The organism is Polyangium sp. 15x6, from assembly GCF_029960785.1.
Taxonomy (GTDB): domain Bacteria; phylum Myxococcota_A; class Polyangia; order Polyangiales; family Polyangiaceae; genus Polyangium.
In genome coordinates, this window is the sequence record NZ_JASBQE010000016.1 from 114,401 (window position 1) to 169,276 (window position 54,876).

Annotated in this window: 42 protein-coding genes (1 of these 42 running past the window's edge); 20 read left to right on the top strand and 22 right to left on the bottom strand. The window is 68.4% G+C overall.

Going from position 1 to position 54,876, the window contains the following annotated elements; all coding sequences use genetic code 11:
• Nucleotides 1–538: the 5' portion of a glucuronate isomerase gene (gene uxaC / locus QHF83_RS14530; RefSeq protein ID WP_282418416.1), read on the bottom strand. It extends 899 nt beyond the left edge of the window; 538 of the gene's 1,437 nt are visible here — the first part of the coding sequence; the start codon lies at nt 536–538; its stop codon lies beyond the left edge, outside the window.
• Nucleotides 539–558: 20 nt separating this feature from the next.
• Nucleotides 559–1,398: a hypothetical protein gene (locus QHF83_RS14535; RefSeq protein WP_282418417.1), complete on the bottom strand. Its 840-nt coding sequence runs from the start codon at nt 1,396–1,398 to the stop codon at nt 559–561.
• 240 nt (nt 1,399–1,638) lie between these two features.
• Between QHF83_RS14535 and QHF83_RS14540 the strand changes: the two genes are divergently transcribed.
• Nucleotides 1,639–3,000, top strand: coding sequence for a HAMP domain-containing sensor histidine kinase (locus tag QHF83_RS14540; protein WP_282418418.1), 1,362 nt, complete (start codon nt 1,639–1,641; stop codon nt 2,998–3,000).
• Here QHF83_RS14540 and QHF83_RS14545 read toward each other — a convergent pair.
• From QHF83_RS14545 to QHF83_RS14555, 3 genes are all read right to left on the bottom strand, one after another.
• Nucleotides 2,995–4,563, bottom strand: a complete 1,569-nt coding sequence (locus QHF83_RS14545; protein WP_282418419.1) for an FAD-dependent oxidoreductase — start codon at nt 4,561–4,563, stop codon at nt 2,995–2,997. The two genes, QHF83_RS14540 and QHF83_RS14545, sit on opposite strands and share 6 nt — an antisense overlap.
• A 1-nt stretch (nt 4,564) precedes the next feature.
• On the bottom strand, nt 4,565–5,698 hold the full coding sequence (locus QHF83_RS14550) for a polysaccharide pyruvyl transferase family protein (RefSeq protein ID WP_282418420.1): 1,134 nt from the start codon (nt 5,696–5,698) through the stop codon (nt 4,565–4,567).
• Between the two features lie 72 nt (nt 5,699–5,770).
• The gene (locus QHF83_RS14555) at nt 5,771–11,689 is read right to left on the bottom strand and encodes an AAA family ATPase (protein ID WP_282418421.1); all 5,919 of its coding nucleotides are present in this window, start codon (nt 11,687–11,689) and stop codon (nt 5,771–5,773) included.
• A gap of 479 nt (nt 11,690–12,168) precedes the next feature.
• Between QHF83_RS14555 and QHF83_RS14560 the strand changes: the two genes are divergently transcribed.
• Nucleotides 12,169–13,671: a cytochrome B6 gene (locus QHF83_RS14560; RefSeq protein WP_282418422.1), complete on the top strand. Its 1,503-nt coding sequence runs from the start codon at nt 12,169–12,171 to the stop codon at nt 13,669–13,671.
• Here the strand turns inward: QHF83_RS14560 and ribA are convergent.
• Nucleotides 13,655–14,446: a GTP cyclohydrolase II gene (gene ribA / locus QHF83_RS14565; RefSeq protein WP_282418423.1), complete on the bottom strand. Its 792-nt coding sequence runs from the start codon at nt 14,444–14,446 to the stop codon at nt 13,655–13,657. The genes QHF83_RS14560 and ribA overlap by 17 nt on opposite strands.
• Nucleotides 14,447–14,549: 103 nt before the next feature.
• Here ribA and QHF83_RS14570 point away from each other — a divergent pair, with 103 nt between their 5' ends.
• The 7 genes from QHF83_RS14570 (at nt 14,550) to QHF83_RS14600 (ending at nt 23,064) form a co-directional block, all read left to right on the top strand.
• On the top strand, nt 14,550–15,668 hold the full coding sequence (locus QHF83_RS14570; RefSeq protein WP_282418424.1) for a penicillin-binding transpeptidase domain-containing protein: 1,119 nt from the start codon (nt 14,550–14,552) through the stop codon (nt 15,666–15,668).
• A gap of 259 nt (nt 15,669–15,927) precedes the next feature.
• Entirely contained in the window at nt 15,928–17,499 is a 1,572-nt protein-coding gene (locus tag QHF83_RS14575; RefSeq protein WP_282418425.1) for a hypothetical protein, read from the top strand.
• 15 nt (nt 17,500–17,514) lie between these two features.
• On the top strand, nt 17,515–18,510 hold the full coding sequence (locus QHF83_RS14580) for a rhomboid family intramembrane serine protease (RefSeq protein ID WP_282418426.1): 996 nt from the start codon (nt 17,515–17,517) through the stop codon (nt 18,508–18,510).
• A gap of 57 nt (nt 18,511–18,567) precedes the next feature.
• Entirely contained in the window at nt 18,568–19,152 is a 585-nt protein-coding gene (locus QHF83_RS14585; RefSeq protein WP_282418427.1) for a 2-hydroxychromene-2-carboxylate isomerase, read from the top strand.
• Complete coding sequence (locus tag QHF83_RS14590) at nt 19,152–20,111, top strand: alpha/beta hydrolase (protein WP_282418428.1); 960 nt, start codon at nt 19,152–19,154, stop codon at nt 20,109–20,111. The genes QHF83_RS14585 and QHF83_RS14590 overlap by 1 nt, the downstream gene beginning before the upstream one ends.
• A gap of 123 nt (nt 20,112–20,234) precedes the next feature.
• A complete protein-coding gene (locus tag QHF83_RS14595; protein WP_282418429.1) occupies nt 20,235–20,846 on the top strand; it encodes a hypothetical protein in 612 nt (203 codons plus the stop codon).
• Nucleotides 20,847–20,910: 64 nt separating this feature from the next.
• Entirely contained in the window at nt 20,911–23,064 is a 2,154-nt protein-coding gene (locus QHF83_RS14600) for a hypothetical protein (protein ID WP_282418430.1), read from the top strand.
• Between the two features lie 9 nt (nt 23,065–23,073).
• On the opposite strand, the gene QHF83_RS14605 is transcribed toward QHF83_RS14600, so the two are convergent.
• The gene (locus QHF83_RS14605) at nt 23,074–23,883 is read right to left on the bottom strand and encodes a hypothetical protein (RefSeq protein ID WP_282418431.1); all 810 of its coding nucleotides are present in this window, start codon (nt 23,881–23,883) and stop codon (nt 23,074–23,076) included.
• Nucleotides 23,884–24,027: 144 nt separating this feature from the next.
• Here QHF83_RS14605 and QHF83_RS14610 point away from each other — a divergent pair, with 144 nt between their 5' ends.
• From QHF83_RS14610 to QHF83_RS14620, 3 genes are all read left to right on the top strand, one after another.
• Nucleotides 24,028–24,333: an EthD family reductase gene (locus tag QHF83_RS14610; RefSeq protein ID WP_282418432.1), complete on the top strand. Its 306-nt coding sequence runs from the start codon at nt 24,028–24,030 to the stop codon at nt 24,331–24,333.
• Between the two features lie 31 nt (nt 24,334–24,364).
• Nucleotides 24,365–24,928 carry a DJ-1 family glyoxalase III gene (locus QHF83_RS14615; protein WP_282418433.1) on the top strand — a complete coding sequence of 188 codons (564 nt, stop codon included), beginning with the start codon at nt 24,365–24,367 and terminating at the stop codon, nt 24,926–24,928.
• Between the two features lie 167 nt (nt 24,929–25,095).
• The gene (locus tag QHF83_RS14620) at nt 25,096–25,362 is read left to right on the top strand and encodes a hypothetical protein (protein ID WP_282418434.1); all 267 of its coding nucleotides are present in this window, start codon (nt 25,096–25,098) and stop codon (nt 25,360–25,362) included.
• Nucleotides 25,363–25,690: 328 nt separating this feature from the next.
• Here QHF83_RS14620 and QHF83_RS14625 read toward each other — a convergent pair whose 3' ends face one another.
• The gene (locus QHF83_RS14625; RefSeq protein WP_282418435.1) at nt 25,691–26,776 is read right to left on the bottom strand and encodes a M20/M25/M40 family metallo-hydrolase; all 1,086 of its coding nucleotides are present in this window, start codon (nt 26,774–26,776) and stop codon (nt 25,691–25,693) included.
• 58 nt (nt 26,777–26,834) lie between these two features.
• Here QHF83_RS14625 and QHF83_RS14630 point away from each other — a divergent pair, with 58 nt between their 5' ends.
• The 4 genes from QHF83_RS14630 to QHF83_RS14645 are packed head-to-tail and all read left to right on the top strand — an operon-like array spanning nt 26,835 to nt 31,474.
• Nucleotides 26,835–27,776 (top strand): class I SAM-dependent methyltransferase, encoded by a 942-nt coding sequence (locus tag QHF83_RS14630; protein WP_282418436.1) that lies wholly within the window; start codon nt 26,835–26,837, stop codon nt 27,774–27,776.
• Between the two features lies 1 nt (nt 27,777).
• Nucleotides 27,778–28,473 (top strand): polysaccharide deacetylase family protein, encoded by a 696-nt coding sequence (locus tag QHF83_RS14635; RefSeq protein WP_282418437.1) that lies wholly within the window; start codon nt 27,778–27,780, stop codon nt 28,471–28,473.
• Between the two features lie 5 nt (nt 28,474–28,478).
• Entirely contained in the window at nt 28,479–29,636 is a 1,158-nt protein-coding gene (locus tag QHF83_RS14640; RefSeq protein ID WP_282418438.1) for a glycosyltransferase family 1 protein, read from the top strand.
• Between the two features lie 56 nt (nt 29,637–29,692).
• The gene (locus QHF83_RS14645; RefSeq protein ID WP_282418439.1) at nt 29,693–31,474 is read left to right on the top strand and encodes a DUF3943 domain-containing protein; all 1,782 of its coding nucleotides are present in this window, start codon (nt 29,693–29,695) and stop codon (nt 31,472–31,474) included.
• A 321-nt stretch (nt 31,475–31,795) separates the two neighbouring features.
• Here QHF83_RS14645 and QHF83_RS14650 read toward each other — a convergent pair whose 3' ends face one another.
• A complete protein-coding gene (locus QHF83_RS14650) occupies nt 31,796–33,280 on the bottom strand; it encodes a methyl-accepting chemotaxis protein (protein ID WP_282418440.1) in 1,485 nt (494 codons plus the stop codon).
• A 144-nt stretch (nt 33,281–33,424) separates the two neighbouring features.
• On the opposite strand from QHF83_RS14650, the gene QHF83_RS14655 reads away from it, so the two are divergent.
• Entirely contained in the window at nt 33,425–33,922 is a 498-nt protein-coding gene (locus tag QHF83_RS14655; RefSeq protein WP_282418441.1) for a DUF4262 domain-containing protein, read from the top strand.
• On the opposite strand, the gene QHF83_RS14660 is transcribed toward QHF83_RS14655, so the two are convergent.
• Together QHF83_RS14660 and QHF83_RS14665 are read right to left on the bottom strand one after the other, a co-directional pair.
• On the bottom strand, nt 33,897–35,117 hold the full coding sequence (locus QHF83_RS14660; RefSeq protein WP_282418442.1) for an HNH endonuclease: 1,221 nt from the start codon (nt 35,115–35,117) through the stop codon (nt 33,897–33,899). The two genes, QHF83_RS14655 and QHF83_RS14660, sit on opposite strands and share 26 nt — an antisense overlap.
• A gap of 220 nt (nt 35,118–35,337) precedes the next feature.
• Nucleotides 35,338–35,529: a hypothetical protein gene (locus tag QHF83_RS14665; protein WP_282418443.1), complete on the bottom strand. Its 192-nt coding sequence runs from the start codon at nt 35,527–35,529 to the stop codon at nt 35,338–35,340.
• 172 nt (nt 35,530–35,701) lie between these two features.
• Here QHF83_RS14665 and QHF83_RS14670 point away from each other — a divergent pair, with 172 nt between their 5' ends.
• Both QHF83_RS14670 and QHF83_RS14675 read left to right on the top strand, forming a co-directional pair.
• Entirely contained in the window at nt 35,702–36,220 is a 519-nt protein-coding gene (locus tag QHF83_RS14670; protein ID WP_282418444.1) for a hypothetical protein, read from the top strand.
• 37 nt (nt 36,221–36,257) lie between these two features.
• Nucleotides 36,258–37,553, top strand: a complete 1,296-nt coding sequence (locus tag QHF83_RS14675; protein ID WP_282418445.1) for a hypothetical protein — start codon at nt 36,258–36,260, stop codon at nt 37,551–37,553.
• A 321-nt stretch (nt 37,554–37,874) separates the two neighbouring features.
• Here the strand turns inward: QHF83_RS14675 and QHF83_RS14680 are convergent, their stop codons facing one another.
• From QHF83_RS14680 to QHF83_RS14730, 11 genes are all read right to left on the bottom strand, one after another.
• Nucleotides 37,875–38,630 carry a class I SAM-dependent methyltransferase gene (locus QHF83_RS14680; protein ID WP_282418446.1) on the bottom strand — a complete coding sequence of 252 codons (756 nt, stop codon included), beginning with the start codon at nt 38,628–38,630 and terminating at the stop codon, nt 37,875–37,877.
• A gap of 14 nt (nt 38,631–38,644) precedes the next feature.
• Entirely contained in the window at nt 38,645–39,238 is a 594-nt protein-coding gene (locus QHF83_RS14685; RefSeq protein WP_282418447.1) for a hypothetical protein, read from the bottom strand.
• Between the two features lie 268 nt (nt 39,239–39,506).
• Nucleotides 39,507–40,685: a lipid-transfer protein gene (locus tag QHF83_RS14690; protein WP_282418448.1), complete on the bottom strand. Its 1,179-nt coding sequence runs from the start codon at nt 40,683–40,685 to the stop codon at nt 39,507–39,509.
• Between the two features lie 27 nt (nt 40,686–40,712).
• A complete protein-coding gene (locus QHF83_RS14695; RefSeq protein WP_282418449.1) occupies nt 40,713–43,748 on the bottom strand; it encodes a peroxisomal multifunctional enzyme type 2 in 3,036 nt (1,011 codons plus the stop codon).
• A gap of 119 nt (nt 43,749–43,867) precedes the next feature.
• Complete coding sequence (locus QHF83_RS14700) at nt 43,868–44,908, bottom strand: ferritin-like domain-containing protein (RefSeq protein WP_282418450.1); 1,041 nt, start codon at nt 44,906–44,908, stop codon at nt 43,868–43,870.
• Nucleotides 44,909–44,963: 55 nt separating this feature from the next.
• Entirely contained in the window at nt 44,964–45,377 is a 414-nt protein-coding gene (locus tag QHF83_RS14705; protein WP_282418451.1) for a DUF302 domain-containing protein, read from the bottom strand.
• 80 nt (nt 45,378–45,457) lie between these two features.
• The gene (locus QHF83_RS14710; protein ID WP_282418452.1) at nt 45,458–46,150 is read right to left on the bottom strand and encodes a hypothetical protein; all 693 of its coding nucleotides are present in this window, start codon (nt 46,148–46,150) and stop codon (nt 45,458–45,460) included.
• Nucleotides 46,147–46,893: a DUF5995 family protein gene (locus tag QHF83_RS14715; RefSeq protein WP_282418453.1), complete on the bottom strand. Its 747-nt coding sequence runs from the start codon at nt 46,891–46,893 to the stop codon at nt 46,147–46,149. Before QHF83_RS14715 ends, QHF83_RS14710 begins: the two co-directional genes overlap by 4 nt.
• Before the next feature lie 34 nt (nt 46,894–46,927).
• Nucleotides 46,928–48,976 carry a KUP/HAK/KT family potassium transporter gene (locus QHF83_RS14720; protein WP_282418454.1) on the bottom strand — a complete coding sequence of 683 codons (2,049 nt, stop codon included), beginning with the start codon at nt 48,974–48,976 and terminating at the stop codon, nt 46,928–46,930.
• 165 nt (nt 48,977–49,141) lie between these two features.
• Nucleotides 49,142–52,750 carry a M1 family aminopeptidase gene (locus tag QHF83_RS14725; protein ID WP_282418455.1) on the bottom strand — a complete coding sequence of 1,203 codons (3,609 nt, stop codon included), beginning with the start codon at nt 52,748–52,750 and terminating at the stop codon, nt 49,142–49,144.
• Nucleotides 52,751–52,762: 12 nt separating this feature from the next.
• The gene (locus QHF83_RS14730; RefSeq protein WP_282418456.1) at nt 52,763–53,650 is read right to left on the bottom strand and encodes an ABC transporter ATP-binding protein; all 888 of its coding nucleotides are present in this window, start codon (nt 53,648–53,650) and stop codon (nt 52,763–52,765) included.
• A gap of 526 nt (nt 53,651–54,176) precedes the next feature.
• Here QHF83_RS14730 and QHF83_RS14735 point away from each other — a divergent pair.
• Nucleotides 54,177–54,755 (top strand): hypothetical protein, encoded by a 579-nt coding sequence (locus QHF83_RS14735; RefSeq protein WP_282418457.1) that lies wholly within the window; start codon nt 54,177–54,179, stop codon nt 54,753–54,755.
• Nucleotides 54,756–54,876: the final 121 nt, after the last annotated feature.

Genomic DNA, 54,876 nt, shown 5'->3' on the forward strand with positions numbered 1-54,876 from the left:
GTTCGAGCGAATCCGCGGCGCCGTCCGTGGTGCACAGAATGCGGATCTCGAACCTCTCGTAAAGCGCGCGCGGGGAAAACTCCGGCCGTTCGAGGCGATCGGCGAGGTGATCGTACATGCGTTGGGCGTTTTTCCCGTCGAGCCGCTCGGTCACGCCGAATACGGAAATGAGGACGTCGGACAGCCAGAGGCCGCTCGGCGTGGTCCTGAAAATGTGAAAATGGTCGGCGAAGCGTTGCCAGACGCGGCGGTGATCACGCTCGTGAGGGCTCCCGTCGCGCGTGGGGATGCCGAGGTCTTCCATGGGCACGCCGCGGCTGTGGAGCAGGCGGCAGACGTAATGGTCGGGAAGGACGAACAGGTCGGCGGGCGAGCCGAAGCGGGCCGCGGGATCCGCGAGCAGCGCAGGATCCACGTGGCCGTGCGGGCTCACGATGGGCAGATCTCGCACCAGGGCGTAAAGCTCCCGGGCGGCCGCTCGCTGCGAGGGTTCCGCGGAAAAGAGGCGGTCGGGGTCGAGCGTCCATCGGGGCGGCATCCCTTGCAGTATAGGGAATGCTAGGGCGACGCCCAGCGACGGTCCCCCTCGATCACCCAGGCGAACGCGGCCTTTACCTCCCGCTCCATGACGCCGCCATAGCTGTGTCCGGCGCCCTCGGCGTGGATGACGCGCACGTCGATCCCGCCGCGGCGCATGCGCCCGGCCGATTCGCGCGCCTGCGCGGCGCAGCGGTCGCGACCGCAGGCGAGGAGCGCGCGCACGCCGCCGTGCGCCCGCCATCGCTCCGCGGTCGGGATGTCCCATTCGCGAAACAATCCATAACCGCCCTCGACCAGCGCCGCCCGCGCGAAGCGGGCCGGGTGGTTCGGCAGGAGCAACGCGCCCATGATGGCGCCTTGTGAAAATCCGGCATACGCGGGGGCCTCGAGATCGACGTGCTCGGGAAAACGCTCCCCGAGCGCCGCGAGCGCGAGTGTGATCTCCCGCCCGAGGGCGTGGTGCGTGGTGAAGAAATATCCCGTCTGCTCGGGCGGTACGTATGGATTCGTCGGAAAACCGCGGGGGCAGAGGATGAACGCCCGGTCGCCGACGATGCCGCGCCAGAGCTCGCATTGCCATTCGGGCCGATCGCCCGCGCCGTGGGCCACGACGAGGACGGGCCGCTTCGAGGTCGCGCCGCGCGGGACCGAGACGACCGCGGGGCGATGGCGGGAGACCGGCAGGGCCACGAAGGGCGCATCCGATTCGAGGAGCGGGAGCGCGCCGCCCATGGCAGCGTCCGCCTGCTCCGCGTGCCCCGGCTTCACGGACGCGGGCGCGACCAGGCAACCCACGGTCGCGAGCGCGGCCCAGAGGGGGAAGGTGCACCGCATGAATCTCGCGAGAGCAACCGACATGCCATCTTTCCCGTCGTCTTCGGGACCGGTAGCATCGCATATCGGAGCTTGTCGAGGTCCTGTTTTGCAACGGGCTGCGAAATGTCGCGAGCTGGTACGGCGACAAGCCGCCGATGACGTGTCCGCAGCGTCTGCCGCGCTGCCCGCGCCTTGCGACGGCGCCCGCGCACACCAAAGTTTCGAGCAAGTGGGCTCACGCGCCGATGCCCACCGGGCCTCCGGGCACACGGCTCTGAAATCATGAAAATGCGCACCGAGTTCCGGCTCCTCCTCGCCGCGGTCATCATCATGATGTTTGGCGTCATCGCGTCGCTCGCCGTCTTCAAGCGAGCGTCGAGATCGCTCGCCGAGGCTCACGAGGTCATCGCCGGCAATGCGGCTCCCACGGTCGTGGCGCTCGATGTTGCGCAGGCGCGGCTCCGAAAGCTCCACGAGCTCGTCCTCTCTCGCCTCCTGGATGCGCCGGGTGATACGGCGCTGCGGGACGCATCCATCGCGGCGGCCGAGCGTGAGCTCGACCGCGCCATCGACGACTACCAGGCATTGCCCCGCGACCCCGGCGAGGCGCCGCTCCAGCGAGCGGTCACCGAATCGCTGGAGCAGGTGAACCGAGTCGTCAGCCGTTCGCTCGCGCTCGAACCAGCGGCGTTCGAGGCGTCCGGCCTGCGACGTGAGCTCGACGCGGCCATGACGCAGTTGAGCCGCGATCTCGTGCGAGCGAGCGAATTCAGCGCGTCGATTGCGAGCGCCGCGGCGGACGAGGTGGCCCGCACCTCGACGCGGCTCTTGCCCATCGAATTCTTCATCGAGGGAATCACCTTCGTGGCAGCCGTACTGACGCTGACGCTCACCTATCGCGCGGTCCAGCGCGCGCGCGCCGTGGCGGCGGAGAGCGTCGCCGCGCTCGAACGCCGCGCGGATGAGCTCGAGAGTTTCTCCGGCAGGGTCGCGCATGATCTCTTGAGCCCACTCGCGACGGTCTCCCTGGCGCTGGACATGGCCAGCCGGCGCCTGACCGAGCCCGCCGACGCGTCGACACGCAAAGCCGTCACGCGTGCCTCGCAGACGCTGCAGCGTGTTCGCAGCTTCGTATCCGACCTCCTCGAGTTCGCGCGAGCGGGAGCGACGCCCCTCCCCGGCGTGCGCGCGCGCATCGATGACGTCGTCTCCGAGATCGCGGAAGAGTTCGGACCGGTGGCGCAAGATGCGGGCGTCGAGCTGCGTGTCGAAGCGATAACGACGGACCGCAGGGTCGCCTGCAGCCCAGGCGTGCTCATGAGCGTCCTGTCGAACCTCGTGCAGAATGCAATCAAATACATGGGGGATGGCGAGGAGAGGCGCATCACGATCCGATCCGTGGATCGTGACGACGAGGTGCGTGTCGAGGTCCAGGACACCGGCCCGGGCATTGCGCCGTCCGATCGTGATGGGCTTTTCGAGCTCTACGCGCGTGGGCACGACGCGAAGACGCCTGGGCTCGGCCTCGGGCTCGCCACGGTGAAGCGCCTCGTCGAGTCGCACGGGGGGCACGTCGGCGTGGAGACGGCGCCAGGGCGCGGCTCGGTGTTCTGGTTCTCGATGCCAGCCGCGGCTCCCTCATAACGGGCTCACCTTCGGCCAGGCGAGCTCGACGCCATTTCGGAGCAGCAACGCCTGAAGCTCCTCGCGCAGCGATTTCCGGGCGCGCACCTCTCGCGGGAGCACGCGGCGCTCGAGGCAAAACGTCGCGAGGAGCCCCGCGGCCTCGCCCACGCTCCACTCGACCGGGTGGACCCGGAAGGCGCCGTTGGTGATATGGGTCGTCCCGAGGTTCTTGCCTCCCGGCAAGACGTTTTCCATACGCACCGGAATGAGCGCGCCCAGCGGAATCTGAAACGGCCAGCAGCCAAGGTCGAGGTAACCCGCGCCTCCGACGCGCGGGTGCAAATCGATGCGGTAGCAACCAATCCCGACGCTGTCGTCGAAGATCGCGGGGCCGTCGGGGCGAAGCGGATACGCGATGTGCTGCTCGAGCACCGTGAACTCCGCGCGGATGCGGCGGGATTCGCGAATGTACGGCGCCGGCGCGAGGCCGTCCGCAGTGCCGCCGACCACGTCCGCGCGGAGGCGCAATCCGCGGTATCCGACGCCGCCGTCGGGTCGGGGGGCCTCGGTCTGTAACCAGTAGAGGAGGCTCAGGCTGAGCTGCCGCGCGGCGTCCTCGTTCCGCGCGGCTTCCGCCGCGTCGACGCCGCAGACGGGCCCGAGCCAGTAATCGTTCTGAGGCCAGTTCACGATGGTGACGTCGCTCCGCGCGAAGCCCGGCTCGAAGACGTCCTTGTCGAGGATACGCCGGAAGGTCCACCACGGGTGGCCGTCGTCCGCGGCGAACAGGCCCCGCCTCAGCGGCTCGAGGGTCTCGGGGCGAACGGTCGTCCAATCGAGCAGACGGCCCGGCCAGCCCTGGGGCTCGTACGCGCGCCAGAAATCGTATTGACGGGGTTTGTCGATGGTATGGTCTTCCCCGGGGAGGTGCTCCATCGCGAAGCACACCGTGATTGCTTGCTGGGCCCTCGGGTCCGCCGCCTCGGCGGCGTGCGGCTCCCCCGTCTCCGCGCGGGACTCTTGCCCGAGGACGTGCTCCACGCCCGCGAGGGCCAGGAGCTCGCCGTGGGGCGTGGCGTCGATGAAGTAATCGGCCTCGATGAGGACGTCGCGCCCCGATTCCCGTCCTCGGACCACGACGCCGGTCACCCGGTCGCCATGCGTCCACGCCGAGATCGGCCGGTGGAGGCGGAGCTCGAAGAGGCTGCCGTTGAGGCGGTACGGCGCGATCATCTCGTGCAGCACGGCGACCGCGATGCGCGGATCGTGGCAGAGGCGGCTGACCCATCCATTCCCCGGGTTCAGGGTGGGAAGGGCCTTGGCCGACGCGGAGAGTGGCACGTTTCTGCGATAATACTGCCGGATCCCATCGCGCAGCGCGCGGTAGCTCCGGTTTGCCCCGTATTCCTCGATCCACGGGTGTTCGTCGGGAGGAACGGCCTGGTTCGTCAATTGACCGCCGAGCCAGCGCGTCTCCTCGGTCAGCACGACACGGAGGCCCATCCGAGCCGCCGCGAGCGCCGCGGCGCAGGCGCCGAGTCCACCGCCGATGATGGCCACGTCGGTCCGGATCACGTCCATGTCACGCGGCCTCGCGTTCGCGTTGCGCCTTCAGGATGTCGACGACCATCCGGTTCGTCTCCCTCGCGCGATCCTTGAGGGCCGGGAGCAAGCGGCGGATCTTGGCGCGCGTCTCGTTACGCGTGTCCCACGAACGGTCGAGCCTTGCGATGAGCTGGCCGGCGCTGATGGTGCCGAGCGGCGGGGTCTCCATTTCGAGGTCCTCGATGAACCCCTTCACCTTGGAGGCATAAGGCAGCGCGACGAAAGGGATCTCGCGGAGCGCCGAGAAGATCAGGAAGTGGAGGCGCATCCCCACCGTGAACTCGAGGTGGCCGACGAAATTCAGGATCTGCTGCGGCGTGTACGGACGCCGCAGGACCTCGGCGCGCTCGGCGTTTTTCATGTGGGCGACGACGGCGTGGCTGTGCTGCACGTCCGTCCTTTCCATCGACACGAACACGACGTCCGCGTCGAGCCGCTCGATGACGAAGTCGGCCGCGTTCGCGAGCAGCGAATAATATTCGTCGGGATCGATGTCGGGCGCCGCGGGCCCCGGCTCCCGGACGGAGAAACCGACCAGGTGCCGTTCGAACTCGACGCCCTCCGCCTTGATGGCCTCGATGGGCAAGGGCTCCTCGCGCAGGAGCAGCGCCGGATCGGCGGTGAGGTGAATCTCGCGATCCACCCCGACGTCCTCGAGCAGGCGGCGCGCTTGCTTGTCACGGACGGTGACGACGGTCGCCGCGTTCAGGGCCGTCCGCACGGTTTGTCGCGCGCTCGGATTCTCGAGCGGTCCGGCGCTCACGGCATAGACGACGACGGGGACGCCGAGCTCCTTCGCGATGAGCACCTCTCGCAGGTACGTCGCGGCGTCACGATCGTAGAGGATGCCGCCGCCGCCGAGGATGAAGACGTCGAGCCGCCCGACCTCGGCGGCGGATTCCTTGCGCGTGAGGCTGCGGACGGGTATGGCGCGGTCGACGTCGTGCCTCCGTTCCGTGTCCTGGGGATTGAGGGAGAATACGGTGATCTCCGCGGGAACCGACGCTCGTAATTGCGTGATGATACCATCGAGGATGGCTTCGTCGCCGAGGTTCATGCCTCCGTAAGAGCCGGAGATCCCGATGCGGTAGGGGTGGTTCGTCCGCTCCATTCATTCCTCCATTCGCGTGAGTGCCCGAGATGGGCGTGGGGCTGCGATGGCGAATGTCCAGCAGACGATAGGTCAGGCGGCAGGCAAGAGCGGCAGCTCGATCCGGAACGTCGAGCCCTGGCCGACCTCGCTCGACACGGAAATCCGCCCGCCGTGCGCCTCGACGATGGTGCGGGTGATGTAGAGGCCGAGCCCCAGCCCCCCGTAGTGGCGCGAAGATACACCGCGGTGAAATCGCTCGAAGAGGTGCGCCTGCACCTCGGCCGGGATCCCGATCCCGTGGTCCGTCACCGAGACGCGCGCGCGCTGCCCATCGACGTCGATCGTGATTTCGATGGGTTTTTCTTTCCCGAACTTGATGGCATTCGTGAGGAGGTTCGTCACGACCTGCTCGAGCCGGTACGGGTCCCATTGGCCGACGACAGGCTGATCCGCGCGCACGGTGAGCGTGCTGCCGGATTGCGCGATCTGATCGCCGAGGTGGGCAGAGACCTCCTGGACGAGCGCGCGCAGCTCGACGTGCGTCGGGTTCAGCTCGAGCTTCCCCGCCTGGATCCGGGTGACGTCGAGCAGCGTGTCGACGAGGCTGGCGAGGCGCTTGATCTGGCGCCCGGAGAGGGCGACCGCGGACCTCACGCGCTCGACGTCCATGCCCCGCGAGAGCCGTTGCTCCAGCGATTGAATGGCGAGCTGGAGGCTGGTGAGCGGGGTGCGGAGCTCGTGGGAGGCGATGGAGAGGAATTCGTCCCGCACGCGGACCGCCTCCTCCGCCGCGGCGCGCGCGCCCCGCTCGTCGAGCAGGAGGCGATCACGCTGCATTTCGGCGCGCACGCGCGCGGTGACGTCGCGGAAGCTCCAGACACGCCCGACCACGCGCTCGCCGAGGCGCTGCGGCTGCGAATAACGCTCGAAGACCCGACCGTCCGCGAAGGGGAGCATGTCGACGCTGCTCTCCTCGGGCGAGGAATAGAGGGTGCGGACCTTTTGCTCGAACGACTCGGGCTCGAGGAGCTCATGGCGGACGGACGAACGGAACACGTCGTCCGAACCGCTTTCGAGGACGTCGTCGGAAACGCGCCACATCTCCACGAACCTGCGGTTGTGGCGCACGACGTGCCGCCCGCAGTCGACGACGAGGATGCCGTCCGCCGTCGATTCGAGCGTGGCCTCGAGGAGCGAGTAGGAATGGCGCAGCCCCTCCTCGGCGCGCTTGCGGGAGGTGACGTCGGTCGCGATGCCGCAAATGCCGTACGTTTTCCCGGCGAGATCGCGGAGCGGGAACTTGACGCACATATAGGTGCGTATCTCGCCTTGGGACAGCGACGACTCGTCGAACTCGATGGCCCGGTTCTCCCGCGCGACGAGGAGATCATGGGCGCGATACTGATCGGCGAACTCGCGCGGGAAGAGCTCGTGGTTGGTCTTGCCGATGATGTCCTCGGGGCGCAATTGGAGGAGCTCCTCGAGGCAGCGGTTGACGAAGATGAAGCGGCCCTCCAGGTCCTTGGCGAAGATGAGGGCGCTCGTATTGTCCACGATGGACTGGAGGAGCTCCTGGCTCTCTCGAACGGATTCCTCCGCGCGCCGTCGCACCGCGTTCTCCTGCTGCAGATCCGCATAGAGGCGCGCATTCTCGATGGAAATGGCCGCCTGGGCCGAGAGCAGCCGGATCACCTCGACGCGCGCGGGGGTGAACGCCGAGCGGGTGAGGTCGTTTTCGAGGTAGAGCACGCCAGCGAGGCGGCCCTTGTAGACGATGGGCGCGGCGAGCAAGGAGCGAGGTCGTCCGCTCGTGAGCCAGGGATCCCGCGCGAACGGCCCGTCGCTCGGGCGGTCGTCGAGGACGATGGTCTCGCCCGTGCGCGCCACGTACGTCACGACGCCGGCCGGCAGGTCCGCGCGGCCCTCGATGGGCGTCGCGCCGAGCGCGTGGACGGGCGCCTCCCCGATGCGGTGCTCGGCCTCGACGACGAGCCGTCCGTCGCGCAGGAGCAAAAGGACGCAGCGCCGCGCGCCGGTGTTCTCGATCAAGATGCGCATGAGCGCGTCGAGCAGGCGGTCGAGGACGATCTCGCCCGAGATGGCCTGGGAAGCCTTGAGCACCGAGGCGATGTCGAGCACGGCGCCGGCAGGCACGGCGGCCCCCGGGCCTCTCGCGCCGCGAAGAATCTCGCCTGGGACGAGGTCCGGATACGAACGCTCGAGGCGCCGCAGCACCTCGGTCGCGCCCCATTGGCCATAGACCTTGTGCGCCTCGGTGAGGTAGGCGCGGGCGATGGTGGTTTTGCCGAGCGCACGGAACGAGAGGCCCGCGAGTTCGTTGGCGAGCGCCTCGTCCTGGAGGTAACCGCCGCGCTGCGCGAGGGCGATCGCCTCGTCGTACCGATCGCCGGCGCCGCGCATGTCGCCGCGGGCGCGCGTGAGCTCGGCGACGAGGAGGGCGCACCGGTGCGCGAGGTTCTCGGGGCAGAGGGCGGCCCAGCGGGAGAGCTCGAGCGCGTAGGCCTCGGCGGTCGCGAGGAAGTGCGCGCGCTCGTCGGGGGAGACGACGTCCGATGCCCGCGCGAGCGCGAGGCCACCATAAAAATGCAAGGCCGGGTTGCCTTGCCAGCTCTCGACGCCCGAGAGCGCGGGGTTCGTCCGAAGCGCGACGCGCGCAGCCTCCTCGAACGCGCCCTGGAAGACGCAGAGGGCCACGGTGTAGAAATGGGCGATGTAGAGCGAGGCCTGGTTGCCGATGCGGCGCGCCTCCGCGATGACCTCGTCGATGTCCACGAAGGGGCCCACGAGCGTGGTGGGTCGTTCGGTCTCGACCGAGAGGTTGTGCGCGAGCTGCCCCACCGCTCCGCCGATCCACGTGACGGCGTTGAACTGGTCGAGCTTGCGCACCCGGTGGAAGCTCTCCACCTCGGCGAGGAGATCGGGGAGCGGGAGGCCTCGGAGGAAGCTATTCGTGAGAAGGTCGACCGTGTTGTAGAACGACCAGATGTAATGGCCGGTCTCGAGCCCCGCATGGATCCCCGCGAGGAGCGTCTCCCGGCAGGCCACGTAGCCCTCGCGCCAGTGCTGGACGCACGCGCCCCACATGTTGCAGAACATGGCCTCGCTCTGTTTGTCGCGGGAGCGCCGGACGAGGTCGCGGGCGACGCGGCCGAAGCGGTAGCCGAGCTCGATGTCGCCGCGGCCGCAGAGGAACGCCCCGAAGTTGATGCAGCCGTAGATCGCATGCGATGACAGGCCGTGGCGGAAGGTGGTCTCGAGGCTCTTGGCGACGGTGATGCCGAGCTGGTTGAGGCTCAAGAACCAGCAGGGCGCGAAGAGCTCCTGGAGCACGTCCTGCAGCGCGCGGATCTCGGGATCCACGAGCGGCGGGAGGTCGGGCAGCGCTTCGAGCGAGCGCTCCCGGACGAGGGCCATGGTCGTGCGGAGCTGCGCGTCGAGCGTCGCGTCGTCGGGGAACGGGGGCAGGTCGATCCCGAACCCGCGGAGCGCCGCGAGCCCCTCCGCGAGCACGGCCGGCAGGTCGTTTTTCAGCACCTGCACGTTCATCTTGAGCCTGAGCACCTCGGTGCGATCGTGCCTCCCCTCGGTGTGCTCGACGCAACGCTCCAGCTCGGCGAGGCCCTCGTCGTGCCGGCTGCAAAGCGCGAGCATGAGGCCCCTCTTCTTACCGTACGCGAGGCGCAGAGAATGGTTTGACGTCCAAGCGTCGGGCGGCAGGCGCGGGAGGCCCTGCTCGAGGTAATGCAGGGCCGAGCAGAACGCGGCCGACTCCTCGGCGCGGATCGCGGCGTCGAGGTTCATGCGCGCGAGGCGCAGGCGTTCGGCGCCGTCCACGAGGAGGTCGCCCGCGGCGTTCAAGTGGCCGACGACGTCGAAGAGGTTCTGGCTGTCCGAGAGATCGATGTGCCCCGCGAGGTGCCGGCCGATGCGGAGGCGATAGGCCGCCCGAGCCTCCTCGGGGATCATCGCGTACGCGCCCTCCTGGATCTTGTCGTGGGCGAAGCGGTAGCCGCTCCGGTCGGCGAGGAGCAACCCTTCCTCGACCGCGGACTCCACGCGGCCATACGCCTCCTCCGTCGAGCAAGCGAGCAAGGAGGCGAGCACGTCGAGGTCGAAGCGACTGCCGATCGCCGCGGCGATCCGCAGCGCTTCCTGGGTCCGCGCCGGCAGCCGCTCGATGGTGCGCACCATGAGATCGACGACGTTCTCCGAGTACGCGAGCGCTTCGATCTTCGCGAGATCCCATCGCCACCCCGCGTCGAACGTGTACGTGAGCACGCCGTGGTCGTGGAGGGATTGAACCAAACGTTTGACGAAAAACGGGTTGCCTCCAGTCTTTTTGAGCACCACATCGGCGAGCGGGCCGGTGTCCTCGCGCCCGAGACAATCGCCCAGCATGGCGAGCAGGTGGCGCCGTCCGAGCGGGGCGAGGACGATGCTCCGCACCGCGAGCCCTCCACGCTCGAGCTCCCCGAGCGCCATCATGAACGGGTGCGCGGGTGATATCTCGTTGTCGCGGTAGGCGCCGCAGAAGAAGAGCGCCTCGAGCGAGTCGTCGGCGAGGAGCGTGCGGAGCAGGCCGAGGCTCGCGCCATCGATCCACTGCAGGTCGTCGAGGAAAAGAACGAGCGGGTGTTCGTGCCGCGCGAACACCGAGACGAACAGCGAGAAGCACCGGTTCAGGCGGTTTTGCGCTTCGAGGGGGCCGAGCGCAGGGACCGGCGGCTGCGGGCCGATCACATGGGACAAGGACGGGATGACGTCGCAGATGACCTGCCCGTTTTGCCCGAGCGCATCGAGGAGCGCGGTCCGCCAGGTCCGGATGCGCGCCTCGCTCTCGACGAGGATTTGCCGTACGAGGGCGTCGAATGCCTGGATGAACGCGCTATAAGGCGCCGCGCGGTGGTACGGCTCGTGTTTGCCGCTCGTGAAGTAGCCCTTCTGCCGCGCGAGCGGTTTCAGGATCTCCTGCACGAGCGAGGACTTGCCGATACCGGAGTAGCCGGACACGAGCACGATTTCCCGGTTCCCCGCGAGAGCGCCTTCGAATGCGGAGGTGAGCGCCTCGATGTCGTGTTCGCGGCCGTAGAGCTTCTGGTGGATCCGCAAGAGGTCGGCGCGATCGTGTTGCCTTCGCAGGAAAGGCGCGAGCTTTCCGCCGCTCTGCAGAGCCTCGCGGCAGTGATGGAGGTCGAAGAGCAAGCCTTCGGCGCTCTGGTAGCGGTCCTCGGCGTTTTTCTCGAGCAGCTCGAGCACGACACCGGAGACCGCCTCGGGGATGGCCGGATCGAGGCTCGAGGGCGGCGCGGGTGCGACGGCGAGGTGGGCGTGGATGATCTCCATCGGATCGACGCCCTCGAAGGGCGGTCGGCCGGTGAGCGCCTGATAGAGAATGGTCCCGAGCGCATAGAGGTCGGTCCGGTAATCGACGCCGCGGTTCATCCGACCCGTCTGCTCGGGGGAGACGTAGGGCAGCACCTCGACGAGCACCGCGGGTGCGTAGAGGAGCTCGTGCGCGCGGGTGATTTCGGCGTCGGCGCCGAAGCCTGCGAGCTTGACCGCAGCGCCCTCGCCGAGGAGCACGTTCCGTGGGCGGAGATCGCGGTGGACGAGCCCCGCGGCGTGCATCGCGGCGAGGCCTTCGGCGAGCGCGATCGCGAGATCGAGCGCCTCGCTCACGGGCATTTTTCGCGAGGGGCGCGCGGCGAGGGTCTGGGCGAGGTCGCGGCCCGGGAAGTCTTCGAGCGCGACGATCAGCGCGCCGGCGCGCTCCTCGACGCCTCGGACCGCGACGAGGCGCGGCGAGGTGATGCGCGCGAGGCGCTCGTACTGCTGCTTGAAACGGGCGATTTCGACAGCGCGCGCGCCCTCGGGGCGCAGGACCTTGAGCAGGACGGCCGTGTCGCCCTCGCGCCGCGCGCGATAGAGGGTGAAGTAGTCGGTCTCCTCGGTCTTCTCGGCGAGTGCGTAGCCTGTATCGACCATCATGGAAACCCCCGCTCGACTGCCAGGCGCGGGCGCGAGCGATCCGTTTATGCCACAGGGGCGCGGCCTCGATCCATGGTTGACGCTCATCCCGTCCGGTGAAACCAGCGTGGCGCGACGAACCTGCCTCCCCGCCGACGCACTTCGGGGAGCGCCTGCTCTCCTGGGTTCTCGTGGAGGAACCGAGCGCTCATCTCGTCGAGCTGCACGTCCACATGGGTCGAACGACCTGCAAAGCATTGGATCCGTTCGGTCATTCGATCCGTGTCCCCATCATCCCCAAAACGACCGCACGGATCTCGCGCAGGACGAACCCTTCACGTCCCTTCCGTTTTCGCCCCCACACCGTTTCCGCCCCCGCTCCTCATCGGGAACGCCATGCATATTTTCCTTACCTCCCTTTTTCCGCATTTTCCGATGCCGCCCCCGCGCCCATCCGGCATCAAAGCAACGCAGTCATTCGGACTCAGCAGGAGGAATCGATGCGGATTTCACATCCTTCCCTTATCTTGGGGCTCATCGTCGCCGCGGGGGCTGCTTGCTCGGCGGGGATGCCAGGGCAAGCCATCGCCGAGCCGCAGGCCGGGCCAGCACCGGGGACGGCGGCGCGGGCAGCGTCTCCCGAGGCGCCCCTCGAGGTCGATCCGCGAATTGGCTTGCTCGCCCCGGGCGATAAAAAGACGAGTTACGTCCCGATCGCCATCGAGGAGCCGTTCGCGCAGATCATGAAGCGGCTCGCGGCCGAGAAGCCGGCCGTCATGCGTCGCCAAATGGACCTGCTCGCCCAGCGATACGACCTCGCCAATCGAACCACCAAAGGCCTCTCGATGTCGCGCGGAAAGCCGCTCCAGACCGGCGTCCGCGTCAAACTCCCCGCCGGCGTCACCTGGGCCGCCCTCGCCGGGATGACGCCCGCCGAGATCAAGGACAAAAAACTCTGGCCCGCGGGCTTCTTCCCCCTGCCCCACGCCAAGCACGTCGAGGGCGGGATGGTCTTCCCGAAGACCCACATCGCGGAGATCAAGAAGCAGGAGGGGCGCGATCTCGAGCGGTTCGACGTGGAGTTCGACCTGCCCGAGCATTTCATCCCCGAGTTCCCGCCGCCCATCTTCCTCACGATCCGGCCGGAGCTCGGCGACGTCTCGCGCGGGCAGCTCGTCACGACGCAGAATTTCTTCGAGCTCTTCGACGGCATCCTGAACCCCAAGCAGCTCGACGGGCTCCGCCTGCTCGTCTCGCAGTTCGCGCAGCAGCAGTTCAACCAGACCGATGATCGCCGCTCGGCGAAACCTTCCCTCGGCGTCTCCTGCTTCGAATGCCACACGAACGGTCATTCCAATGCCGGATTCCACCTCGTCGGCGACATCCGCCCGCAATCGCACCGGCGGCGCATCGACACGCCCTCGCTGCGCGGCGTGAACCAGCAGCGCCTCTTCGGCTCGCAGCGCGCGCTCCGCACCGTGGAGGATTTCACCGAGTTCGAGCAGCGCGCCGCCTATTTCGACGCCGATCCCGTCGCCGCCCAGAAGAAGGGCATGCATTTCCTCGATCGCGGCAGCGAGGTGCACGCCATGGCCGAGTTCCAGGAGCTGCTCGACTTCCCGCCCGCGCCGAAGCTCCGGATCCTCGACAAGAAGCTCGATCCGAAGCTCGCCACGCCCGAGGAGCTGCGCGGCCAGGAGGTCTTCTTCGGCAAAGGGCAATGCGCGACGTGCCACCCGCCGCCCATCTACTCGGACAACTTCATGCACGATCTACGGACCGAGCGGTTCTTCCCGCCCACGCTGATCAACGGGCGGCTCGCCATCGCCGACGGGGCCATCAAGACGTTCCCGCTGCGCGGCATCAAGGACTCGCCGCCGTATTTGCACGACGGGCGGCTGCTCACGCTCGAGGACACGGTCGAGTTCTTCAACCTCGTCCTCGAGCTCAAGCTCTCCGATCAGGAGAAGAGCGACCTCGTCGCATTCATGAGGGCGCTCTAGGTTTTCCCCTCGCGTCCGTCTCGGCCGGGTCCTCGTCGGCCGGCCCTTCCATTCCGTCGACCATCACCGGATCGCTCTGCTCGGCGAGGTGCGGCTTGCCCTCCATGTCGATGTAGTGGCCGCTGCGCTTCGCCTTCGTTTCGAGGTAAAACTTGTTGTACTCGTTCGGCGGGATCACGTGCGGGATCCTCCCCGCCACCTTCACGCCGTACTGCTCGAGCTGGCTTATCTTGTTCGGGTTGTTCGTGATGAGCCGAACCGACCTCACCGTGAGGCTCTGCAGCATGTGCGCCGCCACGGCGTAGTCGCGCTCGTCGTCGCGGAAGCCGAGTGCGAGGTTCGCCTCGACCGTGTCGAGGCCCTGATCCTGCAAGCCGTACGCACGGATCTTGTTGATGAGCCCGATCCCGCGGCCCTCCTGGCGCAGGTACAGCAAGACGCCGCGTTCCCTCGACTGGATGCCCCGCAGGGCTTCGAGGAGCTGATCACGACAATCGCAGCGGAGCGAGCCCATCACGTCGCCCGTCAGGCACTCCGAGTGCAGGCGCGTGGGCACCTCCTCGCCGCCCATCACGTCGCCGTGCACCATGGCCACGTGCTCCTTGGCGTCGCGGTTGTTCCAGAAGGCCACGATCTTGAAGCGGCCGACCCGCGTCGGCAGATCCGCGACGCCGACCACCCGCACGCACACCCCGGCATGGCCGTAGCCGTCGCACTCGTGGACCCTGTCCCGCTCGACGAGATCGAGCAAGCCCCCGTGTCCGGCGTTCGTCATCGACCTTTCTCTCCTCCCACCACCCGCCTTGCGAGTAGCAGGCCCAGGGGCCGATGCCAAAAATCTTGGCCGAAGGGCCCCGCTCGATCGATAGCCACCCGTGGTGTCTCCGATCCGCACACTCCTCGCCCCGGCCGCGCTCGCGTCGCTCCTCCTCGTCGGCACGCCCGACGCCGAGGCCGCGTCGCTCGGCCTCCACCGCATCCGTGTCACGCCCGAGGCCGCCTACGGCGCCGTGGGTGGTCAGGCCAAACCCGTGCGCCTGACGCTCGATCCGCGCCTGCAACGCGAGGCCGAGCGGCTGCTCGCGCGCTCGGGCGCCCCCGAGGCCGCGATCGTCGCCTCGGACGTGCGCACCGGGCGCATCCTCGTGTGGGCGAGCCGCGGCAACCGCGACTTCGTGGCCGAGCCGTACGCCCCGAGCGCGAGCCTCTTCAAGATCGTCACCGCCGCCGCGCTGCTCGACGGCGGCCACGCGAACGAAGGCACGGAGGCGTGCTGGTCGGGCGGCGAGCACGACATCACGGCGGCCGACCTCGATCGGCGCGGCGGCAGCGCCTGCACGCCGTTCGGCGAGGCCCTCGGCAAGAGCATCAACATGGTCTTCGCGCGCATGGCGAAGCGGCACCTCGACCCGGACGATCTGCGTCGCATGGCCTCTGCGCTCGGGTTCGCCGGCGACGTGCCGATCGACGTCCCCGCCCAGGCCGGGCGCGTCGACATCCCCGCCGATCCCTTCGGCATGGCCCGCGCCGCGGCCGGGTTCTGGAACGGAAAGCTCTCGCCGCTCGGCGCTCTCTTCGCGATGCAGACCATCGCCAACGGCGGCGAGCGCGTGCGGCTCGTGCTCAAGGATCCCGGCGTTCCCGTCGCCCGCGTCGTCGAGCGCCGCGCCCTCGATCCGCGCGTCGCGCGCACGCTGAACCGCATGCTCCAGGTCACCACGAAGCGCGGCACGTGCGTGAAGGCGTTCCGCCACGCGGACGGGACGCGCGCCTTGCCTGGCATGGCCGTGGCCGCGAAGACCGGCACGCTCGTCGGCAAGAAGCCTGCGCGCATGTTCTCGTGGTTCGCCTCCTTCGCGCCCGCCGACAAACCCGAGATCGCCGTGGCCGTCATGCTGGCGAACGACATCACCTGGCGCACCAAGGCGAACATCGTCGGCCGTGATCTGCTCGAAGCCTACTTCGCGGGCAGCCGCGACGAACGACGCGCGCGCTGAGGCGCGTCGGAGAGGTCCGGGGCCGCGGGCGCCCCGGTCATTCAGGCCCGCGCCGAAGGCACCCTCCCCGACCTGGCGTACCCGGACGAAGTCGCGGAGGGAGCGCCTCGTGGCGGAGCCTGTGACGTCGTTTACAGTTTTTGGCAACGGGGCGTGGCGCGTGGGGCCGGAGCCTCGGGCAAACGATCGTCCAAAAAGGACCTCGAAGCCTCTGTCCGGGCATCGTCTCGCGGGCGCGGGGGCGCTAGACTCGTGCCGCGTGCAGGCAAGTCAACTCCCCCTCTCGCACGAGGCCACGGCCCTCGCCGTCTCCGCCGACGGCAAGCGACTCGCGGCGTCGGCGATCGGCAACGGACGCACGGTCGTCTACGATCTGCGCGTCGGCCGAGCGCTCTTCCGGTTCGGCGTGGGCGCGACGGGGCTCGCTCTCTCGCCCGACGGCGGGCGCCTCGTCACGGCGTGGTCGGACGACGCGCGCGTGCCGCCGAGCGCAGCCCGTTCCGCCCTCGACGCGCGCGTGGAGGCCGACGAGCCGGCGCACACGGTGCAGGTCTTCGACCTCGTCTCCGGTCGACGCTTGACGCCCGAGCCGTGGCGCGGCGAAGCGCCGATCGCGCTCTCGCCCGACGGCAAGCTGCTCGCGGTCACGGCCGATCGCCTCACGAGCGCGGTGCTCGTCTACCGGCTCGCGGACGGCGCGCTCCTGCACGAGCTTTCGTATCCGCATCGGCGCAGGCTGCGCAGCCTCGCGTGGAGCCCCGACGGTCGCCTGCTCACGGCGGCCACGGGCGCGACGCCCGTCGTGCACTGGTCGGCCGACGATTTTCAGGAAGTGCGGCCCGAGGGCGTGCGTGAGAACGACGCGGCGGTCGCGTTCTCGCCCGATGGAAAGCTCGTCGCGGTGGCGGGTCCGGACAGCCGGATTCGCCTGTTCGAGCCGGGCCACGAGGGCGAGCCGCGCGCCGTGCTCTCGGTGAAGAACGGCCTCAACTTGCTGCGCGGCGTCGCGGCGCTCGAGTTCTCGCCGGACGGCGCGCTCGTCACCGCGCTCGGTCGAACGCGCGCCACGCAGGTCTTCAGCGTGCCCCTCGCGCGCCCGCTCTGGACGGCGAGCCCGGGCCCGATGGCGTTCCTGCCGAACGGCAAGACCGTGGCCGCGTGGTGGTGCGGCGCCGTGTGGCTGCGTGACGCCGAGAGCGGCGATCTGCGGGTGTCCACGGCCGACGATGCCGGCGACGACACGCCCTCGAACGGCGGCCCGGTGAGCCGCACGGTGACGCTGCGCAGCCGCGAGTTCGAGGGGCGGATCCCGACGCCCCCGCAGACGCTGCGGGTCGTGCCCATGGCGCAGAGCGGCGCGGAGGTCGCGGCTTCGAGCGCGGCGGCGGCGCTGCTCGCGCGGCTGTCGACGGGCTGGGTCGAGTCGAGTTACCGCACGGCGGCGCACCTGCTCGCGCGTGATGCCGATGGCCTCGGCGTGCGTCTTCCGTTACGCGGCGGTTATGCGTACGTGCAGATCCGGACGAATGGGGACCGGTATCGCATCCTCGTGAGCGTCACCGCGGACGAGCCGGATCACGATCCCCCGCCCTCGTCGAGCCTCGCGCGCCTCTCGCGCTGGATCCGCGATCGCCTGAGCGCGGAGGCGCGGCGGGTCGCCGCGGCCGATCGCGAGTGGGTCGCGGAGATCGCGCCGGGCGCGGGCGAGGGAGACGTCCAGGTCGAGCGTGGCCCCGGCTCGCTCACCATCACGCTCGATCTCGCGCCCCTGCCCTCGCCCGACGATCTCGAGGCCCTGATCCACGCGGCCGAGCTGAAGCTCGAGCCCTGAGCCGAAAGCTGCGCGTTGAAGAAGCCGCCGCCCGTCACCGAGTTCGTGCGATTCCCCATCACCGCCGGCGTGGCGATGCTCGCCATGTTCGTCACGGTCCTCGACGCGGCGGGTCGATCGATCCAGCAGCTCGTGATGAGCGTGCGCGCGTTCGAGGGCGAGCCGTGGCGGCTCGTCACGAGCGCCTTGCCGCACGCAGACGCGCTGCACCTCATCTTCAACGTCGCCTGGCTCTGGACGCTCGGGACGATGCTGGAGGAGCGCTTCGGCTCGTTCCGCCTGCTCGGCCTCGTGCTGCTCTTCGCCGCGGGATCCGCGGCGGCCGAGTACGCGACGTTCATCGGCGGGATCGGCCTGTCCGGCGTGGTGTACGGGCTCTTTGGCCTCGCGTGGGTGCTCGATCGCGCCGACGCGCGCATGCGCGGCACCGTGGACGCGCGCACGACGCAGTTCTTCGTCGGCTGGTTTTTCCTTTGTATAGCAACGACCGTCTTCGACGTCTGGCACATCGCGAACGTGGCGCACGGCGTGGGCGCATTGCTCGGCGTGCTCACGGGGCTCGTGATCACGGGGGGCCTGCGCGTTGCGCGGCGCAGTGTCGCGACGCGCGCGTCGGCGGGGGTCGCGATCTTGCTCGTCCTCGCGGCGTCGGGCGCGGGCGCGACCGTGCTCCGGCCGCGCGTCAACTTCTCGAAGGACGCAGGTGCGGAGAGCGTGCGCCTCGGCAACGAGGCCTTCGACGCGGAGAACTACGACGAGGCCATCGCGCGGTACCGAAGGGCGGTCGCGCTGAGCCCGAAGAGTGAGATCGCCTGGTACAATCTCGGCCTCGCGCACGGGCGGAAGGGCGAGCTCGACGACGCAGCGCGCGCGTACACGCAGGCCGTCGCGCTCGCGCCCGAGGACGCCGGGATCCGGCGGATCCTCGAGGAAACCGAGCGTATCCGTGCACGCGCGGCGGAGTTCCCTCTCGACGAAGGCGTCGAGCTCGAGCACGACGCGGGCCCTTGAACGGCCCTTCTCCACACGATCCATCGCCCCTACACTCGTCCCCTCCGGAGGTCGCCCTTGAAGACCGTCGAGTTCTTTTTCGACTTCTCGTCCCCGTACAGCTACCTCGCCGCCACGCAGCTCCCCGCGATCGCGGCGCGCACCGGCGCGACGATCGTGTATCGCCCCTTCGTGCTCTTCGCCGTCTTCAAGGCCGCGGGCAACGACATGCCCGCCAAGATCCCCACGAAGGGCGCGTACCTCTTCAAGGACCTCGAGCGCTGGGCGCGGCACTACGGCGTGCCCTTCCGCTTCTCCAGCCACTTCCCCTCGAACACGATCAAGGCCATGCGCATGGTCCACGTCGCCGCGGATCAAGGCAAAGCCGAGGTCTTCGCGCAGGCCGCCTTCCGCGCGATGTGGGCCGAGGATCGGGACCTCGCGAGCCCCGAGACGCTCGCCGAGCTCGCGCGCGGCGCGGGCCTCGATCCCGAGGCCGCGCTCGCCGCGATCGAGACGCCCGCGATCAAGGATCGCCTGCGTGAAGGCACCGACCTTGCCATCACGCGCGGCGCGTTCGGCGCGCCCGCGTTCTTCGTCGGGGACGAGCTCTTCTGGGGCAACGATCGGCTCCACTTCGTCGAGGAAGCGCTGAAGGGCTGATGGCGCTTCGTCCTTTCGAACGGCTGCCGTACGAAGAGCTCCCCGCGCTGCCGCGCATCCCGCACGGCTACCACCGCGCCGAGGCGCGCCGCGTGCAGGTCTCGTCGCGCATCTTCGGCGACGTCGGTGTGCACGTCCGCGTCGTGGGACAGGGGCCGCCGCTCCTGCTCGTGCACGGGCTCATGACGTCGAGCTACTCGTTCCGGTACGTGCTCGAGCCCCTCGGCCGGCACTTCCGCGTCTACGCGCCCGATCTGCCCGGCTCCGGCCGCTCGGACAAGCCAACCCGCGCGGACTTTTCGGCGCGGAGCTTCGGGACGTTCCTCGCCGAGCTCCAGCAAGCGCTCGGCATCCGCGGCTCGGCCATCATGGGCAACTCCCTCGGCGGGTACGTCGCGATGCACCTCGCGCTCCAGGATCCGGCCGCCGTCTCGCGCCTCGTCGTGAACCACGCGCCGGGCACGCCGGATCGGCGCTACGTGGCGCTCAGGACCCTGCTCTCGACCGGCGCGGGACGCGCGCTCCTTCGTTACCTCGTGCAACGCGACCCGCGCCGCTGGGTGTACCGGAACGTCCATTACCACGACGAACGGCTCAAATCGCGCGAGGAGCTCGACGAGTACGGCGCGCCGCTCGCGACGGACGCGGGCCTCGCGTGCTTCACGAAATCGCTGCACGAGACGCTCGCACCCGCGGGCTTCCACGCCTTCGTCGACGAGCTCGGCCGCGAGCCCTTCCCCGTCCCGCTGCTCTTCGTCTACGCCCGCAAGGATCCGGTGGTGCCGCCGCGCGTGGGGGAAGCGCTGCACCGCCTCGCGCGGGGGTCCGAGCTTCGTTACCTCGACGGCACGTCGCATTTCTCCCACGTCGACTCGCCCGATCGGATGGTCGAGACCGTCCTGCCCTTCTTGCGCGCCGGCGAGGGCTGCGAGCCCGCGGGGGCCTCTCTCGGCGGCTGACGTCGAGCCGATCCGCCATTCCCCGGGCGGCCCATGCCGTATCTACGCGCGAAAAACCGTGTACGATCCTCCCGTGCGCTTCGTTTGCGTACCAACCATGTGAAGGTGAAGGGAGGCATTCGGATGAAATCGTCGTGGTCTTCGTGGTGGGTGTTCGTCGTTTTGAGCGTGTCGGTCGGGGTCGCCGGTTGCGGCAGCGACGTGAACGGCGGAGGCGGCGGCTCCGGCGGCTCCGGCGCGGGCAGCACCGCGTCGAGCGGCGGCTCCGGGGGTACGGGCGGTACGGGTGGAGGAATGGTCGGTACGGGCGGCGCGGGCGGCTCCGGCGGCGCGGGCGGCGGCGTGATGGCGGGCTCGGGAGGCGCCGGCGGGGGAATGGGCGGCGCAGGCGGCGGCAATTATGCGAGCTGCGACGAATGCACGGCCGACACGGGCGCGCCCGCGAACGAGTGCCAGGCCGAGTTCGACGCCTGCATGGCCTGGAAGACGTGCGTCAGCATCTACCACTGCCAGCATAACGCCACCCCGAACGGCCCTGGCCCTTGCGACACCACCCAGGCCGGGGCCTGCTGCACGTGGTTTTGCCAGGAGATGGGCCTCGACATGGAGGGGATCACGCGTTTCCGGGCGCTCGACAATTGCATTCATTGCAAGACGTGCGCGGGGGTCTGTGAAACGGCGGATACCTACTGTCCTGTCTTCGAGCCGGGCGGCAGCTCGGCCTGCATTCCCTGAATTGATCCGACCGACGACGAACGCCGGTTGACGCCGCCGTCGACCTCTGGTCTGGAGCGTACGCATGCGCTCCGCCCTCGCCCACCTCGTCCCGCTCGCCCTCCTCGCCGGTTGCGCCGGAGAACCCCCGATGCCGGCCGAGCCGCCGCCGCAGTGCGCCCCCGAGCCGCCCGCCGCGGCGGCGCGCCCTTCCGCCGAGCCTTCGGCCCCCGCCGCCCTGCCCGCCTTGCCCGCCCCCGTGGACCTCGCCGCCCTCGAAGCGGAGCTCGTCGGCAAGCACGGCGAGGCGGCGCGGCCTCGGATCAAGCGGGGGCTCGCGCAAATCGCGTCGCTCTGGCGGGCCGAGGACGGGGATCTCGCCGCGTTCGCGCGCGAGCAGTTCCTCTCGGATCCGGCGGCGATCGACGCCACGTTCGCCCGGCTCGAGGGCTTGATGGAGCAGCTCGAAGGCCACCTGCACGAAATGGGGCGCGCGCTGCGTTTCCCCACGGACACCGACACCGGGCCGCTCTTCCCGCTCGATCCGCTGCTCGCCGGCTACGAGCCCGCGGCGCACCTCTCCGAGGATCTCTTCAAGGCGCGGATCGCGTTCGTCGCATTGCTGAATTTCCCGCTCTCGGACCTCGCCACGAAAAACGCGGAGGGCGAACGCTGGAGCCGGCGCCGCTGGGCCGAGGACCGGCTCACGGGGCGCTTCGCGATCCGCATTCCCGGGGAGATCGCCCAGGACATCGCGCGCGCGAACACCGAGGGGGATCTCTACATCTCCGATTACAACATCTGGATGCACCACCTCGTGAACGAGAAGGGCGAGAGGCCCTTTCCCGCGGGGCTTCGGCTCATCAGCCACTGGAACCTGCGCGACGAGCTCAAGGCCAATTACGGTGATCCGCGCGGCCTCGAAAAACAGAGGATGATCGTGCAGGTGATGGAGCGGATCGTCACGCAGACGATCCCGGCCGCGGTGATCGACGATCCGCGGGTCGACTGGAATCCGTTCACGAACGAGGTACGCCTCGCGCCCGCGGCGGAGGTCGAGCCTTCCGCGCCGAAACGCGCGCCGATCACGGCGGCGTCGGCGAGCCCCGAGCCCTTCGTGCGTTATGGAAAGCTCCTCGCCTCGTTTCGCGCCTCGCGGCGGGCCGATCCATATTCGCCGATCGCGAATACCGCCATCAAACGTCGATTCGAGCTCGGCCGCGAGATCGGCGAGGACCGCGTGCGCGCGCTGTTCCTGGAGATCCTCGGATCGAGCACGATCCCGAAGGTCGCCGCCGAGATCGAGCGTCGACTCGGTCGCAAGCTCGGGCCGCAGGATCTCTGGTATGCGGGGTTCAAGGCGCGCGGCGGCAAGACGGAGGCCGAGCTCGACGCGATCACGCGCAAAAAGTATCCCGACGCGAAAGCGTTCGCGGCCGACATGCCGCGGCTCCTCGTGGATCTCGGTTTTCCCAAGGATCGCGCGAAGACCATCGCCGAGCGGATCGCGGTCGACCCTTCGCGCGGCGCCGGGCACGCAATGGAGCCGCGGCGCCGCGGGGACAAGGCGCGGCTCCGGACGCGAATCGAGAAGGACGGGATGAACTACAAGGGATACAACATCGCCGTCCACGAGCTCGGGCACAACGTCGAGCAGGTCCTGTCGCTGTACGACGTCGACCACACGCTGCTCGCGGGCGTGCCGAACAACGCCTTCACGGAGGCGCTCGCGTTCACGTTCCAGGCGCGGGATCTCGAGCTTTTGGGCTTGCAAAAGACGACGGCCGAGTCCGATCGGGATCGGGTGCTCGGCGAGCTCTGGTCGGCGTGGGAGATCGCGGGCGTCGCGCTCGTCGAGACGGACGTCTGGCACTGGCTCTACGAGCACCCGGAGGCGACGGCCGAGGAGCTCGGGAAGGCCACGGTCACGATCGCGAAGAAGTACTGGAACCAGTATTATGCGCCGCTGCTCGGGTCGCCGGATTCGGCGCTGCTCGCGATTTATTCGCACGCGATCTCGACGCCGCTTTACTTGCCGGATTATCCGCTCGGCCACCTCATTGCATTCCAGATCGAGGAGGCTGTCCGGAAGCAAGGCAAGCTCGGTCCCGCGTTCGAGCGGATGGCGAAATACGGGTCGGTCCTGCCGGACCTGTGGATGAAACACGCGACGGGAGAGCCGATCAGCGCGGGGCCGTTGCTCCGAGCGACGGAGAAGGCCCTCGGGGGGAAGCCGTAGCGGCTTTGGTCAGGGCATGGAAGGCGGCTGGATGCCGACGGCGTCGATCTCGTTGAAGCCGAGCACGGCCTTGGAGTCGAGGTCGATACGCACGGCGGAGATCTTTGCGCACGTCAGGGTCGGCACCGAGAGGATGTGCGCGCAGGCTCCAATCGACTTGGGCGCCGGATTGTCGTAAATGACCTTGTCGCCTTCGGTGGTGGTGATCGTGACTTTCTTCACGGCGCCCGGGTTGTACGTCTCGTAGATCCAGACCGCTTCGCCCGTCACGGGCGTGTTGAATCCGACGGTCAAGAACTCGCCGTCGGCGTCTTCGGTCTCCGTGGCCCAAGCCTTGGACTCGTCGCCGGCATCGGGATAGACATTCGGCGCGCCGAGAGCCTGCTCCGCCGAATACCCCCCCGCGGGGGAATATTCGCTCGAGACGGCGACCTCCTTGTCGGCCCACACCACGCTGGCCGGAGCCAGGATCGGCTCCTTGACGTTGGTCACGTTGGCGCAACGCTTGGTATCGTCGGGATCGTCGACGACCTTGCCGTCGTTGCAGAGCGCCATGGTGCCGCCCTCCCCGCCGGTGCCGCCGGTGCCGCCGGTGCCGCCGGTGCCGCCGGTGCCGCCGGTACCGCCGGTGCCGCCGGTACCCATGCCGCCGGTGCCGCCCGTGCCGCCGGTCCCGCCGGACGCGCCGCTGCCGCCGCTGCCAGCGGTGCCGCCGTTGCCGCCGTCGCCACCGGTGCCGTCGTCGCTGCAACCCCCAAAGCACGCGAGCATCACGAGCACCGGGGCCATCATCGAAATTCGTCGCAGATGAAGATTCATTCTATTTCGCTCCTTCCACTGAGAGTGCGCTCACAGGGAAGTCCCGAACGTATCCGGCCGGCCGGACTCATGTCAACGCGTCGCGACAGCCGCGCGCCGTCCTCGTCCGTGGTATGGACAGCGACCACCCGAGGAGGCCGCCGTATGTACCGCATCACGATCCTGTACCCCCACGAAGAGGGCAAGCGCTTCGACCTCGACTACTACGTGCAAAAGCACATGCCGCTGGTGAAGTCCTTGCTCGGGCCGTTCGGCTTGAAGAGCGCCGAGGTCGCCGAGGGCCTGCCTCGCAATGGGGCGGCTCCTCCGTTCGTCGTCATGGCGAGCATGACGTTCGACGCCATCGAGGATTTTCAGCGCGGCATGGCCCAGCACGGCCGCGAGATCAACGCCGACCTGCCCAATTACACGGACCTGAAACCCACCGTGCAGATCAGCCGGATCCGCTGACGCGGGCGCCTCGCGACCCCATTCTCACGCCATGACCACCAAACCTCCGCGCGCCCTCGTCCTCCTCGCCGAAGGGGCCGAGGAAATGGAAACCACCATCAGCGTCGACGTCCTCCGCCGCGCCTCGGTCGAGGTCGTCCTTTCCGGCGTCGACGGTGCGTCGCCCGTTCGTTGCAGCCGCGGCGTCCGTATCGTGCCCGACGTGGCCCTCGCCGAGGTGACGGGCTCGTTCGACGTCGTGGTTTTGCCGGGCGGCAAGGGCGGCGCCGATCGGCTCGCTGCTTCGGCCGCCGTGGGCGCGCTCCTCCGCGCGCAGGCCGGAGCGGATCGCCTGGTCGCGGCCATCTGTGCGGCGCCGATCGCGCTCGCGGCGCACGGCGTCTTCGCGGGGCGCCGCATGACGTGCCACCCCTCCGTGCGCGAGGTCGTCGCGCGGCATGGCAAACACGAGAGCGAGCCCGTGGTGATCGACGGGTCTCTCGTGACGAGCCAGGGCCCGGGGACGACCTTCTCGTTTGCCCTCACCCTCGTCGAGATGCTCTGCGGAGTTACCACCCGCGACGAAATCCGCGCGCCGATGATGCTCATTTCGTGACGCATCGTGACGCGATCGAATCGTCAAGAAATGTGTAGCGAAGAGCGGCGGAATCCCGTAGAGTGGACATTCCCCGCACAATGCCCCTGATCACCCCTGATCGGGTTGGGCGGAGTCCTATTCTTGACGCGCGTGTGCTCTCCCCGCGCGACGGGAGGAGTGTTTCCATGGGCTTCCCGCAAGGCGAATTCGTTGTCCTCGGCACCGTGGTCCTCGCGGGTATCGCGGGGATGTTATGGCTCGCGGGTCGCGCAGGTGGGGAGACGCCCGAGGAAGCGACGAGCCTGCGGCGCTCGCGCCGAGGAGCCGGGGTTTCCCCTGCGGCGGACGCGCGCAGCCGCGACGAGGACGTCGAGGAGCCCGTCCCCGAGAGCGGAATCCGCATCAAGCAAGGCGCGCGCGTACGCCGCGTCGATGTTCGGCAAGGCGGCTGAGAGGGGGCACGCCGCGCCGGGGCGCTGCCCCGGACCCCGCGGGGGCTGTTCGCCCCTCGACCCGAACCAGCGCAAGCGCTGGACTCGTGATGGAAGAACTGCGCTCCGCGCAGTTCTTCCAACGGGCCCGTTGGAAGACCAGGCAGCAGCGTTGCCGATCGAAAGGGTAGCGCGGCTGTCTTGTTCGGCAGGATCGTGACTGGTCTTGATTCGGCCTGTTCGATGAACTGCGCATCGCGCAGTTCATCGACCCCGGGTCCAGCGCTTGCGCTGGTCCGGGTCCAGGGGTGGACAACCCCTGGTCGGGGTCCGGGGTGAAACCCCGGCGCTACGCTGCGGAGGCCCGCGCGATCACCTGGCTGAATACCTCGACGGCCCAATCGAGATCGCTCTTCAACACGAATTCGTCCGGGGCATGCGCCTGCGCGATGTCGCCGGGGCCGATCACCACCGCGTCGATGCCTGCGACGGAGAAGAGCGCGGCCTCGGTCCAGAACGGCAGCGTCGCTTCGGCGCGCGGCAGCGAGCCGAGCAGCGCGCGGAACGGCTCGACGTCGCGCGTCTCGAACGGCGACATCGAGAGCTCCGTCCGCGTCACGATCCCCTCGCCTGCTGCGCGCGCGCTCGCCTCGACCTCGGCCTCGAAGGCAGCTGCGTCGAACCCGGGCGGCGGGCGAACCGAGAACGAGAGCGCGGCCCGGTTCGGCACCACGTTGAACGCGACGCCGCCCTCGATCGCCGCGACGTTCAGGCAAAGCCCCTTCATGTCGGCGGGCCCGCGCTCGAGCCAGCGCCGGCCGATCTCGTCGAGCCCCACCGCGAGCCGCGCCATCGTGACGATCGGCTTCGGCATGTGATCGGCGCCCGACGAGTGCCCGCCGCGGCCCATCACCTCGGCTGACAGCGCCACGCAGCCGCGATGCCGCACGCCCACCGTGCGTCCCGTCGGCTCGCAGACCACGGCGCGCTTGACGACCTGGGCCCACGGGCTCGCCAGGAAATGCCGGATGCACGTGCCCGTCCTCTCCTCGTCGCCGGAGAACACCACGCCCACGTTGCGCGGCTTCTTTCCTTCGAGCGCGACGAGCGTCGCGGCGATCGCGCCCTTCGTGTCCGCCGCGCCGAGCCCGATCACCCGATCTGCGGTGACCACGCCTTCCCATGGATCCACGGTCCACCCGCTGTTCGCGGGCACCGTATCGACGTGCGCGTTGATGATCGTGCGAGGCTCGCCCCAGCGCGCGGCCACGTATGCGCCCGTCCCTTCGGCGCGTGGCACCTCCACGACGCTGACCTCATCCGCGCCGAGCTCGGCGAGCGCGCGCGAGAGCATGCGGCAGATCGACGGCTCGTCGCCCCCGGGGTTGTCGGTGCGGTGTCGGATGAGCTCGGCGAGCAGGGCGGCGGGATCCATGCGCGCATCCTACCTCTCCTTTGACGCGCTTGCCCGTTGCTGATACGTCGCGGCCCGCATGGAGGCCGTTTCCTGCATCTTCTGCGGTGACCGAGGGACGCGCCCGTACCACGCCGAGAACGGCCACGAGGCCGTCGCGTGTAACGACTGCGGCCTCGTCTTCGTCACCCCGCGGCCCACCGAAGGCGAGATGAAGCGCCTCTACGAGGGCCAGGAGACGAAGGTCGACCTCGGCCTCCAGATCCGCAACGTCGAGCGCGCCGTCTACGAGGCCCGCCGCGCCCTCGACCTCATCGGCCGCCACGTCTCCCAAGGACGCCTCCTCGAGATCGGCTCCGCCGCCGGCTACTTCCTCCGCGAGGCGAGCCTCCGCGGCTTCTCGCCCACCGGCATCGACATCACCGGACCGTTCGTCCGGTACGCGACCGAGGTCCTCGGCGTCGACGCCCGCGAGGGCACGCTCGCCTCGGTCGAGCTCTCGCCGCGGAGCTTCGACGTCGTCTACCACCGCAACGTCCTCTCGCACCTCGCCTACCCGCTCGACGCCTTCCGCCAGATGCACGGACTCCTCCGGCCGGGCGGCATCATGGTCTTCCAGACCGGCAACGTCGCCGAGCTCTCGGGCGAGCGCTGGGCTGGCACGAACGAGCTCGATCTGCCCGATCACCTCTACCACTTCGGCGAGAAACAGCTCCGCTTGCTCGCCGATCGCACCGGCTTCGACATCCTCGACGTCGCCCGTTACGCCCTGCTCCTCCACGAGCCCGCCCCCCGCGCGGCCCTGCTTCGCCTCCAGTCGTTCCTCCGGACGAACGGCAAACCCGCGGCTGCCAGGAAAGAAAAGGCCGAACCGTTCGTCGTGCCGAACCACGTCCCGCCCCGTCGGCTCCTCCAGAGCCTCGAGGTCCTCGTGGACGGGTACATCACCTACGACCTCGGCGCCGTCGTTCCCAAGGAGGGACGCCGCGCCACGCTCGTCGTCGTCGCCCGGGCTCGCTGACGTGCGCCCCTTCTCGTTCTCGCACCGCCCCTTGCGCGCCTTGCGGCGCGGCGTCCGCGCCGCCCGCGCCGTCATGAGCGGCCTCGTCATGCATGGCCCCGCGCGGCCCGAGGTCGCGCTCACGTTCGACGACGGCCCGAGCCCCGAGCACACCCCGGCGATCCTCGACATCCTCGCCTCGCGCGGCGCCCGCGCCACGTTTTTCCTCCTCGGCACCTCCGTCGAGCGCTCGCCCGACCTCGCCCGCCGCGTCCACGCCGAGCAGGAGATCGGCTGCCACTCGTATGCCCACGATCGTTCGGCCGTGAACGATCCCGAGGCGTTCCGTGTCGACACGGAGAAGGCCCTCGACCTCTTCGATCGCGCGGTCCACGCGCGCCCGCGCCACTACCGTTTTCCTTGGGGAAACCCTGGCCGCATCGCCCCGCGCGACGTCGAGCGCCGCTTCGGCATGGTCTGCGTCCACTGGTCCGGCGGCGGCTTCGACGAACGATCGGGCGCGGACGCCATCGTCCGCAACATCGAGGACGCGCTCGAACCCGGCGCGATCCTCCTGCTCCACGACGGCTGCGCGCCCGGCTCCGTGTACGCGGGCTCCCGCGAGCCCACCGTCCGCGCTTTGCCGCGCATCCTCGACGCCCTCGAAGCCCGCGGGCTCCGCGCCGTCACCGTCGGCGAGCTGCTCTCGGCTGGATGAATCGCATGACTCGAAAGGCGCCTCCCCGCATCGTCCTCGACGCCCGCGTCCTGCGCGGCGCGCCCGGCGGCGTCGCGACCGTCGTTGCCGCGCTCGTGGATCATCTCCCCGCGCTCGCGCCCGACGTCCCGTTCGTCCTGCTCCGCCACCCCGACGCGCGTGGGCCGCTCTCGCGCGCCCCCAACGTCACCGAGTGGCTCGTCTCCGGCGACCCGAACCACCCGGACTCGCTGCTCCGCCTCGGCGCGTGGCTCCGAAAGCGCCTCGGACCGGACGACCTCTTCCACGCGCCCTACCGCGTCCTGCCGCTCGGCGCGCCTGCGAAGAGCGTGCTCACGATGCACGACATCATGCAGATCGCGTGTCCCGAGCTCGTCTTCCCGAACCCCTTTCTCCGTAGGATCCTCGCGCCGTACTGGTCCACCACGATCCGCTCCTCGATCCGCCGCGCCGGCCTCATCCTCGCCGTGAGCCAGCACAGCGCCGACGACACCATCCGCATCGACCCTTCCACCGCGCCGCGCGTCCGGGTCACGCCCCTCGGCGTCGATCCCGTCTTCGCGCCGCTCGCGCCGTCGGAAGCGCTCGCGCGCACGGAAAAACTCGTCCCCGCGGGCCGCCGGTTTTTCCTCGTCCTCGGCGGCGGCTACCCCAACAAGAACCACGCCGCCGCGGTCCTCGCGTTCGCCCGCGCCTTCACCACCGCCGACGATCTGCACCTCGTCATCATCCAGCGCGAGCGCACCTTCCCGAAGGAGCTCGAGTCCGCCCTGCGCGAGACAGGCCTCCTCTCGCGCGTGCACGTCCAGAGCCGCGTCGACCTCGCGGCCCTCGTTGGCCTCTACGCCCGTGCCGAGGCGCTGATCTTCCCGTCGCTCTACGAGGGCTTCGGTTTGCCCGTGCTCGAAGCCATGGCGTGCGGCTGCCCCGTCGTGTGTTCGAGCCTCACCTCCGTGCCCGAGGTCGCCGGCGACGCCGCGCTCGTCCGCGATCCGCGCGACCTCGAAGCGCTCGGAGACGCGCTCCGCGCCGTCGCCAAGGACGAGGCCCTCCGGCAGGATCTCCGTGCCCGCGGCCTCGCGCGCGCGGCTCGCTTCCGCTGGGAAGACACCGCCAAACGCACGCTCGACGCCTACCGCGAGATCGCCCCCTGGATCCCCTGACGAGCGGGCTCCGCTGACCGGCGCGCGCCTCTTGCTTGCCTCCTGCGCGAGGCGTTTTGGCGACCGACGCGCGAGCGCGGCACGAGAGCAGACGGGCGGGCACGAGGCGCATTCGCCGCGCCTTTGCGCTCGCGCTCGTCTCCGCGGCCGGACTGCTCGCGCCGATCGCGCGGGCGGCCGACCCCGAGCTTCCGCCGCCGGTCCCGCTCGATCCGATCCCGGATCCCGTGCTCGACCCCTTCGCGAACGCCGTGCGGGTCGACGCGACGCCCGCGCTCGGCCCTCCGCCGCTGCGCCTCTGGCTCTCGCCGGACGCTCCGATCGGCGCGCGGGTGTTTTCGGGCCCGGGGAACGCGCCGCCGCTCGTGCTCGCGGGCGTGGGTTTTTCCTGGGACCTCGATCCGCACCCGTGGCGCGTGCTCCGCGAGCCTCGCTTCCGGTATCGCCTGGCGGCCGGCGCCACGATCGTCGGCCTGCTCGGCTACGGCTTCACCGACTACTGGGCCCACATGAGCGACAACAGCGTCGACTGGGAGCTCTCGTGGTCGGCGCCGAGCTTCTACAAAAAAGTCTGGACCCTCGAAGCCGTTCGGTTCGACACGAACAAGTTCGAGACGAACACCTACTCGCACCCGGCCGCCGGCACGATGACGTATCTGGCCGCGCGCGGGGCCGGGCTCGGCGCGGGCGAGTCGTTCCTGTTCTCGTTCGGGGGCTCGCTCGTGTGGGAGTACCTCGGCGAGTACCGCGAAAAAGTCAGCCTGAACGATATCGTCCTCACGCCACAAGGCGGCTTCGCCCTCGGCGAGTCGCTCCACCAGCTCGGCCTCTTCTTCGAGCGCGGTGAGGACAACACGGCGAACAACGTCCTCGCCCTCGTCTTTTCGCCGTTCCGCTACCTCCACCGGCGCCTCGACCACGGGTACGTCGCCCGCGCCAAGACCCTCGACGATCTCGGCTTACCCGCCGACGCCTGGCACCGCTTCGACGTGTTCGTCGGCGTGAGCGCGGAGACCGGCAAGGACGGCCTGCGCCTCTCACAGCGCCGGATCGGCGTGAGCACGGAGATCATCGACGTTCCCGAGTACGATCATCCCGGCGAGCTCACGAAGAGCCTCGATCCCGGCGCCGTCACGAGCATCCGCCTCGTCGGATCCGTGGACGATCAAGGCGTCGAGCAGCTCGATTTCATCACGCGGGTTTTGCTCGGCGGCGTCTACGATCAGAAGATCGTGCCCGACGGTCACGGCGGCCGGCGCGGATACGCGATCTTCGCCGGCCCCTCGACCGCCTTCAACTACGCGAAGCACCGTCAGGAGGGCATGGAGGAGGACAAACTCGGCGTCGCCAACGCGCTCGGCGCCACGGTCGACCTCACGCTCCACCACGGAAAAGCCCGCGCCCGCGCCAGCGTGGACGCCTACGGCGATTTCGGAGCCGTACATTCGATGGCCGCATCCGCGTACATCCGTACGCGCGGCGACGAGGGTCTGAAGACCGTGGTCGCGGACAAACGCTACTACTTCGCACTCGGCGCGACCGTTCGCCCGACGCTCGCGCTCTCGTACCGGCGCTTCGAGCTAGGCGCCCAGCTCACGTACGATTTCTTCGAATCGATCGAGGGGCTCGATCGGTACCAGGAGCGTGTCGCGAACGACGTGCACCTGCGGGATCAACGCTCGAGCGAGCGCGTCTGGCTGTCGTATACACTGCCGAGCGACAAGCAAAGGCTCGCGTGGGTCGAGGTCGAGCACCTCGATCGGCGGGGTCGGATGGGCTCGTTCCGCGCGTCACACGAGAGCACGAAGTTCCGCGCGGGAATCGCCTTTCGGTTCTGAGGGAAGCGTCGCGCCGGGGTTTCACCCCGGACCCCGACCAGGGGTTGTCCACCCCTGGACCCGGACCAGCGCAAGCGCTGGACCCGGGGTCGATGAACTGCGCATCGCGCAGTTCATCGAACAGGCCGAGGCAAGACCAAGGGCGACCTTGCCAACCAAGACCGCCGTGACCGGCAACGCTGTCCCTGGTCTTGCCACGGGCCCGTCGGAAGAACTGCGCATCGCGCAGTTCTTCCGCCCCGAGTCCAGCGCTTGCGCTGGTCCGGGTCGAGGGGCGGATAGCCCCCGCGGGGCCCGGGGCAGCGCCCCGGCGCGGCGGCCTCAAGGCTGCGCTGCCAGCCGTGTCGGCGCATCTTGCGTTGCGCCGGTCAATTCGGCGAGGCGGCGCGCGACTTCGCGCAGGTCTGCGCAGGTCTGCGACATCTCCTGTGAGCTCCTTTCGGTGTCCTTTGCGGCCCGCGTGAGCTCCGTCATGGAGGCATTGACTTGCGCCACGGCGGTTGTCTGGTGCTTCGTGCTCGTCTCGATTTCGCGCGTCGCTGTCGTCGTGGCGCTGACTTGGCCGTTGATGCGTTCGAATGACGCGAGGACATGGCCGAACTCGTGAACGATCGTGGCGACGGCCTTCGTGCCCTCGTCGGTTGCTTTTGTCGTCTTGGCGGCTGCGTCGCGAACGGCTTCCGTCAATTCCCGAATGCCGCGGGCCGAGCTGCCCACGCGGCTTGCCAGCCCGCGGATCTCCTGGGCGACCGTACCGAAGCGCAGCCCCACCTCGCCTGCGTTCACGGCCTCGATGGCGGCGTTGATCGAGAGGATGTTGGTCTGTTCGCTCAGCTCGTTGATGATGTCGACGATCCCGCCGATTTGCGCCGAGCTCTGGCCGAGATGGCCCATGCGGTTGACGATTTCGTCGACCCTCGCGCGCATGATTGCGAGGCCCTCTTGGGCGCGTTTGACCACCTCGTCGCCGCCGCGTGCGCTCGCGCCGGTCTCCTTCGCGATGGCGGCCACTCCCCGGGACGATTCGGAGATTTGCCTGGACGCCGTGAGCAGCGCTTGAAGTGTGGCGCTGACCTCGGTGGCTGCGGTGGAAAGCTCACGCGCGCCCGTTAGAAGCGTCGCGGCGGTCGCCTCCAGATCGCTCGACGAGCGTTGCAGGCTGCGTAGCACATCGGCGATTTCCCGCGTGAGCGCGCGGCTCAGGAGGATGCCCATGCCGAGCGCGGTGAGGACGAGGGTGATCATGCTCCAGATCGCCGTCGTTGCGGCTGTACGGGCGCGCGCGTCCCGCTCCTGGGCCAGCGCTTGCTGGGCCTCGATGAGCTTCGAGAGCGTGAGGACTGCTTGCGCCGCGTGTGGGTTCGTTTCTTGCGCGCGGTAGGCCTTGGCCTCATCGAGCTTGCCCGCGTCGACGAGCTCGAAATAGCGAGGTCGCGCGCGGATGAGAGCGGAGAATGCGCGATGCAATGCGTCGAGGTGGCTTCGTTCCTCGCCCGAGAGCTCCAGCGCTGTGTAGGCCGTGAGGTGCTCCTCGAACTGCGCGACCTGCTTGGCGCTCGCCGCGGTGATTTCTTCGCGCGTGGCTATGTCCTCGAGCACGTAATTGGGAAGCGTGAAGCGCATCTCCCACAAGCTACGCTCGGCGCCGGAGAGGTGGACGGATGCCTGTAGATTCTGGGAGGCGAGCGCCGAAAGCTCATTGGATACACTGCGGACGTACCAAGATCCGACGCCGCCGACGACTGCGGTGAGGAGAAGGAGAATACCGAGCAGGCGGCCGATCCTACCTCTGAGGAAGCCTTGCATCGTGGTCACCCCAGGGTACCAGTACCGTAAGGACGCGCAGAGAGCCAGGGTGTATCGGAAAAATCCACTCCGCCCCCGCCTCCGCCTCCGCGTCCGAGGAGATGCGACCGCCAGGCGCCTATGGTATGTCCCGTCTCGGAAAACATGCGCAACCCGTTACCTCCGCCTGAGGACGAAGGCGACCGCCGCCTCTTGCACGACGTGCAGACGCATGGGTGGCACATCATTCATGTCGGAACGCGGGAAGGAGAGGAGTCGACAGGTCCGGGTTGGTCCTATTCCATCGGGCTATTCCACACGTTCGGAAACGCTGAGCTCATCGTCGTGGGTTTGCCTTGCTCCACTGCCGAATCCATCATCAATGACCTCGGCAGCCGCATCAGGGCCGGACAACGGTTTGGCCACGGGATGCGCGATCCCGATGTGCTGGAGAATCATGATGTTCGATTCGTCGCGATGAGAACGGAGGAGTACCGCGCGCACCTGGGCTATGCGATCTGGTTCTACCGCGGGGTGGAGTTCCCGGTGCTTCAGGTCGTCTGGCCCGATCGCGCGGGCCGCTTCCCATGGGATCCGGATTGCGTGCTCGATGATTCCACCCAGCCCATCCTGGGGCTCATGGGTACCGATCCCCCTTCTTGAGATTGCAGCCTCGGCAGAGCACTTGTCTATTCTCGGGCGAGGTGTTTCCGCCCTTTGCTTTCGGGATGATGTGATCCGTCTGTGATTCGTTCCGGGGTGGCGTGACACCTTTCTGACTCTGCTGGGCAGGCACCGTCGGCTGTCCGCAGGTGGTGCATCGCGTCTGGCCGCCATTGACTGCTGCATTCCCAGCCAGGGTTTCGGCCTTCTGCCGCCGCGTAAACGGCTTTCCTGCATGGGATCCTCCTGCGGAGCCCCGCGGTGGATCTTGCACGCCTTGCGACCACGCCTGCCCCTCCCGCGGCCCCGCCGCCTTCCCGCTCCCCTCCTTCCCCTTCGGAACGAAGCCAGGGTGCCGCGCATGACACAGGTTGGCAAGACACTCCTTCGCGCGCTCCGCCGGTAGCCCCGTCACCTCCGGCTCACGCACATTCCAATCCTGGATCTGCCCATCGGCAGGACGTGGCGGCTCGATCGGCGCCGGCTCCTCCGTCCCCTCGCCACCCCCGCCGCGCGCCACACGCACCGCCGGCCGCGGCGGGACCGACGTCGACTTCTCCGCCGCGCGACACGCCTCCCCCGTGCTCCGCGTCCGCCGGACCTGCCCCGGATCATTCGGACACCTCGCCTCGCGGCGCGCCACCCGAGAGACCGTCGTCGGAGCCTCCGCCGTCCGCGTTTGTCGCACGACGACCCGCGTCCGTGTCCGATGCGCCTCCTTTGGCGCGGGCGCTCTCTGGATCGGCTGCGGCCGCGCCTTCACCGCCACGGTCGACTTCTGGGCCTCCTTCTTGAGGGCCTCCGCCTTCCGCGCCACCACGGTCTTCTTCGCCGCCGGGGGCCGGGGCGGCGGCAAGAGCCTCCGGGGGCATTTCAGGTGGTTGTAGGGAATGGGCAATAACTTGACGCTGCTCGCGGGCGCATCGACATCGAAGATATACAGAGGGCTGTCATGGGCCCTCCCCATTGCGAGCTCCCGCTGCGTCCACAGGAGCGTCCCGGAGCCCGAAATGGACCAGGTCGCGACGCTCTGCGGGATCGTCGGCGGGCGCGCGCAGACGTGGATCTCTGGACGCCGCGGCGGCGGCTGCTGTGCGCAGCCGGAGAGCAGCGAGAGCACGACCAGTGCCCCTGCGAAAGCGAGAAATGCCGAGAGCTTTCCGCCCATCGGACGGATCGATGGAAGCCAGGCCATGGAAGGACCCTTCCGTTACCGCAGGCCACGGCGAGCCACCCCCACGGCGCTGTGCGCGGGCCTGCGTTGTTCCTGACGATCCTTGTGCACGGCGACGCAGGACCTGCGCAAGGGGCCCCGCGGGCGGGTGGGACATACCCTGTCATAGATCGACGGTCGACGACCTCCGGCCGGAGGTCCCTCGACCTCCGATCGGAGGTCCGTCACCTCCTATCGGAGGTCACTCGACCACCGACAGGACGCCCATCACCTCCCGGAGGAGCTCACACAACGCCGACCGGCGGTCCGTCACCCCTGCCAGGATGCCGATCACCACCGATAGGACATGCCGCGGCTCCGGCCGAAGCTCCCCCATCTCCGCCAGGAGCTCACACAACTCCAGCCCGAGGTCCCTCGACCTCCGGCGTGACATCGCCCACCTCCGCCAGCACGTCGCCCACCTCCGCCCGGACGTCACCCACCTCCGCCCAGACGTCGCCCATCACCCGCCGGTCGTCATCTCGCCTTCAACTTGACCCTGCCTACATGTTCGGCATACGGTGCCGACGTACTCATTTGGCCAAGGACACAAGTCAGGAGGAATCATGGCGCACGTTCCCGCATCACTCTTCACGGGGGTACTTCTCATCGATGCCACCCCGGTAAAAAGCTTCCTGTACGACCTCGCCCCCGGGGCCGGGCGGATGCTCAAGCGCGCGCAGGAGGGCCTCGATGACGTCCTCGGCGAGCTGCCCACGGCACTCACCAAGTACGCGGCGACGCTCGGGGTCTCGATCGACATCCTCTCGCGTGTCACCACCTCCACGGCGAACATCCAGGTGCTCAACGCGCTGCTCAAAGACGCCCGCAAGCTGGTCGAGGTCCTCGAAGAGAGCGTCGCCTACCACGAGGATCAACGCGAAGCCGAGTTCTCCCAGCTCGCCGAGGCCGTCAAGCGCACGGCGGCCCGCAAGGATCCTACCGTCGAGGCGGCATTCGAAAAACTTTTGAAGTACGTTGCGCAGGTCGGCGTCAAGGCCGCCGCGACCCGCCGCAAGAACGAGGAGGCCGCTGCCAGGGTCGCAGCCGCCAGGTCCTCGGGCACGGACGGGGACGCGGGCTGAACGCGCCTCCCGCAACTCCGTGTCGACCCCCCCGCCCGTGCGTACCTTCCTCCTCGTCGCCCCCTACTTCGCTCCCCAGGCCGCCGTCGGCGCATACCGCTGGATCAAGCTCGCCCGGAAGCTCGTCCCGCGAGGCTTCCGGCCCGCCGTCCTCTGCGCGACCTTCCCCGAAGACGCCCGCGATCCCGAGCTGTTACGCGTCCTGCCGCCCGAGGTCGTGACCCACGACGCCTACCTCGACCGCCGGATCCTCGCGGCGCGTGACGGCCTCACCGCCCTCGAAAAGCGCCTCCGCGGGTCCAAGCCGGCGACGAGAGGTCCCGCCCGTCCCATCGAGGGCCTCAAACCTTTCCGCGATCTCGGCGACCGTTGTTTGCTCCACGGCCCGCACGCCGCCCGCGAGGCCGTCGAGCTCGGTCGTCGGGAGGGCGCGCAAGCCGTCATCGTCAGCGCCGGTCCGTTCTCCTGCCTGCCCGTGGCCGCCCACGCCGCCCATCGCCTCGGTCTGCCGCTCGTTCTGGATTTTCGCGACCCCTGGGGCCTGCACGAGTCGGGCGCCGCGCCGCCGCGCGACGCGGCCGAGCGGGGCCGTCATCACGTGATCGCGGCCCTCGAGCACCGCATTGTCTCGCGCGCCGACCACGTCGTCCTGAACACGCGCGGCGCCCTCGCTGCGTACCAGGAGCGTTACCCGTTCCTCGTCGGCAAATCGTCCTTCGTCCGCAACCATTTCGACGCGTCCCTCTACGACCCCGCCCCCGCGTCGCCCGAGCCGCCCGCGCGGTTCACGATTCTGCACACCGGGACCTTGCGGAACGATACGCGGGTGGACGATATCGGCCGAGCGCTGCGTCGCCTGATCGATCGGGAAAACCTCACGCCCGCGGATCTCGTCCTGCGGCAGATCGGCCGGGCCACGGAGTACGAGCGCGCCGAGATCGCCTCGCTGGGTCTCTCGGCGTTCGTCGAGTTCGCCCCTCCGATCCCGCAACGCGCGCTGCTCGGCGAGATGCGCCGCGCGCACGTGCTGCTCTCGATGTTCGAGCCGCGCGTCGTCTTGCGGATCGCGGCGAAGACGTACGATTACATCGCCTCGGGGATGCCGATGGTCGCAATCACGGACAACGGCGAGGTCGACGAACTGCTCGCGCACCGGCCGGACAACGCGCGCATTCGCCCAGGCGACGTCGACGCACTCGCAGCGGTTCTCTCATCGCATTTCGATCGATTCCGAACGACGCGCGCCCTGCCCACGCCCGTCCCGGCGCCAGCCGAGTTCTCCTCGGAGACCGCGGCCGACCGGTTCGCCGCGGTGCTCGATCGGCTGATGTAATGAGCCCGTCGCGCCGGGGCGCTGCCCCGGGCCCCGCGGGGGCTATCCGCCCCTCGACCCGGACCAGCGCAAGCGCTGGACCATTTGGGGAAGAACTGCGCGATGCGCAGTTCTTCCCACAGGCCGGTGGCAAGACCAGGGACAACGTTGCCAGTCACGGCGGTCTAGGTTGGCAAGGTCGCCCTTGGTCTTGAATCGGCCTGTTCGATGAACTGCGCATCGCGCAGTTCATCGACCCCGGGTCCAGCGCTTGCGCTGGTCCGGGTCCAGGGGTGGACAACCCCTGGTCGGGGTCCGGGGTGAAACCCCGGCGCTACGCCCTCAGATCCTGCGCGCCTCGGCCAGCAGCGTGAGCCCGCTGTCTGGCCGCCGTGCGTGATCCTCGGCGAAATCCGAGATGACCTTGCCTACCGTCCCCAGCGCGGCATAACCGATTCCGTGCAGCGGCGCGAGGAAGGGCGGCAGATCGTCGAGCTTCCACGAGAGCCGCGCCAGCGCGAGCGTGATTGGCGTCGTGAGGATGTAATGGTATCGCTCGAGCGCGAGCCCGGCTCGCTCGAGTTTTTCGCGCAGGTGGTCCACCGTGTAAAAGTTGTTCACCGCGTACCTGTGACGATGCGCCTCGCGCTCCGCGTCCGTCACCTCGGGGTTCGACAGGCTGTCGGCCGAGAGAAACAACCTCCCGCCCGGACGGAGCACGCGGTGGACGTGCTCGAGCACGCGGTCCTCGTTCCGGAAATGCTCGATGACGCAGAACGAGATCACCTTGTCGAACGAGCTGGGCGAGAAGCCGAGCTCCTCGGCGTCCATGTAATGATAGTCCGTCCGCTCGCTCCGGTGCTTGCGTTGCGCCTTGGCGAGGCGTTTTTCGTGGATATCCACGCCGACCACGTGCGCGCCTCGCGCCGCGATACGCGCGTCGTAATACCCGTCGCCGCAGCCGATGTCGAGCACCCGCTCCCCGGGCCGCGCATCCAGCCATTGCAGCAGCGTCGAGCACTCCTCGATGCGGCGGAAATGCCAGTGGGCGAGCGTCTCCATCATCGATACCATGGGGTTTTTCGGGTTCTCACTCATCTTGCACGTCCTTTCTAGAATTGACCACCCAGCCGCATGCCCGGTCCGAACACCGGGACATGTTCCCCGGTGAACCAATACGCCGTCCCGTAGGCGCCCACGACGACCGGTCCCGCGTGGATGTCGAAGCCCAGGGAGCCGGAGACCAGACCTTCGATCTCGAGCCCGTCGATTTCGTAAAACTCCCATCGCGAGTACATGAACGCGAGCCCCACCGCCGCGCGGACCCACGGGTCGAAGGGGGCGTCGGGCCGGGCGTGCGCCTCGACGAACGCGATGGGGGCGATGTAGTTGAATGCGCAATCGGGCGGGTCCTCCGCGTAGCAATAGTCTACCGACGACGCCCGGAACGGGAGGCTCAGCGCCGCCCCGAGCCTCACGTGCGCCTGCGCCCGATGGGAGTATTCGATACCGTGCGCGAAGCTCTTCGCGTACCGGAGGCCGTAACGATACTCGGCGAATCCATGGATCTGATAGGAGCCCGGCCGCGACGATTCCGTCCGGGGATCGGCATTCGAAGACACGTCGGCCATGGGCTCTCCTGCCGCCGCAGCATTCGTCGTCATCGAGAGCGCGATGACGACGGCGGCGAAACGCATCGTGGGCATGTGCGCCTCCGCCGCGACGACCGAGCAAGACGGATGCCGAGCGAGGAAAGCCGCACGAACGCCCCGAGGCGTGTCTCGGCCCCTCCATGCACGCGGGGGGTCCTTCCTTGGGTGTCGCGGTCACGCCACGGCGCGTCTGTCGTGGTGTCGCCATTTCTCTACAGGGGCGCTCGTGTCCGGGTGTCGTCGCCGCGCCACAACGGCCTTCGAAACGACGAAGGCCGCGCCCTTCCGAGCGCGGCCTTCGTTCGTCCAGCGTGATTCGGCGTCAGTCCTTGCGGTACATCGTCACGACGCAGGCCCCGCCGAGGCCGAGGTTGTGCTGAAGGGCGACCTTCGCCCCCTCGACCTGGCGCGCCTCGGCCGTGCCGCGGAGCTGCCAGACGAGCTCGGTGCATTGCGCGAGGCCGGTCGCTCCGAGCGGATGGCCCTTCGAGAGCAGGCCGCCCGACGGGTTCGTCACGTACTTGCCGCCGTACGTGTTGTTCCCTTCCTCGATGAACTTCTCGGCCTCGCCCTCCTTGCAGAGCCCGAGCGCCTCGTACGTCACGACCTCGTTCGCCGTGAAGCAGTCATGCAGCTCCACCACCTGCACGTCCTCGGGCCCGAGACCCGATTTCGCGTAGACCTGGTCCGCGGCCGCCTTCGCCATGTCGTAGCCGATCATCTTGATCATGCTGTCGCCGAAGCTCGACGCGTAATCCGTGGTCATCGACTGCGCCGCGATGTAGATCGCGTTCGAGATCCCCTTCTTGCGGGCGAAATCGTCCGAGCAGAGGATCGCCGCCGCCGCGCCGCACGTGGGCGGGCAGCACTGGAAGCGCGTGAGCGGGTCGAAGACCTCGGGCGAGGCCATGATCTGCTCGAGGGAAAGGACCTCGTTGAAGAGCGCGTAGGGGTTCTTGCTCGCGTGCTTGCGCGCCTTCTCCGCGACCTTGCCGAACGTCTCGCGCTTCGCGCCGTACTTCCAGCGGTACTCGCGCCCCGCGCCGCCGAACATCTGCGCCGTCGGCGGCGCCTGGTTGAAGCCCTGCACGCGGTTCATCACGTCCGCGTGCTTGTCCATCGGGCTCGTCCGATCGCCCCACTTCGAGCCGAGCGCGCCCTTCTCCATCTGCTCGAACCCGACCACGAGCACGCACTCGGCGAGGCCGCCTTCGATGGCCTGACGGCCGAGGTAAAGCGCCGTCGAGCCCGTCGAGCAGTTGTTGTTCACGTTGATGACGGGGATGCCCGTCAGGCCGACCTCGTAGACCGCCCGCTGCCCGCAGGTGCTATCGCCGAAGACGTACCCCGCGTACGCCTGCTCGACGTCCTTGTAATCGACGCCCGCGTCCGCGAGGGCCGTGCGCGCCGCCTTCGCGGCCATCACGTTGTATTCTTCGCTGGCGCCGGGCTTCTGGAACTTCACCATTCCGACGCCGATGACGTTGACTCGCCTGCCCATTTGAGCCTCCTTCTGCGAACGCTGCGATTAACCCAAGAGCCCCTTCAAGAAGTGCAGGCGGTTCGAGGCGATCCGCACGTCGCCGTCGACCCGCAGGCGGCCCGTCTGGAAGAGCCGCGCGTCCTGCTCCTTGCCCGACACGAGCGCGACGAGATCCTCCGTCGAGATCGTGAGCACCGCCGACGGATTCGTCGCCCGACCCGTCGCCACCGTCGTCTTGCCGCCCGTGAAATCGACGTGCCAGTCGCCTTCCGTCAGGCGGAACTCGATGAGCGCGTCGACCTCCTTCGCGAGCCCCGGCGTCTTCGCGACCCGCTCCTTGAGCGCGTCGAACACCGCCGCCGCGCCCGGTCCCTTCGGCGCCGCCGCCGCTTGCGGCGCCGCCGCGGCCTTCACCTCGCCGCTCGCGGCCTTGGCCTTGTGCGCGGCGATGGCGGCCTTGGCCTGCTCGGGATCGATCTTCTTCATGAAGCCGAGCTTCTGCGAGGCCATGACGTTGCCCGAGATCTTGAGCTTGCCCTCGAAGTAGAGCTTCTGCGGATCGGCCTGGCCCGTGGCCATCGCGAGCCAATCCGACGAGGCGATTTCCAGCACCGTGTCGGCCTTGTCCGCGCCCGCGCCCTGGAAGACCGCGCCCTTGCCGTTCTTCAGATCGATGGTCCAGGTCGCGTCCGGGCCCTTGAGCTCGAACTGGAAGATGGTCTTGACCTTCTCGACGACCGCCGGGTTTTTCTCGACGTAATCGCGAATCCCGATGAACACGTCGCCGGCCGGATCCTCGGCCGACTTCGCGGGCGCCGCCGCGGCAGGGGCCGCCGCGCCGCCGGCCTTGGCCTTGTGCGCGGCGATGGCGGCCTTGGCCTGCTCGGGATCGATCTTCTTCATGAAGCCGAGCTTCTGCGAGGCCATGACGTTGCCCGAGATCTTGAGCTTGCCCTCGAAGTAGAGCTTCTGCGGATCGGCCTGGCCCGTGGCCATCGCGAGCCAATCCGACGAGGCGATCTCCAGCACCGTGTCGGCCTTGTCCGCGCCCGCGCCCTGGAAGACCGCGCCCTTGCCATTCTTCAGATCGATGGTCCAGGTCGCGTCCGGGCCCTTGAGCTCGAACTGGAAGATGGTCTTGACCTTCTCGACGACCGCCGGGTTTTTCTCGACGTAATCGCGGATTCCGATGAACACGTCGCCGGCCGGATCGTCGGCCGCCTTCGCGGGCGCCGCCGCCGAAGCCGCCGCCGCGGGCTTCGCCTTCGGCTGCGGGATCTCCTTCCAGAGCGTGATCGCCGCGTTCGAGATGACGACCTTGTCGCGCTCCTTGACCTTGCAGCGGAACACGATGCGCTCGTCGTTCTCCTTCCACATCTCGGTCACCACGGTCTCGCCCGGGAACACGCTGTCCGCGAAGCGCACCTTGATGCTCTTGAACTTGCGCGCGTCCCCGCCCGCGAACGTGTGGATCACGTGCCGCGCGGCATAACCGAACGTGCAGAGCCCGTGCAGGATCGGCTTGGTGAAGCCGAACGCGCTGGCGAAGCTCGGGTCGGCGTGGAGCGGGTTCCAGTCGCCGGAGAGGCGATACAAAAGCGCCTGGTTGTCGGGGATCTTCTGCTCGATCGTGGCGTCGGCCGCGCGCTCCGGCGGCACGTTGATGTCCGACGACGGCCCACGCTCGCCGCCCCAGCCGCCCGCGCCGCGGATGACGGCCGTGCTCTCGTTGCGAATGAGCTCCTCGCCCGACTCGTCCGTCGTCCGGATCTCCGTGACGATCAGCGCGTTCTTGCCCTTGTCCCAGATCTCCTTGATCTTGGCCTTGTGCGTGAGCTTCGCATGCGGCGGCAGCGGGCGCGAAAGCTCGAGGTACTGCTCGCCGTGCAGGAGCCGATCGAGCCCGTAATTCATGCCCGGCGCGGTCTTGCCCTGCTTGGCGAGATCCATGAGCGCCTTGAGCGCCGGCACCACGCCGTACGTGGGCAGCGGGACGAAGCCCTGCCCGTGCATCTCGTAGACGTAGCGCAGCTCCTTGTCGTCGAGCGGGTTCTCCGCCGCGCCGACGCCGAGCGCGTAAATCGAGAGATCCCGCTCGTCGTAGCTCGAATGAATCGCCGGATACTCGTAACCGAGCGCCTGATCGACGTCGATGAGGTCGTTGCCGCCCTTGGCGGGGCCGGCCTGCACGTTCGCCATGACCGGGCCCATCGACTGGTTGATCTCGGCCGGATGCGTGGTCTTGTCGAAGCCCGCGATCGCGCCCCAGCCCTTCTGGACGTCTTCAATCTTGATGTCGCGTCCGAGCCGCACCGTCTTGCCCTCGGCGCGCTCCCAGCGGAGCTTCGCGAAGAAGCCGCCGCCGACCTCGAAGAGCCCGCCGGTCTCCGTCGAGCTCTCGTGACACAGGTACGCCACGAGCGGGCTCACGTACTCGGGCCGGAGCGCGTCGATGAGCTCCTTCGGCAGCACCGTCTCCGTCAAGCGCGAGCCCGCGAGCGGCGCGATCGTGTTGACGAGGACGTTCTTCTTCTTGCCCTCGAGCGCGAGCGTGCTCGAGAGGCCGACGAGGCCGAGCTTGGCCATCGAGTAGTTCGCCTGTCCGAAGTTGCCGTAAATGCCGGCCGCCGAGGACGTGAAGATGATGCGGCCGTAGCCCTGGTCGCGCATGTGCGGCCACGCCGCGTGCGTGACGCGGAAGCTGCCGAGCACGTGCACGCGGTAGATGAGCTCCCAGTCCTCCTCGGTCATCTTGTGGAACGTGACGTCCCGCAGGATGCCGGCGTTGTTGACCACGATGTCGATGCGGCCGAACGCGTCGAGCGCGCTCTGCACGATCTTGCCGCCCTGCTCGACCGAATCGTAGTTCGCGACGGCCTCGCCGCCGGCCGCCTTGATCTCGGCGACGACCTTGTCCGCCGCCTCGGAGCTCGTGCCCCCTCCATGCCGGCCGCCGCCGAGATCGTTGACCACGACCTTGGCCCCGCGGCTCGCGAGCAGGAGCGCGTGTGCACGCCCGAGTCCGTTGCCCGCACCGGTGACGATCGCCACTCTTCCATCGAAACGAAGCTCGTTCGCCATGAGCTGGATCCCTCGCGCGAGAAAGTTTCGCGTACGAAGTATCCGACTTTGTGAGCGCCGTCAATAGATCGTGTGGGTGAGAACGTGCCGAGGCCTTTTGTCAGGGCTCGGGCGCGTGGTCAGCGCGCGGCGTCGGAGCCGTCGAGGGGCTGGAACGCGGGGACGCCCCCGGCGGCCCAGACGGAGACGATCTTGCCGGGCAGGTCCCACATCGGGCCGAGGTCGAGGTCGGCGTCGCCGGCGAAGCCCTTCTCCAGCGAATACAAGAGGGCCGTGTAGGTCTCGTTCAGCGCCTTCTGCGCGGCGGCGAGCCCGTCGCTCCCGCTCGTCGGGTACGTCTTCAGCGCGCCGCCGAGCCTGAGCATCACCTGCACCATGCGGAAGCGGCCGAAATGGCTGAAGCGGTCCTGGATGTCGGAGCCGTCCTCGGGCCGCAGGTCGGGCTCGATGAAGGGGCCGACGCTCCCCTCGCCCTGGTCGACGATCGCCTTGATCGCCTTGTCCGCCTGGGCCCGCGCCGTCTGGCTGTCGCCGCCGATCGTCGCGGAGAAGCCCGTGTAATCGTCGCCCGGGTATTGCGGATCGGCGAACTCGCTCTTTTGCCGGTGATCGGCGTTCGGATCGTAGAGGCTGCTCCAGAGCTGATCCACGCCCTGATCGATGGCCTTGTAGAACTGGCCGATGGAGTCGTAGACCTCCTCGGGTCCGTTGGCGGGGCCGTCCGATTTCGGCTCCGGGGTCTCGATCGTGGTCATCAAGAGGAGCTGCGCGTCGTTCACCGGCCCGAGCTGCACCGGCACCTTGGCCCCGATCCAGGGCGGGAACCCCCGATCGTATCGCGGCGCCCACGCCCCCGTGAGCTTCGGCGAATACCCCTTCCCGGCGAAGAGGGCATTGTAGAGGTTCGCGGCGATCTCGAGGTGCAGCATCTCCTGCACGACGACCGAATAGATGTTGTTGAACGCGAGCTGCTCACGGCTCCGGTTGGGGTTCTTGGGGCTGCGCACGGGCGTGAGCTTCGGCGGATTCGCCGCGGAAGTGCCCGGCACCTGCAAGGAATAGGCGGCCGTGAGGTAGATCGGAATGGTCCAGAGCTCCAGATAAACGGCTTTCTGGAGGTGATCCCGAAGAGCGTCCGCGGTCCAGGTCCTGTTCGTCATGAAGAGAAGCTCCTTTCGGCTCGGCAACGAAGGTACCGGCCGAAAAGAGCGCACGTCAAGCGGCGCGGCGGGTCACCGTCGAGAGGCAATAAAGCAAGTGCTGGAGCCTCGTCCGCGCCTCGGCCGCGACCTCGCGCAGCGCCGCCTCCTCGGCGTCGGCGAGCGACTCGAGCAGGTCGCTGATGACCACGATCGTCCGGCCGTCGTCGTTCTCGTACACGGCGAGATTACAAGGCAGGAGGATGCCGACGTCCGGATCGGCCGACAGCGCCCGGTGCGCGAGCACGGGGTTGCAGGCTCCGAGGATCGTATACCGCCGGAAAGGCACGCCGAGCCGGGCGCGCAGCGTCTCGTCGATGTCGATGCGCGTGAGGACGCCGAAGCCGACGTCCTTCAGGAGCTGGGGGATCTTCGCCAGCGCCTCGTCGTACGGGAGGTCGAGTGCAGCGCGGAGATTCGTTCGGGCCATGGTCCCCTCCCCCCGGAACGTGGCGCCCCGCGTCGGCAATCGAAAGGGGACGGAGGGCCGAATCGAGGACCGGCCGCCCGTCAAGCCCCCCGCGCCCGCTCGATCGTCCGTCGCGCCGCCTCGAGGAAGCGCGGCGGGAACGTGGCGCCGTCGAGGAAAAAGGTTTCGATGCTCGGCACTGCGTTCGGTATGCCCGCCCGCTCGTCGGCCACCGCGGCGACGAGGAGGTGCCCCGTCCCGCGCGCGAGCCGCGTGTTCGGCAGCCCGGCGGCCGCGGGAAACGCCTCGCCGATGGGCCTGCCCGCGCTCTCCGGCATGTGCGTCGTCCGGCGCTCGCGGAGCCCGCCTGCGGCCACGAAGAGCGCGCGATGAAAATCACGCTTCTCCGGCACGGCCCGCGTGAGCTCGCGAGCGAGCACGCGGAGGTGTTGTTCGAGCAAGACGCTCGGCATCCCGCGGTTCGAGAGGACACCGGCGAGCCACTCGACCTGCCGCTTGATCGTGGCCTCGTCGTGCTCGGGCAAGGTCGCGAGGAACGCGCTGTCGCTGCGCGTGAACCGGACGCCTCGCTCGCCGTATCGGAACCCGTAATAAGGCGTGAGCCGCAGGGAAATCCTTCCGGCCCGGAGCGCCGCCTCGACCTCGCGCGGATCGCTCGGCATCGGCGTCATCCCGGCCTCGGGGTTCAGCGGATGCGACCAGGTGGTCTCGGCGGCTTCCCGCCTTCCCCCTCGAGCCTTGCCCCCGCGCGTCCCCATGCCTTCCGTGTTCACGTCCCTGGTTCTCCCCCGAAACCCCTCGGCAGCAAGATCCCTCGACCGGCGAACCCCGCCATGCGGTCGATCGTCTTTCGGAAGGTCTCGTATAGCAGATCGTTGTCGCGGATCGCCCAGAGCACCTCGGCGTTGGCCCAGGCGGCGTCCCGCGCCCGCCGGATGCTCCACACGGCCATCAGGTTGTCCACCCGGCCGAGCGCCTCCTCGACGTCGCGCAAAACCCCCGTCGCGAATTTCTTCGTGGCGACCTTCTCCGCGTCCTCCAGGATGTCGTTGATGACGAGGTAATCGTCGAAAAACCCCGTCCCCCGCCGCGGCTCGATGCCTTTGCGGGAGCACGTCTCGACCACGGCGATGGCGAGGTCGTGGTTGATGTGGGCGTTCATGCCGCAGAGGGCGTGCTGGAGCCGCGCGATCGAGCGGTCGTTCCGGGACTCGAAGAGCGGCTGCCAGGCGCGCGGCGACGAGCCGGGGGCGCGGAGCTCGGCGAGGAAGGCGTCGAAGTAGAGGCCCGCGAAGACCACGTCGAGCTCCTCGAGCAGCACGGGCGTGGTGAACCGCCCCCGATCGAGCTCGGCGCGGATCCTGTCCGTCACGAAGAAGTAGAGCTCGTTGAAGGCGTGCACGCCGTCGGAGCTCGGCAGGGCGCCGTCGATGATCTCCATCACGGCGAGGACGTCGTGGATGGATCGCTGCGGGTGCGACAGGATTCGATCGGCGAGGGATGCGTGACTGCTCATCAGCCGCGAGGTTACCCCAGCCGAAGCGCGGGCATCAAAGATCGAGCTGCATGCCGAGCTCGACGACGCGCTCGGGCGGCAGGTTGAAGAAGTTCGTCGCCCCGGTCGCGTTGCGCGACAGGAAGCCGAAGATCGTCTCGGAGGCCTTGTCCATCTTCCCCTTGCCCGTGGCGAGCAGGGTCTCGCGGCCGAGGTAGTACGTGGTCTCGTCCGGCCCGATCCGGAGGCCGAGCTTGGCCTTGGCGACGGCGAGCAGCACCGGCACGTTCGTGTCCTCCATGAAGCCGGAGCGGAAGATGATCCGGTAAAAGTCGTCGGCGATGAGCGAGGCCTCGACCCGCTTCTCCGGCGGGACGCGCGGGATCCGCTCGGGAATCACGGTCACGAGCAGCACCACCTTCTGCAGGGCCTTGCTGCGGCTGACGTGGTGGAGCAGGACGGGCGGCGCCTCCTCGGCGCTCGACGTGAGGAAGACCGCGGCGCCGTCCACGCGGGCGGCCGTTTTTCCGGTGCGCAGCTCCTCCAGCACCTCGGAGAGCGGCCGCGTGCGCTTCTTGAACTCCTGCCCGAGCAGCGTGCGGCCCTTCCGCCAGATCGCCATGCACACGAAGATCATCGAGGCGATGAGGAACGGCACGTAACCGCCATCGAAGAACTTGAGCAGGTTCGCGCCGAGGAACGCGAGATCGAACGTGAGGAAGAGCAGGAGCAGGGGCAGCGCCTTCGCGAGCGACCAGTGCCAGCGCTCACGCACGACGACGAAGAAGACGATCGACGTGATGGTCATGGAGCCAGTCACGGCGAGGCCGTACGCCGAGGCGAGCTTCGACGACTCCCGGAAGGAGAGCACGAGCACCATGCAAGCGGCGAACAGGGCCCAGTTCACCTCGGGGACGTAGATCTGGCCCTCGGTCTCGGAGGAGGTGTGCTTGACCTGGACGCGCGGCAAGAACCCGAGCTGCACGCCCTGCCGCGTGAGGGAGTAGGCGCCGGAGATCATGGCCTGCGAGGCGATGACGGCGGCCGCGGTGGCGAGCGCGACGAGCGCGTACGTGGCCGGGCCCTTGGGGACGAGGGAGAAGAAGGGATTGGCCGCCGCCTCGGGGTGCTGGAGGAGGAGCGCGCCCTGGCCGAAGTAGTTGAGGACCAAGGACGGCATGACCATGCCGTACCAGGCATAGGTGATGGGCTTGCGGCCGAAATGCCCCATGTCCGCGTAGAGCGCCTCGCCGCCGGTCACGCAGAGGACGACGGAGCCGAGGATGACGAACGCGTGCCACTTGTTGGCGAGGAAAAACGTGACGGCGTGCGCGGGATTGATGGCCGCGAGGACGGCGGGGTTCTTGGCGACGTAATAAGCGCCGAGGCCGCCGAGCGTGAGGAACCAGAGGATCATGATCGGCCCGAAGATCTTGCCGATCCCGGCGGTCCCGCGCTTCTGGACCCAGAAGAGCCCGAGCAAGATGAGGACGGTGATCGGCAAGACCGCGGGCTTGAGCGAGCTCGCGCCGACCGCGAGGCCCTCGACGGCGCTGAGGACGCTGATGGCCGGGGTGATGACGCCGTCGCCGTAAAGGAGCGAGGCGCCGAAGAGGACGAGGGCCGCGATCCAGCCGATGTGCATCTTGTTCTTCGGCCGGAGGTTCTCGGGCACGAGCGCGAGCAGCGCCATGGTGCCGCCCTCGCCTTCGTTGTCCGCTCGGAGGACGAAGGTGAGGTATTTCACCGCGACGACCATGCTGAGCGACCAGAACATGAGGGAGAGGAGCCCGAGCACGTTCTCGGGGCTGGCCTTGACCCCATGGGGCGCGGTGACGCACTCCTTGACGGCGTAGAGGGGGCTCGTGCCGATGTCGCCGAAGACGACGCCGAGCGCCGCGAGGACGAGGCCCGGGAGGGCGCCGGGGGCATGTCCGTGTCCATGGCCGTGACCGGCTCCGCCGTGGGCATGGCCGTCGGCGTGGGCGCCCTGCGCGGCAGCCGAGGCGGCGGCAGCGGCGTCGGCGGCGGCGTCGGCGGCAGCCGCGGCGGCGGCTGCCTCGTGGACCTGGAAGGCGCCCACGATGCTGGGTTCGTCGGCCATGGCATGGGTCGGCTCGGGAGGAGCGGGCGAGGCCGCTCCCGGAGCTGGGGTCTGGTCGTCGTTCATCGCGGGGGGCGACGCTACACCCAAGCGGGCGGGGGCGGAAGCGGGAGCGGGGGCGGAGGCAGGGCTCCCGCGCGGGGACGGCGAGCGTACCGTCCTGGCCTAGAGGTCCACGCGCTTGCGGTTGTCCGATGACACGCGGTCGATCAGCTTGTTGTTCGGGTCAAAGCCGGCTTCATAGGGCTCCGCGTCGACCACGACGGTCACCTCCTGGTGCTGCGTGGTCACGTGGTGGCGCTCCAGGTACAGCACCTCTTCGTCCGCGTCCTCGCCTGACTTGCCGCGCGCGAAGACGCCGACCTCGATCCAGTCGTCGAGCTCGCCCGCCGTCTCCTTGCCCTTGCCGTCGGCGTAACGCTTGTCCGCGAACAGCTCGAGTGTCACGTCGTACTTGCCGTCGCTGCGCTTGCGTGCGGTCGCTGCCTGCACCCGGTTGTCGTAGAAGCAGATCTTTTCGAACAGATCGGTGATCAGCGCCTGGTGTGCCGGACCGGCCTCGGCGCGGATGTACTCCAGAAGCTCGGCCGACGTCGTGTACGGCGGGTTCTGGTATCCCTTGTCCTTCAGGAACTTCTTCAGCGCGCGATTGAGCGCGGCCTCGCCGATCTCCTCGCGCAGGCGGTAGAACACCAGCGATCCCTTCTGGTAGTGGATGTACTGCTGGTTTTCCACCCGATAGAGCGGCAGCTCCTCGACCCGCTCGCCGCCGCGGCCGGCGAGGTACTTGTCGAGCTCCTCCTTGAGGAAACGTCGCATCTTGGCGCGGCCGTATTCCTGCTCCATCACCATCAACGCCGAGTACTGCGAAAGCGACTCCGAAAGCACGGTCGCCCCCTGCACGTTGGCGCCGATCACCTGGTGCGCCCACCACTGGTGCGCGATCTCGTGCGCGGTCACGTAAAAGACGTAATCGACGGCGCTGTCGTCGCGCAGGTCGGCGATGAAGCCGATCGACTCCGAGTAGGGGATGGTGTTGGCGAAGCTCTGGGCGAAGCTCGCGTACCCTGGAAACTCGATGATCCGCGCCTGGCGGTGCTGGTACGGCGTGAAGTTCGCTTCGTAATACGAGAGCGACTTGCGCACCGCTTCGATCATCCGGTCGACGTTGTACGGATGCTTGGGGTCGTAATAAATCTCGATCGGGATCTGCTCGGGCGTGCCTTCCTTGTAAAACCCCTTCTTCACCTGCCAGCGCGCCGACAGGAAGGCATAGAAGTTCAGCATCGGCCGGTCCATGGCGTAGCTGAAGCAGCGACGGCCGTCGCGCTCGAACGCCTCCTTCAGGTAGCCCGGCGCGAGCGCGATCTGATCCGGCGCGGTGCAGATGGTGGTCTTGAAGTCGAGCCAATTGGCATCGTCGCCGATATAGGTGCTCGCGCGCGCCGCCTGGTCTTCCAGCTTGGGCATGCGGGTGGGCTCACCCAGCCCGCGCTTGCGGCGGTCGTTCCGGTCGTCGAGCTGGGCGCGCTCGTCGTAGCCGAACTGCGGGAACATGCGGTTGTTGAAGAAGCTCCCGTTCTCGACGATCTGCGTCTGCAAGAGCTCGTTGGTGATGCCATTCGGGTGGTAGTCGAGCTTGAAGCGTACCTCCCGCTCCTCGCCCGGCAGCATCGGGCGCTCGAGGCGGTAGATGCGGTAGCCGAGCGGAGCTTCGTGCTTCAAGAGCTCGGCGCCGCCGAAGTCGATCGCGACGAGCGCCTTGTCGTCGTCGAGGGTGACGTGCACCTCGTGGATTGGCGAGGCGTGTGGGTTATGCACGCGGTAGACCCCATCGACGCGCAGGACCTGCGTCTCGGGGCGCAGGTCGATCTGCGTGGACGAGGCCAAGATCTTCGGCTGCGGCAGATTCTTGTAGGCGCCGTATTCTTTTTCGTAACGCGCCGCGAGGTCGAGCTTCTGCTCCGGCGAGCGGTACTCGTTGCGGATGTTCGTGTTCCAGTACAGGAAGCCGCCCACGGCCGCGAACGAAAGCAAGCTCAGTGCGAACGCCGCACCGAGCCGTCCGCGCAGCCGCTCCCGCGCCACCACGAAGCGCTCGCGCCGGCTGCCGACGCTGCCGCGCACCCAGAACGCCACCGACAAGAGCAGCAGCGCAAGCAAGAGCAGGCCCCAGTACCCCTGGAACCAAAGCTGCGGCGACAAGAAATGGCCATACCCGTTCATGTCCGAATACGGCGCGATCGGCCAGCTACCGAAGTTGTAGAGATGATGGCTGAAGTCGATCAGGCCGAGCGCAGTCTGCAGGATGAGCAAGAGGATCAGCAGCGCATACCCGACGAACTTGTTGTTGCTGAGCACCTGCAGGGTCAACGCCATGCCGCCCATCAGCACGTACACGCTGGAGTCGAGCGTCAGCGTCTTCAGGTACAAGAGCGGCTCGAGCTGGGTATACCCCTTGGCGAGCTGGATGAGCATCGCGGTGACCGCGCCGATGACCTGGAACGCGGCGATCACCACGAGCAGGGCCCCGAACTTGGCGAGGAGTGGCACCCAGCTCGGCACGGGCATCGCGTCGGTGACCTCGTGGATCTTCGCGCCGCGCTCCTTCCACACGAGCTCGCCGGCATAAAACAGCACGATGATCACCAGCAGGAAGCTGTAACTGCCCTGCAGCGCAGAGAGCATCTGCGACGTCACCGGGTAAATCGGTGTGGCATACATGGTGCGGCGCAGCAGCGCGGTCGGGATGAAGTTGGCCATGCCGAACGCGAGCATCACGAGGAACGGCACGCTGCGGAGCACGGAGGCGGTGTCGAAGCGCAGCTGGCGCAGGAGCTGCCGCCACACCGTGCGGGTCGTGAACACGGGCTCGGGCCTTTGCACCACCGCCACGGCGACGGGCCGGGCCGCGAGATCCGCCGCGGCGAGCGCCTCGACCTTCGCCTTCCGGCCCCAGCGCCGGCGACCGGTGCCGCTGCGCTCGGTCTTGAACAGCGCGAACGTCGCCGCGAACAGCGCCGCGGCAATGGCGGTCCATAACGCGCGGTTGCCGAGGAGGTAGCCCCCCATCGCCGGCAGGCCGGTATTGCGCTCCTCCGCCGACCAGTAGCGGATGGTGCGCTCGAGGGCGCGCGTGCCGAGCGGATCCATCAACGTCGCCGCCCAGACGTTGTCGAGGTTGCGCAGCAGCGCGGAGCTCACGCCGTACAGCACGAAGAACGCGATCACGCCGATGTAGACCCACAGGATGCTGCGTGTCACCACCGCCATCAGCGAAAGGAGCCCACCGGTGAAGAGCAGATTCGGGATCACGAACACCCCGAACGCCCACAGGTAGGGCCTGAGCGATACCGGCCCGAGGCGCGCAGGATCGATCCAAGGCATGAATTGAGCCACGAACATGCCGAGGCCGATCACGAGGTACACGATCAGGCTCGCCGTGAGCGCCGCGCCGAGCCGGCCCAGCAAGTAATCGCGTTTGCGGATCGGGCTGGTGAAGAACAGCTCCGCGGTGCCCTGGTCGAAATCGCGCAAAAGAGCGCTGTTGATGAAGATCGTGATGACCAGCATCCCGAGCAAGGTGAACAGCGCGAGCCAGGTGGCGAGCACCGTCGGCGCATTGCGGAAGACGTTGCCGATGCTCCCGCCCATCTGGACGGCCTCGCTGCCGGCCGCCCCGAAGGCCAGCAATCCGAACAAGCCGGCGATGAGCCAGAGCAGCGGAGAACGGAGCTGCTCGCGCAGCTCGAAGCGAAAGAGTTCACGGATCATGGCAGCCCTACGTCAGGTGGCCTGCACGCGCAGGAGCTGGAAATAAACGTCCTCGAGGTTCGGCGCGACCTCTTCGAAGCCGTCCCCCGGGGGCTCGCTGCTGAACACATGGATCACCGGTCGGCCGGCCATCAGCCGCGTCGACAGCACGGTATGGCGCGCCTCGTATTCGGGCAACGCCGCCTTCGTGACCTGCTTGCGCCAGACCTGGTTTTCGAGCGCTGCAATCGCATCACTCGGCTTTCCCGTCAGCAGCACCCGGCCCTTGTTCAAGATGGCCATGGTCGGGCAAAGGTCGGTGACGTCCTCGACGATGTGCGTGGACAGAATCACCGCAACGTTCTCGCCGATCTCGGCGAGCAGGTTGAGGAAACGATTGCGCTCCTCGGGATCGAGGCCAGCCGTGGGCTCGTCGACAATCACGAGGCGCGGACTTCCCAGGAGCGCCTGCGCGACGCCGAAGCGCTGCCGCATGCCGCCCGAGTACGTGCCGAGCTTGCGCTTGCGCACGTCCCACAGGTTGACTTGCCGGAGCAGGCCATCCACGATCTCACGGCGCTCTTTGCGCTGGGTCAGCCCCTTGAGCACGGCGAAATGCTCCAGCATGTCCTCCGCGCTCACCTTGGGATAAACACCAAAATCCTGCGGCAGGTAGCCGAGCTGGCGCCGCACCGCGTCCTTGTCACGCAGCACGTCGATGGTCTTGCCGTCGACACCTTCCAGGGTAGCCGTGCCGCTGTCAGCCTCCTGCAATGTCGCCAGCGTGCGCATCAGTGACGATTTGCCGGCGCCGTTCGGCCCGAGCAGTCCGAACATGCCGCGCGGGATGTCGAGGGTGACGTCGTTCAGCGCGTGGACGCCGTTCGTATAGGTCTTGCTGAGGTTGCGGATGGCGAGCATGGCTCCCTGCCCGAGAAAGCCCATGGACAGCCCTGCTGTCCTGGGGCCAATGAACCGATATTTTCCGCGTTCGCGTACACGCTCCTCGCGCAGCGGTCAACCGCGCTCCGTGCGCCAGTCGTGCTCCAAATGGTGGAGGCCGCCGCGCTGGGGCGTTGCCCCAGGCCCCAGCAGGGGCTATCCGCCCCTGCACCCGGACCAGCGCAAGCGCTGGACCCGTGTTCGATGAACTGCGCGATGCGCAGTTCATCGAACAGGCCAGGTCAAGACCAACGACGACCCTGCCAGCCGAGACCGCCGTGACGGGCAACGTTGTCCCAGGTCTTGCCACCGGCCTGTGGGAAGAACTGCGCATCGCGCAGTTCTTCCCCCCCGAGTCCAGGGCTTGCCCTGGTCCGGGTCGAGGGGCGGATAGCCCCCGCGGGGTCCGGGGCGGCGCCCCGGCGCGGCGGTCGCTTCGATCGCCTGGAAGCGGCGCCTCATTGACATCCGCGCCAGCTCCGGAGACGCTCCTTCGTGAGGCGACATGCGCATCCGGGGACCCTTTCTGGCATCCATCCTGACGGCCCTCGCCGTCGCGACGTCCGCCGCCGCCGCGGAGGCAGCCCCGCCCTCCTACGTCGTCCTGCCCGCCGAGCAGCCCCGCAAGGTCTGGTACGGCTGGCAAACGCTGACGATCGCCGGCGCGTCGCTCGGCGTGGGGACCTTTCCGGCGGCGCTCTTCAACGTGCACGTGTATGCCTGGCCGCCTGCGCTCACCGGCATGGTGCTCAGCGGGCCGATCGTGCACTGGAAACACGGGCGGGTCGGCCGAGGCTTCGCAGTGCTCGGGATGAACCTCGGAATCACGGGGACGGCCCTCGGCCTCTCCCTGCCCGTCGGGTGCATCTTCGAGAAATGCGACGGCTTTTACTTTCAGTACATGCTGGCCATGAGCTACGTGGGCGCCGCGATCGGCGTGGGGATCGATGCGGCGTTCCTCTCGACCTACGAACCCCCCGAGCCGCACACGGCCCGACGGGCCACGGGCATGCTCGACTCCCTCGTGCCCATGGTCGACGTTCGCCCAGGTCACACGGTGCTCGGCGTGGCAGGCGCATTCTGAGTTGCAGCGCAGCGCCGGGGTTTCACCCCGGACCCCGACCAGGGGTTGTCCACCCCTGGACCCGGACCAGCGCAAGCGCTGGACTCGTGGTCGATGAACTGCGCGATGCGCAGTTCATCGA

Bases quoted from the DNA above. Each gene is read 5' to 3' on its own strand.
- QHF83_RS14690 (WP_282418448.1), bottom strand. From the start codon at position 40,685: ATGGGCAGGCGAGTCAACGTCATCGGCGTCGGAATGGTGAAGTTCCAG.
- QHF83_RS14540 (WP_282418418.1), top strand. From the start codon at position 1,639: ATGAAAATGCGCACCGAGTTCCGGCTCCTCCTCGCCGCGGTCATCATC.
- QHF83_RS14730 (WP_282418456.1), bottom strand. From the start codon at position 53,650: ATGCTCGCCATCCGCAACCTCAGCAAGACCTATACGAACGGCGTCCAC.
- ribA (WP_282418423.1), bottom strand. From the start codon at position 14,446: ATGACGAACGCCGGACACGGGGGCTTGCTCGATCTCGTCGAGCGGGAC.
- QHF83_RS14655 (WP_282418441.1), top strand. From the start codon at position 33,425: ATGCGCAACCCGTTACCTCCGCCTGAGGACGAAGGCGACCGCCGCCTC.
- QHF83_RS14685 (WP_282418447.1), bottom strand. From the start codon at position 39,238: ATGCCCACGATGCGTTTCGCCGCCGTCGTCATCGCGCTCTCGATGACG.
- QHF83_RS14620 (WP_282418434.1), top strand. From the start codon at position 25,096: ATGGGCTTCCCGCAAGGCGAATTCGTTGTCCTCGGCACCGTGGTCCTC.
- QHF83_RS14670 (WP_282418444.1), top strand. From the start codon at position 35,702: ATGGCGCACGTTCCCGCATCACTCTTCACGGGGGTACTTCTCATCGAT.
- QHF83_RS14605 (WP_282418431.1), bottom strand. From the start codon at position 23,883: ATGAATCTTCATCTGCGACGAATTTCGATGATGGCCCCGGTGCTCGTG.
- QHF83_RS14720 (WP_282418454.1), bottom strand. From the start codon at position 48,976: ATGGCCGACGAACCCAGCATCGTGGGCGCCTTCCAGGTCCACGAGGCA.
- QHF83_RS14660 (WP_282418442.1), bottom strand. From the start codon at position 35,117: ATGGCCTGGCTTCCATCGATCCGTCCGATGGGCGGAAAGCTCTCGGCA.
- QHF83_RS14600 (WP_282418430.1), top strand. From the start codon at position 20,911: ATGCGCTCCGCCCTCGCCCACCTCGTCCCGCTCGCCCTCCTCGCCGGT.
- QHF83_RS14735 (WP_282418457.1), top strand. From the start codon at position 54,177: ATGCGCATCCGGGGACCCTTTCTGGCATCCATCCTGACGGCCCTCGCC.
- QHF83_RS14535 (WP_282418417.1), bottom strand. From the start codon at position 1,398: ATGTCGGTTGCTCTCGCGAGATTCATGCGGTGCACCTTCCCCCTCTGG.
- QHF83_RS14640 (WP_282418438.1), top strand. From the start codon at position 28,479: ATGACTCGAAAGGCGCCTCCCCGCATCGTCCTCGACGCCCGCGTCCTG.
- QHF83_RS14695 (WP_282418449.1), bottom strand. From the start codon at position 43,748: ATGGCGAACGAGCTTCGTTTCGATGGAAGAGTGGCGATCGTCACCGGT.
- QHF83_RS14665 (WP_282418443.1), bottom strand. From the start codon at position 35,529: ATGTCACGCCGGAGGTCGAGGGACCTCGGGCTGGAGTTGTGTGAGCTC.
- QHF83_RS14555 (WP_282418421.1), bottom strand. From the start codon at position 11,689: ATGATGGTCGATACAGGCTACGCACTCGCCGAGAAGACCGAGGAGACC.
- QHF83_RS14595 (WP_282418429.1), top strand. From the start codon at position 20,235: ATGAAATCGTCGTGGTCTTCGTGGTGGGTGTTCGTCGTTTTGAGCGTG.
- QHF83_RS14650 (WP_282418440.1), bottom strand. From the start codon at position 33,280: ATGCAAGGCTTCCTCAGAGGTAGGATCGGCCGCCTGCTCGGTATTCTC.
- QHF83_RS14715 (WP_282418453.1), bottom strand. From the start codon at position 46,893: ATGAGCAGTCACGCATCCCTCGCCGATCGAATCCTGTCGCACCCGCAG.
- QHF83_RS14700 (WP_282418450.1), bottom strand. From the start codon at position 44,908: ATGACGAACAGGACCTGGACCGCGGACGCTCTTCGGGATCACCTCCAG.
- QHF83_RS14680 (WP_282418446.1), bottom strand. From the start codon at position 38,630: ATGAGTGAGAACCCGAAAAACCCCATGGTATCGATGATGGAGACGCTC.
- QHF83_RS14615 (WP_282418433.1), top strand. From the start codon at position 24,365: ATGACCACCAAACCTCCGCGCGCCCTCGTCCTCCTCGCCGAAGGGGCC.
- QHF83_RS14560 (WP_282418422.1), top strand. From the start codon at position 12,169: ATGCGGATTTCACATCCTTCCCTTATCTTGGGGCTCATCGTCGCCGCG.
- QHF83_RS14610 (WP_282418432.1), top strand. From the start codon at position 24,028: ATGTACCGCATCACGATCCTGTACCCCCACGAAGAGGGCAAGCGCTTC.
- QHF83_RS14625 (WP_282418435.1), bottom strand. From the start codon at position 26,776: ATGGATCCCGCCGCCCTGCTCGCCGAGCTCATCCGACACCGCACCGAC.
- QHF83_RS14630 (WP_282418436.1), top strand. From the start codon at position 26,835: ATGGAGGCCGTTTCCTGCATCTTCTGCGGTGACCGAGGGACGCGCCCG.
- QHF83_RS14590 (WP_282418428.1), top strand. From the start codon at position 19,152: ATGGCGCTTCGTCCTTTCGAACGGCTGCCGTACGAAGAGCTCCCCGCG.
- QHF83_RS14550 (WP_282418420.1), bottom strand. From the start codon at position 5,698: ATGGAGCGGACGAACCACCCCTACCGCATCGGGATCTCCGGCTCTTAC.
- QHF83_RS14725 (WP_282418455.1), bottom strand. From the start codon at position 52,750: ATGATCCGTGAACTCTTTCGCTTCGAGCTGCGCGAGCAGCTCCGTTCT.
- QHF83_RS14705 (WP_282418451.1), bottom strand. From the start codon at position 45,377: ATGGCCCGAACGAATCTCCGCGCTGCACTCGACCTCCCGTACGACGAG.
- QHF83_RS14545 (WP_282418419.1), bottom strand. From the start codon at position 4,563: ATGGACGTGATCCGGACCGACGTGGCCATCATCGGCGGTGGACTCGGC.